At 50.2% G+C, this 57671-nt stretch carries 56 protein-coding genes and 2 pseudogenes (1 of these 58 cut by a window edge); 25 read left to right on the top strand and 33 right to left on the bottom strand.

Annotation, left to right across the window (positions count from 1 at the left end; genetic code table 11):
- On the top strand, window positions 1–150 hold the 3' portion of the coding sequence (locus tag JG50_RS20995) for an NAD(P)H-dependent oxidoreductase (RefSeq protein ID WP_309485154.1). Its footprint begins 48 nt before the window's first position; the window shows 150 of its 198 coding nt (coding positions 49–198); its start codon lies beyond the left edge, outside the window; the stop codon is at window positions 148–150.
- Entirely contained in the window at window positions 66–500 is a 435-nt protein-coding gene (locus tag JG50_RS18255) for a flavodoxin family protein (protein ID WP_327147042.1), read from the top strand. Before JG50_RS20995 ends, JG50_RS18255 begins: the two co-directional genes overlap by 85 nt.
- Before the next feature lie 46 nt (window positions 501–546).
- Here the strand turns inward: JG50_RS18255 and JG50_RS0110485 are convergent, their stop codons facing one another.
- From JG50_RS0110485 to JG50_RS0110465, 7 genes are all read right to left on the bottom strand, one after another.
- Complete coding sequence (locus tag JG50_RS0110485) at window positions 547–1818, bottom strand: metal-dependent hydrolase family protein (protein ID WP_033101181.1); 1272 nt, start codon at window positions 1816–1818, stop codon at window positions 547–549.
- Window positions 1819–2077: 259 nt separating this feature from the next.
- The gene (locus JG50_RS18250; RefSeq protein WP_052154199.1) at window positions 2078–2530 is read right to left on the bottom strand and encodes a phosphoheptose isomerase family protein; all 453 of its coding nucleotides are present in this window, start codon (window positions 2528–2530) and stop codon (window positions 2078–2080) included.
- Between the two features lie 11 nt (window positions 2531–2541).
- Window positions 2542–3801: an MFS transporter gene (locus JG50_RS0110475; RefSeq protein ID WP_033101053.1), complete on the bottom strand. Its 1260-nt coding sequence runs from the start codon at window positions 3799–3801 to the stop codon at window positions 2542–2544.
- A gap of 132 nt (window positions 3802–3933) precedes the next feature.
- On the bottom strand, window positions 3934–4095 hold the full coding sequence (locus tag JG50_RS21110; RefSeq protein WP_370589204.1) for a hypothetical protein: 162 nt from the start codon (window positions 4093–4095) through the stop codon (window positions 3934–3936).
- Window positions 4096–4135: 40 nt separating this feature from the next.
- Complete coding sequence (locus tag JG50_RS21105; protein WP_370589203.1) at window positions 4136–4288, bottom strand: hypothetical protein; 153 nt, start codon at window positions 4286–4288, stop codon at window positions 4136–4138.
- A gap of 49 nt (window positions 4289–4337) precedes the next feature.
- Window positions 4338–4496, bottom strand: a complete 159-nt coding sequence (locus tag JG50_RS21100) for a hypothetical protein (RefSeq protein WP_407701821.1) — start codon at window positions 4494–4496, stop codon at window positions 4338–4340.
- A 66-nt stretch (window positions 4497–4562) separates the two neighbouring features.
- Window positions 4563–5603: a LacI family DNA-binding transcriptional regulator gene (locus JG50_RS0110465; RefSeq protein WP_033101052.1), complete on the bottom strand. Its 1041-nt coding sequence runs from the start codon at window positions 5601–5603 to the stop codon at window positions 4563–4565.
- Window positions 5604–6155: 552 nt separating this feature from the next.
- Here JG50_RS0110465 and JG50_RS0110460 point away from each other — a divergent pair.
- Window positions 6156–7748, top strand: coding sequence for an APC family permease (locus JG50_RS0110460; protein ID WP_033101051.1), 1593 nt, complete (start codon window positions 6156–6158; stop codon window positions 7746–7748).
- A gap of 195 nt (window positions 7749–7943) precedes the next feature.
- Here the strand turns inward: JG50_RS0110460 and JG50_RS0110455 are convergent, their stop codons facing one another.
- The 5 genes from JG50_RS0110455 to copZ form a co-directional block, all read right to left on the bottom strand.
- Window positions 7944–8369, bottom strand: a complete 426-nt coding sequence (locus tag JG50_RS0110455; protein WP_200880755.1) for a VOC family protein — start codon at window positions 8367–8369, stop codon at window positions 7944–7946.
- 212 nt (window positions 8370–8581) lie between these two features.
- On the bottom strand, window positions 8582–9319 hold the full coding sequence (gene nagB, locus JG50_RS0110450) for a glucosamine-6-phosphate deaminase (protein ID WP_033101050.1): 738 nt from the start codon (window positions 9317–9319) through the stop codon (window positions 8582–8584).
- 312 nt (window positions 9320–9631) lie between these two features.
- Window positions 9632–10555: a cation diffusion facilitator family transporter gene (locus tag JG50_RS0110445; RefSeq protein WP_033101049.1), complete on the bottom strand. Its 924-nt coding sequence runs from the start codon at window positions 10553–10555 to the stop codon at window positions 9632–9634.
- A gap of 144 nt (window positions 10556–10699) precedes the next feature.
- Window positions 10700–13120 (bottom strand): heavy metal translocating P-type ATPase, encoded by a 2421-nt coding sequence (locus tag JG50_RS0110440; RefSeq protein ID WP_033101048.1) that lies wholly within the window; start codon window positions 13118–13120, stop codon window positions 10700–10702.
- 47 nt (window positions 13121–13167) lie between these two features.
- Complete coding sequence (copZ, locus tag JG50_RS0110435; RefSeq protein WP_033101047.1) at window positions 13168–13380, bottom strand: copper chaperone CopZ; 213 nt, start codon at window positions 13378–13380, stop codon at window positions 13168–13170.
- Window positions 13381–13772: 392 nt separating this feature from the next.
- On the opposite strand from copZ, the gene JG50_RS18830 reads away from it, so the two are divergent.
- Together JG50_RS18830 and JG50_RS18825 are read left to right on the top strand one after the other, a co-directional pair.
- Window positions 13773–14282: a multicopper oxidase domain-containing protein gene (locus tag JG50_RS18830; protein ID WP_052154198.1), complete on the top strand. Its 510-nt coding sequence runs from the start codon at window positions 13773–13775 to the stop codon at window positions 14280–14282.
- A 126-nt stretch (window positions 14283–14408) separates the two neighbouring features.
- The gene (locus JG50_RS18825) at window positions 14409–15368 is read left to right on the top strand and encodes a multicopper oxidase family protein (RefSeq protein WP_160173851.1); all 960 of its coding nucleotides are present in this window, start codon (window positions 14409–14411) and stop codon (window positions 15366–15368) included.
- 136 nt (window positions 15369–15504) lie between these two features.
- On the opposite strand, the gene JG50_RS0110425 is transcribed toward JG50_RS18825, so the two are convergent.
- Both JG50_RS0110425 and JG50_RS0110420 read right to left on the bottom strand, forming a co-directional pair.
- On the bottom strand, window positions 15505–16563 hold the full coding sequence (locus JG50_RS0110425) for a sensor histidine kinase (RefSeq protein ID WP_033101046.1): 1059 nt from the start codon (window positions 16561–16563) through the stop codon (window positions 15505–15507).
- Window positions 16560–17501: a response regulator transcription factor gene (locus JG50_RS0110420; RefSeq protein WP_309485155.1), complete on the bottom strand. Its 942-nt coding sequence runs from the start codon at window positions 17499–17501 to the stop codon at window positions 16560–16562. The genes JG50_RS0110425 and JG50_RS0110420 overlap by 4 nt, the downstream gene beginning before the upstream one ends.
- Before the next feature lie 21 nt (window positions 17502–17522).
- On the opposite strand from JG50_RS0110420, the gene yunB reads away from it, so the two are divergent.
- On the top strand, window positions 17523–18161 hold the full coding sequence (gene yunB / locus JG50_RS18820; RefSeq protein WP_309485156.1) for a sporulation protein YunB: 639 nt from the start codon (window positions 17523–17525) through the stop codon (window positions 18159–18161).
- A gap of 319 nt (window positions 18162–18480) precedes the next feature.
- Here yunB and JG50_RS0110405 read toward each other — a convergent pair whose 3' ends face one another.
- Window positions 18481–19119: a lysozyme family protein gene (locus tag JG50_RS0110405; protein WP_052154195.1), complete on the bottom strand. Its 639-nt coding sequence runs from the start codon at window positions 19117–19119 to the stop codon at window positions 18481–18483.
- A 268-nt stretch (window positions 19120–19387) separates the two neighbouring features.
- On the bottom strand, window positions 19388–20086 hold the full coding sequence (locus JG50_RS0110400; protein WP_033101044.1) for a serine/threonine-protein kinase: 699 nt from the start codon (window positions 20084–20086) through the stop codon (window positions 19388–19390).
- Window positions 20087–20376: 290 nt separating this feature from the next.
- On the opposite strand from JG50_RS0110400, the gene deoD reads away from it, so the two are divergent.
- The 3 genes from deoD (at window position 20377) to JG50_RS0110385 (ending at window position 23546) form a co-directional block, all read left to right on the top strand.
- Entirely contained in the window at window positions 20377–21084 is a 708-nt protein-coding gene (gene deoD / locus JG50_RS0110395) for a purine-nucleoside phosphorylase (protein WP_033101176.1), read from the top strand.
- Window positions 21085–21305: 221 nt separating this feature from the next.
- Complete coding sequence (locus JG50_RS18235) at window positions 21306–22652, top strand: aspartate aminotransferase family protein (protein WP_309485157.1); 1347 nt, start codon at window positions 21306–21308, stop codon at window positions 22650–22652.
- A gap of 27 nt (window positions 22653–22679) precedes the next feature.
- Window positions 22680–23546 (top strand): MurR/RpiR family transcriptional regulator, encoded by an 867-nt coding sequence (locus JG50_RS0110385; RefSeq protein WP_033101043.1) that lies wholly within the window; start codon window positions 22680–22682, stop codon window positions 23544–23546.
- 332 nt (window positions 23547–23878) lie between these two features.
- Here JG50_RS0110385 and JG50_RS21095 read toward each other — a convergent pair whose 3' ends face one another.
- The 3 genes from JG50_RS21095 to JG50_RS0110370 all read right to left on the bottom strand — a co-directional run bounded on the left by JG50_RS21095 (window position 23879) and on the right by JG50_RS0110370 (window position 24772).
- The gene (locus tag JG50_RS21095; RefSeq protein ID WP_200880754.1) at window positions 23879–24043 is read right to left on the bottom strand and encodes a YciI family protein; all 165 of its coding nucleotides are present in this window, start codon (window positions 24041–24043) and stop codon (window positions 23879–23881) included.
- Window positions 24027–24194 carry a hypothetical protein gene (locus JG50_RS20470; protein WP_200880756.1) on the bottom strand — a complete coding sequence of 56 codons (168 nt, stop codon included), beginning with the start codon at window positions 24192–24194 and terminating at the stop codon, window positions 24027–24029. The genes JG50_RS21095 and JG50_RS20470 overlap by 17 nt, the downstream gene beginning before the upstream one ends.
- A gap of 89 nt (window positions 24195–24283) precedes the next feature.
- Entirely contained in the window at window positions 24284–24772 is a 489-nt protein-coding gene (locus tag JG50_RS0110370; protein WP_033101041.1) for an RrF2 family transcriptional regulator, read from the bottom strand.
- Between the two features lie 206 nt (window positions 24773–24978).
- Between JG50_RS0110370 and JG50_RS0110365 the strand changes: the two genes are divergently transcribed.
- A complete protein-coding gene (locus JG50_RS0110365; protein ID WP_033101040.1) occupies window positions 24979–25632 on the top strand; it encodes an FMN-dependent NADH-azoreductase in 654 nt (217 codons plus the stop codon).
- A 411-nt stretch (window positions 25633–26043) separates the two neighbouring features.
- Here the strand turns inward: JG50_RS0110365 and JG50_RS0110360 are convergent, their stop codons facing one another.
- The gene (locus JG50_RS0110360; RefSeq protein ID WP_033101039.1) at window positions 26044–26580 is read right to left on the bottom strand and encodes a PolC-type DNA polymerase III N-terminal domain-containing protein; all 537 of its coding nucleotides are present in this window, start codon (window positions 26578–26580) and stop codon (window positions 26044–26046) included.
- A gap of 225 nt (window positions 26581–26805) precedes the next feature.
- On the opposite strand from JG50_RS0110360, the gene JG50_RS0110355 reads away from it, so the two are divergent.
- Together JG50_RS0110355 and JG50_RS0110350 are read left to right on the top strand one after the other, a co-directional pair.
- A complete protein-coding gene (locus JG50_RS0110355) occupies window positions 26806–28035 on the top strand; it encodes a multidrug effflux MFS transporter (RefSeq protein WP_033101038.1) in 1230 nt (409 codons plus the stop codon).
- A 131-nt stretch (window positions 28036–28166) separates the two neighbouring features.
- The gene (locus JG50_RS0110350) at window positions 28167–29291 is read left to right on the top strand and encodes a glycerate kinase (RefSeq protein ID WP_033101037.1); all 1125 of its coding nucleotides are present in this window, start codon (window positions 28167–28169) and stop codon (window positions 29289–29291) included.
- A gap of 63 nt (window positions 29292–29354) precedes the next feature.
- On the opposite strand, the gene JG50_RS20465 is transcribed toward JG50_RS0110350, so the two are convergent.
- The gene (locus JG50_RS20465; RefSeq protein ID WP_181735391.1) at window positions 29355–29507 is read right to left on the bottom strand and encodes a hypothetical protein; all 153 of its coding nucleotides are present in this window, start codon (window positions 29505–29507) and stop codon (window positions 29355–29357) included.
- Window positions 29508–29653: 146 nt separating this feature from the next.
- On the opposite strand from JG50_RS20465, the gene JG50_RS0110345 reads away from it, so the two are divergent.
- Window positions 29654–30415: a sulfite exporter TauE/SafE family protein gene (locus JG50_RS0110345; protein ID WP_033101036.1), complete on the top strand. Its 762-nt coding sequence runs from the start codon at window positions 29654–29656 to the stop codon at window positions 30413–30415.
- Between the two features lie 134 nt (window positions 30416–30549).
- Here JG50_RS0110345 and JG50_RS0110340 read toward each other — a convergent pair whose 3' ends face one another.
- A complete protein-coding gene (locus tag JG50_RS0110340; RefSeq protein WP_152568545.1) occupies window positions 30550–32667 on the bottom strand; it encodes a heavy metal translocating P-type ATPase in 2118 nt (705 codons plus the stop codon).
- Window positions 32651–33025 carry an ArsR/SmtB family transcription factor gene (locus JG50_RS0110335; protein ID WP_033101034.1) on the bottom strand — a complete coding sequence of 125 codons (375 nt, stop codon included), beginning with the start codon at window positions 33023–33025 and terminating at the stop codon, window positions 32651–32653. Before JG50_RS0110335 ends, JG50_RS0110340 begins: the two co-directional genes overlap by 17 nt.
- 313 nt (window positions 33026–33338) lie before the next feature.
- On the opposite strand from JG50_RS0110335, the gene JG50_RS0110330 reads away from it, so the two are divergent.
- The 11 genes from JG50_RS0110330 (at window position 33339) to JG50_RS0110285 (ending at window position 45432) form a co-directional block, all read left to right on the top strand.
- A complete protein-coding gene (locus JG50_RS0110330) occupies window positions 33339–33908 on the top strand; it encodes a nitroreductase family protein (protein WP_033101033.1) in 570 nt (189 codons plus the stop codon).
- Between the two features lie 165 nt (window positions 33909–34073).
- Window positions 34074–35432: an aspartate aminotransferase family protein gene (locus JG50_RS0110325; RefSeq protein ID WP_200880753.1), complete on the top strand. Its 1359-nt coding sequence runs from the start codon at window positions 34074–34076 to the stop codon at window positions 35430–35432.
- Between the two features lie 20 nt (window positions 35433–35452).
- Window positions 35453–37009, top strand: coding sequence for a pyridoxal phosphate-dependent decarboxylase family protein (locus JG50_RS0110320; RefSeq protein WP_052154194.1), 1557 nt, complete (start codon window positions 35453–35455; stop codon window positions 37007–37009).
- Window positions 36964–38781: an IucA/IucC family protein gene (locus JG50_RS0110315; protein ID WP_033101032.1), complete on the top strand. Its 1818-nt coding sequence runs from the start codon at window positions 36964–36966 to the stop codon at window positions 38779–38781. Before JG50_RS0110320 ends, JG50_RS0110315 begins: the two co-directional genes overlap by 46 nt.
- The gene (locus tag JG50_RS0110310; RefSeq protein ID WP_052154193.1) at window positions 38759–39340 is read left to right on the top strand and encodes a GNAT family N-acetyltransferase; all 582 of its coding nucleotides are present in this window, start codon (window positions 38759–38761) and stop codon (window positions 39338–39340) included. The genes JG50_RS0110315 and JG50_RS0110310 overlap by 23 nt, the downstream gene beginning before the upstream one ends.
- Window positions 39324–40718 (top strand): lysine N(6)-hydroxylase/L-ornithine N(5)-oxygenase family protein, encoded by a 1395-nt coding sequence (locus JG50_RS0110305; protein ID WP_052154192.1) that lies wholly within the window; start codon window positions 39324–39326, stop codon window positions 40716–40718. The genes JG50_RS0110310 and JG50_RS0110305 overlap by 17 nt, the downstream gene beginning before the upstream one ends.
- Before the next feature lie 88 nt (window positions 40719–40806).
- On the top strand, window positions 40807–42612 hold the full coding sequence (locus JG50_RS0110300) for an IucA/IucC family protein (RefSeq protein ID WP_033101031.1): 1806 nt from the start codon (window positions 40807–40809) through the stop codon (window positions 42610–42612).
- Between the two features lie 47 nt (window positions 42613–42659).
- Entirely contained in the window at window positions 42660–42818 is a 159-nt protein-coding gene (locus JG50_RS20090; RefSeq protein ID WP_160173850.1) for a hypothetical protein, read from the top strand.
- A 50-nt stretch (window positions 42819–42868) separates the two neighbouring features.
- Window positions 42869–43528, top strand: a complete 660-nt coding sequence (locus JG50_RS0110295) for a PrsW family glutamic-type intramembrane protease (protein ID WP_033101030.1) — start codon at window positions 42869–42871, stop codon at window positions 43526–43528.
- A gap of 604 nt (window positions 43529–44132) precedes the next feature.
- A complete protein-coding gene (locus JG50_RS18815) occupies window positions 44133–44660 on the top strand; it encodes a matrixin family metalloprotease (protein ID WP_052154191.1) in 528 nt (175 codons plus the stop codon).
- A 70-nt stretch (window positions 44661–44730) separates the two neighbouring features.
- Entirely contained in the window at window positions 44731–45432 is a 702-nt protein-coding gene (locus JG50_RS0110285) for a hypothetical protein (protein WP_033101029.1), read from the top strand.
- Window positions 45433–45813: 381 nt separating this feature from the next.
- Here the strand turns inward: JG50_RS0110285 and JG50_RS0110280 are convergent, their stop codons facing one another.
- From JG50_RS0110280 to JG50_RS0110265, 4 genes are read right to left on the bottom strand one after another with little or no spacing between them, the layout of a single operon-like run.
- Window positions 45814–46539 carry a hypothetical protein gene (locus JG50_RS0110280; protein ID WP_033101028.1) on the bottom strand — a complete coding sequence of 242 codons (726 nt, stop codon included), beginning with the start codon at window positions 46537–46539 and terminating at the stop codon, window positions 45814–45816.
- The gene (locus JG50_RS0110275) at window positions 46487–47239 is read right to left on the bottom strand and encodes a fluoroquinolone export ABC transporter permease subunit (protein ID WP_052154190.1); all 753 of its coding nucleotides are present in this window, start codon (window positions 47237–47239) and stop codon (window positions 46487–46489) included. Before JG50_RS0110275 ends, JG50_RS0110280 begins: the two co-directional genes overlap by 53 nt.
- Entirely contained in the window at window positions 47236–48090 is an 855-nt protein-coding gene (locus JG50_RS0110270; RefSeq protein WP_033101027.1) for an ABC transporter ATP-binding protein, read from the bottom strand. The genes JG50_RS0110275 and JG50_RS0110270 overlap by 4 nt, the downstream gene beginning before the upstream one ends.
- The gene (locus tag JG50_RS0110265) at window positions 48083–48700 is read right to left on the bottom strand and encodes a TetR/AcrR family transcriptional regulator (RefSeq protein ID WP_033101026.1); all 618 of its coding nucleotides are present in this window, start codon (window positions 48698–48700) and stop codon (window positions 48083–48085) included. The genes JG50_RS0110270 and JG50_RS0110265 overlap by 8 nt, the downstream gene beginning before the upstream one ends.
- 560 nt (window positions 48701–49260) lie before the next feature.
- Between JG50_RS0110265 and JG50_RS0110260 the strand changes: the two genes are divergently transcribed.
- Window positions 49261–49884, top strand: a complete 624-nt coding sequence (locus JG50_RS0110260; protein ID WP_033101025.1) for a hypothetical protein — start codon at window positions 49261–49263, stop codon at window positions 49882–49884.
- Between the two features lie 51 nt (window positions 49885–49935).
- On the opposite strand, the gene JG50_RS0110255 is transcribed toward JG50_RS0110260, so the two are convergent.
- The 6 genes and pseudogenes from JG50_RS0110255 to JG50_RS0110230 all read right to left on the bottom strand — a co-directional run bounded on the left by JG50_RS0110255 (window position 49936) and on the right by JG50_RS0110230 (window position 57532).
- Window positions 49936–50988, bottom strand: coding sequence for a coiled-coil domain-containing protein (locus tag JG50_RS0110255; RefSeq protein WP_033101024.1), 1053 nt, complete (start codon window positions 50986–50988; stop codon window positions 49936–49938).
- A 124-nt stretch (window positions 50989–51112) separates the two neighbouring features.
- Window positions 51113–52764: pseudogene (topB, locus tag JG50_RS18225) on the bottom strand (DNA topoisomerase III).
- A gap of 162 nt (window positions 52765–52926) precedes the next feature.
- Window positions 52927–53268, bottom strand: a pseudogene (locus JG50_RS21090) (toprim domain-containing protein); the annotation flags it as partial.
- A 451-nt stretch (window positions 53269–53719) separates the two neighbouring features.
- Window positions 53720–54901: a glycosyltransferase 87 family protein gene (locus JG50_RS0110240; protein WP_160173849.1), complete on the bottom strand. Its 1182-nt coding sequence runs from the start codon at window positions 54899–54901 to the stop codon at window positions 53720–53722.
- A gap of 406 nt (window positions 54902–55307) precedes the next feature.
- On the bottom strand, window positions 55308–56306 hold the full coding sequence (galE, locus tag JG50_RS0110235; RefSeq protein ID WP_033101022.1) for a UDP-glucose 4-epimerase GalE: 999 nt from the start codon (window positions 56304–56306) through the stop codon (window positions 55308–55310).
- Window positions 56303–57532 carry a DUF2339 domain-containing protein gene (locus tag JG50_RS0110230; protein WP_160173848.1) on the bottom strand — a complete coding sequence of 410 codons (1230 nt, stop codon included), beginning with the start codon at window positions 57530–57532 and terminating at the stop codon, window positions 56303–56305. Before JG50_RS0110230 ends, galE begins: the two co-directional genes overlap by 4 nt.
- Window positions 57533–57671 lie beyond the last annotated feature (139 nt).

Here is a 57671-nt window from a genome sequence, read left to right as displayed (position 1 = left end):
GAACAACTGGCCGATTATGCCCTGGACGGGCTTCAGGCGACCAAGATTTACCTGCGGCATAAAAAATCCTTCCCGTTGCTGACGGCCGCCACTCGCCCGAAGGATTTCACCCTGTTGACGATGACTATGAAAGCATCATCACCCAGGTAATAAATCATGATGTTATTTTCTTTATTACTCCGCTGTATTGGTACGGAATGTCCGGGTTGATGAAAAATTTCATCGATCGCTGGTCGCAAAGCCTGCGCAACACGAACTACGATTTCAAAGGAAGCATGAAGGATAAACAGGCATTTGTCATTGTCACCGGAGGAGATTCGATAAACGTGAAGGGACTTCCTCTCATTCAGCAATTCCAGCTGATTTTTGACTTTATGTCGATGAAATTCGGCGGATATATCCTCGGTGTCGGAAATAAGCCGGGCGAAGTGATGAATGATCAGCACGCCTTACATCAGGCGCGGCTATTGAACCAACAACTGCAAGCTGTGCAGTCTTAAGCGGCAAACGCCACCCCTTCCCTGCAAAGAGGTGGCGCTTCGCCATTTATTTTGTTTTTGACTCCTGCTTGCGCAGATCCTTCACGATTTTCCCGCCTTTAATAACCATCACGATCTGATCCTGATTTTCAAGTGCACGGATATTTTTCAGCGGATCAACCCCGGTCAAAACAAAATCCGCCCATTTTCCTTTTTCAATTGTGCCCACCTCTTCCTCCCATTGCAAACAAGCTGCAGCCATCTGCGTCGCAGCCACAATCGCTTCCATCGGGGACATGCCGATCTCGCAGAGAAGTCCCAATTCGCGCAGATTCTGGCCGTGGGCCATCACCCCGGCATCGGTGCCCATCGCGATTTTCACGCCGGCGCGAAAAGCCTGTCTGATGCTCTCCCGGTGAATTTCAATCACTTCTTTTGATTTGCGGATGGCATGTTCCGGCATGGTTCCCTCCTGCTCCGCCATCTCCAGAACAGCCAGCGGGGCGAGCAGCGTGGGAACGAGATACGTCCCCTGTTTCAGCATGAGCTCAATGGCTTCATCATCCAAGAAAATCCCGTGCTCAATCGAATGAACACCGGCACGGACGGCATTTTTAATCCCCTCGTTCCCCTGGGCGTGAGCCATCACTTTGATTCCCCGGTGAAACGCCGCTTCCTCAACCATCACTTCCAGCTCCGCCTGGGTAAATTGGGTAAATTCCGGATGGTCAGTGGGGCTCATCACCCCTCCGGTGCTGCAAACTTTGATGAAATCGGCCCCTGCCCGCAACACTTCGCGCACTTTTTTGCGAACCTCATCGGGCCCGTCGCAGACCCCCAGCGGGTTTCCCGGATATCCGCCAAAAAGGGCCGGCGTTACATCCACACCCGAACGCTGCCAAAAATCGAGGTGTCCCCCCGTTATGCTTAAGGGAGTTATGCTGATTTTCATCCGCGGGCCGAGAACCAGCCCGTTTTCCACAGCCATCTTCACCCCGGCATCGGCGCCGCCTGCATCCCGCACAGTGGTCACACCCGCCGCAACCGTGGCTTTCATATTCCGGATCGAATCATAAAATTTATAAGAAAAAGGGGTGTTCAAACTATTAGCGAAATTGACCGGGGACATCATAACATGAACATGGGCATCGATAAATCCCGGCAATAAAGTAAACCCATCCGCATCAATCGTCCGCACCGGCACATCGGGAATCCGAATGCGATTCACATGCCCGACCTCAGCAATGCGTCCATCCCGGACCAGCACGGCCATCTCTTTCTTCGGTTCACCCCCTTTTCCATCAATTAAGGTCACATTTTTAATCAGGATAGCCTCCACGTTGATCCTTCCTTTCTGCTCAGCCGGAATCACGGATAATTTACCCTAATAGAAAGAAAATAAAATATAATAATTCAATTAATAAATAACACCTCTCCAAACTGGAAGAGGCGTGCCTTATTATTGAAAAAATTCAATTTTTCCTGTTAGTCTTGGTGCTTTTCAGCTTCTGTCTTCTTTCTCACAAAGTGCTGCAATAGAGCATCAATCCCGCTTCACCCTATTTGGCAACAGCCTTGTACATATCTGCTGCTCCAAATCAGCATGTCTGGCTCGGGCTTTTCGGTGGCCGATTGCGTTCAACCAGGCATACCGCAGGCAAATGGCATCCGGCAAAAGCGGGGGCACTGGTCAGGCAGGGAACCGGGCGGCTGGATGGCGGCTTGCTTTCCCCGCCGGCGATCCTTGGTCGCGGCCAGTACATGAAGGATCGCGTCAGCCTACCCCCCGGCGGAGACTTCGGATCAGCGGTGACGGCAAGAACTTTGCAGCCGATCCGTCTCGCTTTTTCCTCGATCATCAGTACTGATTGTGTCTTCCCGGAAACAGTGATGACGAGATCCTCTGCGGCAATGGCGGGAGCAATCGTCTCTCCGACGACATAGACGTTCAATCGACATGCCATCTTCTTGATCAGTGAAGTCCCCGCTTCAATCCAATCCGTTTCCGCTTCCACCCGGGCAGCGATCCTGACCGCCTCGCCTGCCGTCATTCATCTGATATTCACCTTTCATGTTTCTCCTCTTTTTTGCTTACAGCCAGGGTTAAAACCACCGACAGCAGGAGGGCTGCCGCCATGAAGATATAAGAAGCGTTCGGACTGCCGGTCGCACCGTTCAAATACCCGACAACGTATGAACCGACAAAGGAACCGAGCGCTCCCATGCTGTTGATCAACGCCATCGCCCCGCCGGCGACATTGCGCGGCAAAATCTCGGGAACAATTGCAAAAAAAGGACCATATGGCGCGTACATCGTACCGCCGGCAATCACGAGCAAAACGGAGGAAAGCCAAAAGTCGGAGTTACCCAAGAGATACGATCCGGAAAAGGCGAGGGCTCCGATGAGCAGAAGCGGCCACACAAATACTTTCCGCTTCATCAGGCGGTCGGAGTAATATGAGACGACCAGCATAAGAATGGCAGCGAGCAGATAGGGAACGGAGGAAAGCCATCCTGTCGCGACGATCCCCATTTTTGACGCCGATTTTAAAATCGATGGCAGCCATAACACAAATCCATAAACACCGATGCTCCAGCAAAAATATTGCAGGGAGAGCAGTATCACATTTTTCGATTTAAACGCTTCCCAATAGTTTTTGGCCGGCTGTACTGTCTGCTGCTCTTGCTCCAATGCTCGGGAAATCCCGGCTTTTTCTTCTTTGGTGAGCCATTTCGCCATCTCCGGTTTGTCGTCAACCAGTTTTACCCAAACAAAGGCCCAGATCACCGCCGGAAGCCCTTCAAGGATAAACATCCAGCGCCAATTGAACACATCGACCAAATAGCCCGAAACAACGGACATCCACAAAACCGTCACCGGGTTCCCCAGGATGAGAAACGTGTTGGCGCGGGATCGTTCCTCTTTGGTGAACCAATGGCAGAGAAACACGAGCATGGCCGGCATTACAACGCTTTCGGCAACGCCGAGCACAAAGCGAATTACCAGCAGCGCTTTTACATCAGTCAGAAATCCAGTCGCCGATGCGCACAATCCCCAAAGGATCAGCGTCCAAAAAATCAGCTTTTTCGCACTTCTCTTTTCGGCATAATGCGCACCGGGGATTTGAAAAAAGAAATAACCAAGGAAAAATAAGGCCCCGATCAGCGAGGAAACTTCCTCTGTGATATGCAAATCTTCGGCCATCCCGCCTGCCGCTCCAAACCCGTAGTTGGCGCGGTCGAGGTAGGCCAGGCTGTAAGTGATGAAAACGATCGGAATCAAGCGATACCAGCGGCTTTTGGCCAAACGATTGTTTTCCATCTGATTCACTCCTCAGGTGCGCAGTCATGGTGTGCAGACATTGGACTCCGGCTGCTCCCGTACGGGCAATCCATCCTGGTTCCCCTGACTCATTACTGCCAAGCCCCGATGGCATTTGCCCGCAAAACCGCTTCACGGATCGGCAAACCCTCCAGCATTCCGCTGATGGACACCGACGTCAAATCCGTCTCCCTCTCCTACTGTATCGACCACTTGCGAAACAGGAAATCCTGTAACTTCCCCTTCTTCCGTCACCGTACGATCATCAGCGCCTCTTGCCCCCAACTTGATCACAACCAATTTCACCTCCTTATCAAGATAAAATGCTGCCAGATCACGCGGGCCGGTATAGCCGGTGAGGATCCGGGCAGATCACCCGATTCCGGAAATAAACCACCTCGGGGTCACCGCTGCCCGCCTTGGGTTTCAACTGAAAACCGGTCGGATGGTCCGGATCGCCACCATGGAAATATCCACGTTTTCCCATCACAAACTCTCCTTGATCCATTGTCCAAACGGATCATTCCCCACTTCGCTCACCCGGCCGGCACAATATCCCAACCGGAACAGACCGACGGGGACATTGGTTTCCGCCCCGGCCAGCCCCGGCGTAAACTGCTTACCCGATGAAGCGCTCCGGCTTTACCGGCCGCAGACATTCCCATCGCTTCGCCAAAGGTTACGACATCCGGCATAATCCAACTCTCATTCCCACCTTTTTTGAAATCGGTTTCAAAAAAGGGCGAAAACAGGCAATCTTTCTAGTCCCTCACTTCCGGCGCAGAGCCGCGCACCAGCAATTGACCGGAAAAAGCGATATTTTGCGCCGGCGACCGATCCCCGTCAATCCGCTCCAACACTCTTTTCATCGCGGTCACGCCCATTTCATAAGTAGGCTGTGCCAGGGTCGTGATTCCGGGGCCGATCAGCGGTGCCCATTCCATATCATCAAATCCCAAAACGGCCACATCCTTGCCAATCTCGATTCCTTTCTCCTGAATCAGATGGATCGTTTTTAACAGAATCACCCCGTTTGCCGCAAAGACGGCCCGCTTTCCCTTCGGCGCCTTTTGAAAAAACTCATCCAACAGAAGGGAGAATTCGCGCAACTCGCGTAAATCAATCTCATGAACTTCAGCGGAGACTTCACGATCGGACAACATGTTTTGAAATGTGCGCACCCGTTCCTCCCGCGAACTCACGCCGGCAATCGATTCGCTGAAAAGGGCGATGTGCTTATACCCCCGGGCGAGCAAGTGGTTGACACCAGCAGCCATCGCCTGTTCATTGTCAAGCGTCACGGTGTCAAATCCCAATTCAGGCACTTTTCGGTCGACCAGGACGACGGCTGTTTTCTCTGTCGCCAATTCTTGCAAAAACTTGTTGTTGCGTCCGGTCGTATTGATGATCAAACCGTCGATCCGGTGGGATTGCAGCATAAAAATGTATTCACGCTCTTTGGCCGGATCGTTATCCGTATTGCAAACCATCAGGCTGTATCCGCGCTGCTTGCAGACATCCTCGGCCCCGCGCAAAATCGCGGTGGAAAAAGGATTGGTAATATCAGCGATCACCATGCCGATCAGGTAACTGCGATCCCGTTTCAAACCTCTTGCCATTTTGTTGGGACGGTAATTCAGCTCAGCAATGACTTTTTCTATTCGGTTCAAGGTGCTGTCAGACAGCATATGGTACTTTCCGCTTAAATAGCGGGAAATCGTCGTTTTTGACACACCGGCCAGTCTTGCTACATCTGAAATGGTGGCACGGTCCGATTGCTTCTTTTGTCTCTTATTTTCCATCTTTACAGTCCCTCATGCCAACTGCTCATTTATTTTTGAAACCGGTTTCATTATACCAAATTATCTTTCTTTTCACAAGTCCTCGAAAAAAACAGGATATTGATCTGTTAACCACAGGTTAATTTACATCCACTTGGAAAAAGTTTTTTGAATCTCCTTCCTTGCAAGGCAGCAAGGAAGACCAGATCTGCCCGCTTGCAATCCCCTGCATCATATCCCTTTATTTTCCAATTAACACTGCTTATCTATTAAAATACATTTTATTTTATTCGTATACCTCCCCAGGCTGATCAAACTGTTTTTCATCATATGACGCAAAATCCGAACATTATTTTCTACAGCGACCTTTTCTCCTTCTTATGCGTGTTAAATAAAAATAAATCATTACTCAAAAGGGTTAATTTTCGCCTTTAACCCTGGTATATTTCGGTTTTCTAGATAACAATTTTTGTAAATAAAAGGTTTTAATTTGATTTACAATTCATTTTTATGCGATACTATTATCAGTGAATTAATCTACTAGTATATCCTGCTATAGTTGGAGGTAGCCATATGAAAGGGATGAAGAGAAATATTGGAACATTTGCCCTAATGATGACCGGCCTCGGTTCGATTATTGGATCCGGCTGGCTCTTTGGAGCATGGAAAGCGGCCTCAGTTGCCGGACCCGCCGCGATCTGGGCATGGGTCATTGGAATGATCGCCATTATGTTCATCGGCTTGACCTATGCCGAATTGGGCGCGATGTTCCCCGAAGCAGGCGGAATGGTACGTTACGGCCATTATTCACACGGATCATTTCTTGGGTTTATATCCGGCTGGGCCAACTGGATCGCGATTGTTTCCGTCATTCCTGTGGAAGCGGTTGCTTCGATACAATATATGAGTTCCTGGCCTTGGGCATGGGCAAAAGCCCTGTACAACGGAGAAACGCTTTCCCCGGTCGGGCTGGTGCTCGCCGCCTGTTTGGTCGTTGTCTATTTCCTGATCAACTACTGGACGGTCAAGCTGTTTGCCCGTGTTAACACGGCCATCACCGTCTTCAAATTCCTCATTCCCGGACTGACGATTATCGGGCTCATTTACGCCGGTTTTCACGCTAACAACTTCACTCATGCCCCCGGCGGTTTCACTCCGAACGGCTGGGCAGGCGTGCTGACGGCTGTGGCCACATCGGGAATCGTTTTTGCCTTTAACGGATTTCAAAGTCCGATCAATATGGCCGGAGAAGCAAAAAATCCAAGCCGTTCCGTTCCAATCGCAGTCGCCGGTTCGATTCTCCTGGCAGGAATCATCTATGTCTTGTTGCAAACCGCTTACATCGGTGCAGTGCCGGATCATCTGCTGGCCAAAGGCTGGGGTGTCCTGAACTTTAGCTCTCCCTTCGCCGATCTGGCCTTGGCTCTAAACCTGAACTGGCTTGCCCTCCTGCTGTTTGCAGATGCATTCGTTTCTCCGTCCGGTACGGGTATGACCTATACGGCAACCACGGCCCGGATGATTTACGGTATGGAACAAAACGGTTATTTCCCACGTATATTTGGAAAAATCCACCCGGTTTACGGCGTTCCGCGACCGGCGATGTGGTTTAACCTGGCTGTTTCGTTTTTATTCCTGTTCATTTTCCGAGGATGGGGATCACTGGCTGAGGTTATTTCCGTCGCGACGCTGATCTCGTACGTAACCGGCCCGATCTCGGTCATGGTATTCCGCCGCATGAAAGACGTAAATGTTTCGCGTCCTCTCAAAATCAAAGGCATGCCGGTAATCGCGCCGCTGGCGTTTATCGTTGCATCGCTGATCCTGTATTGGGCGACCTGGCCGCTGACCGGTCAAGTCACCCTGATCATGATCATCGGATTGCCCGTTTATTTCTACTATCAAGCCAAAAACAACTGGAAAGACTTTGCTGCCAACTTTAAAGCCGGCCTCTGGCTGGTCGTCTATCTGATCGTGATGATGGGAATTTCCTATCTGGGCAGCAGCAAATTCGGCGGAACCAATCACATCCCTTACGGCATGGATATGGTTGTCGTCGTCATCGCAGCTCTGATATTTTATTTCTGGGGCATCCGCAGCGCTTTGCCTTCCTATCAAGGCAAACAGGATGAGCAGAGCAACGAACAGATGAAAATCGCCAACTGATCCTCGTTCTTTAAAAACTGACTGTCCACCTGGCTGGGCAGCAGTTTTTTTTATAAACGCAGATTCTGTTCACATTTGAAACCGTCACTGCTTTCGTGATGCAAAGTTCCGTCATGATCTTGAAAGTCTCAAGCATGCAAACCCATGCAGTATCAACACGGACAATAGCCCCTTTCAATGACTTACGTCAGAAAATTACAGTTGACAATTCAAGTCCCAGTTGATGCCGAACCGGTCGGTCAGCTTCCCGTATTTCGCCCCCCAAAAAGTGTCCTGAAGCGGCATAAGAACTTCTCCGCCTTCAGCCAAAGCGTTGTACACCTTTTCAATCACATCTGCTTCTGTCAACTCCAATGTCAGACTCACCTGATTTCCAAAGTTGACAGATTGGTTTCCGATCGCATCTGAGAAATAGATCGCTTGATCCGCCACTTTGAGATGACCGTGCAGAATTTTGTCCCGGTCCTCTTCAGCACAAGGGATATCCGGTACATCTCCATAGCGTCGAAGGGTAACGATTTCCCCGCCAAAAACATCCCTATAAAAATACATCGCTTCCTCACTGTTTCCCCGCAAGTACAAATAGGGATTAATTTTTGCCTGAATCACCTGTCCATTCAACTTCCTTTCCTCATGTAATGTTGGAACGCATTTTCATGAACGGTTATATTTATCCAGTCTTCACCTCTATTCGGGATTATAATCCGGAACATATGTTCTGTAACCCTGTTTTTTGAGGGTGAAGAGCATTGTGAACGATTGAAACTTTCCTGTACTCCTACATACAAAAAGAAGCCGCCCGCAATCCGGACGACCTCTTCTGATCAACCATCCTAACAACGGACGGAAAGAGAAGAAAGGGCTTCTTCATCGGCAATGATGGTCACATGTTGATGCATTTTTAAAACAGATGCCGGCAGTTCTTCGGTCACCTCGCCGTAAATGAGCCGCTGCAACACTTCCGCTTTTCTTTTGCCGACGGCGAGCAGCAAGATCTCTTTACTCTTCATGATCGATGCGATCCCCATCGTGACGGCGAAGGCCGGGACTTCCTCCAGGGAAGAGAAAAATCGGCTGTTGGCGATCCGGGTCGATTCTTCCAATTTAACAACATGCGTAAAGGAGTGAAATGAAGTTCCCGGTTCATTGAAACCGATATGCCCGTTGATGCCAATCCCCAGCAGTTGCAAATCAATTCCGCCGCTTTGGTCGATCATTTGCTCATAACGTCTGCATTCCTCTTCCAGATTTTCCGCCATGCCATCGGGTATATGGACATTTTGCGGGGGTATGTCGATAAAATCAAACAGTTTTTTATTCATATAGGTATGATAGCTTTGCGGATGATCAGGCGGCAGCCCTACATATTCATCCAAATTAAACGTGGTGACGTGCTGGTAGGTAGTGCCGTTTTGCCTCGCCTCTTCCACCAGTATTCGATAAACCCCTTGTGGTGTGCCACCAGTCGCCAGACCCAAAGTCAGCTTTTTCTGCCCTTTGACCTTCCTTAAAATGAGTTCGGCTGCCTTATGGCAGAGATCATGATAATCTTTTGCCTTGATCAGCTGCATCGCGGCCCCTCCTTCCGTTATGAAAACTGCCACTTTCCCCTTTACCTGGTTCAATGTCCGGTTCGATTTGCAACAGACATCATCAGTTTTTGAAAAAATGGATCATTTATATGCAATTGGTTATTTATGGTGGCTATGCTTTCATTTTTATATTATCATTTAGTCATATAGTTGTATATACCAATATGTATGCAATATTTCCCGATAAAAAAGAAGCCCCATTGCGAGCTTCTGTCTTCCCCAACAGCCTTGAGATGAAGCTGATTGCACCGCCTCTTCCGCCAGGCTTCTCCGGGATTCCTCCCGGGGTGTTTAATGCAATTCAGGATGCTGAAGCTGTTCCGTTTCCACCTGAATCGTCGTATGGTGAATCTGAAAATGTTCGGCGATCAGCCGGATTGCCTGTTGCAAAATCTGTTGCTGGTCAAACTGTTCCTCGACCAGCAAGTGGCAGGAGAGCGAATCGAGCTCGGAGGTAATCGTCCAGACATGCAGGTCATGCACATTGATGACCCCGGGAATGCTCCGCAAAATTTTGTCCACCTCATCACAATCGACCGTTACCGGCGTACCTTCCATCAAAATGTGCAACGAATGGGAAATCACACCCCAAGCTCCTTTCAAAATGAGGACCGCAACCAAAATACTGATCAGGGGGTCAGCGTAATACCAAGAAAAAAGGTAGATCAGCACCCCGGCCGCGATCGCTCCCAGAGAACCGAGGGCATCTCCCAGAACATGAAGATAAGCGCTGCGCAAATTCACATTCCCTTTTACATCCCCTTTGCTCAGTAAAGCCCAGGCGCTCAGCAGATTGGCAACAAGCCCGACGGCCGCGATCAGGATCATCGGGCCGCTGGAAACGCGGGCAGGATGGAAAAAGCGCAAAACCGCCTCCCAAATAATCCATCCGGAAATGATGAACAACAACACTCCGTTAAAAAGTGCCGCCAGGATTTCAAACCGGTAATATCCATAAGTTTTGCGCGGGGATGGAGGCCGAACGGCAAACCACAGGGCGGCAAAGCTGAGGAAAAGGGTAGCGGCATCGCTGAGCATATGTCCTGAATCGGACAACAAAGCCAAACTATGAGTAAACAATCCGCCGAAAAATTCGAGCAACATAATGCCAACGGTAATCAGCAGAGCGATGAGCAATCCTTTTTTGTTATCTGCCCGCTGATGGCGATGGTGCAAATGCCCGTGATCGTGGTCTCCATGTGTATGAACATGCATGGCCCAGTTTTCACCTCATTTTCCGTCGCAGGTCGGTAGTTTTTGGCCTCTTCTGCCTCCCTGCGTTCCAAATCGTCTGTAAAAGGACGAGAAACTCCCGCAACAATGTCGGGAGTTTTTTATCTCCGGGTCTGTACCGTCTGGTCACTTTGCTCTTTGCAGTCGCAGCGCGTTTAACACAACGGTTACGGAACTGAACGCCATGGCGCTTCCCGCGATCCAGGGAGCGAGAAATCCAGCCGCGGCAACCGGAATCCCCAGTGTATTATATGCAAAGGCCCAAAACAGGTTTTGTTTGATATTGGAAATGGTCTTTTTGCTCATGCGAATGGCGTCGACGATACCGGTTAAATCCCCACGCATCAGCGTAATCTCTGCGGTTTCCATCACCACATCGGTTCCCGTTCCGATCGCCATGCCAATATCGGCCGTTGCCAATGCCGGGGCATCGTTAATTCCATCCCCGACCATCGCTACTTTCCGCCCTTGTTTCTGCAAATTTTTCACTTCTGCCGCTTTTCCTTCCGGGAGGACTTCGGCGATAACGTGCTCAATTCCTGCCTGTCGGGCAATGGCTGCGGCCGTCCGTTCATTATCCCCGGTGATCATGATCACATCGAGTCCCATCTCTTTCAAGGCATAAACTGCTTGCCGGGATGTTTCCTTGATCTCATCGGCGACCGCCATCACCCCGCATAATTTCCGGTCAATGGCCGCAAACATCGCCGTTTTCCCTTCCTGCTCCAAACGTTCCGCCAATTTCAGACCATCAGCCATCTCCACTTCGTGCTGATTCATCAGGCGGCGCGTTCCGACCAGCACTTCTCTCCCCTCTACCCGCGCCTTGATGCCAAATCCGGCGATCGCTTCAAAATCAGCAGCTTCCACCAACGCGATTCCGCGTTCGCGCGCCCCGGCAACAATCGCCTCTGCCAGCGGATGCTCGGAGAAGTTTTCCGCGGAAGCGACAAGGCGCAAAAAGTCCCGTTCTCCCACACCAAAGGGGATGACATCGGTCAGCACCGGCTTGCCGACGGTGACGGTCCCGGTTTTATCCAGAATGACGGTGTCGATGAGATGAGTGGTCTCCAGATACTCCCCGCCTTTGAATAAAACTCCCAACTCCGCAGCCCGTCCGGAACCGGCCATGATCGAGGTGGGAGTGGCCAGACCCAATGCGCACGGACAAGCGATGACGAGAACAGCGATCATTTTTTCCAAAGCCGAACCAAAATGGCCGGGAGAGACAAGGAAATACCAGATGAGGAAGGTCAGCAGGGCAATGCCGACGACGATCGGAACAAAGATGCCGGAAATGGTATCGGCCAATCGTTGGATCGGGGCCTTGGAACCCTGCGCTTCTTCCACCACTTTGATAATTTGCGCCAAGGCCGTTTCTTTTCCCACCCGGGACGCCTTGATTTTTAGCAGGCCGTTTTTGTTGATCGTCGCCCCGATCACCTGATCGCCCGGAGCTTTTTCCACGGGGATGCTTTCACCGGTCAACATGGATTCATCAACGGCTGAACGCCCTTCCAGCACTTCACCGTCAACCGGTATTTTTTCACCGGGTCTGACGAGAACAAGATCCCCTGCGGCCACATCTTCCACCGGGATTTGCATCTCTTTCCCGTCACGGATGACCGTTGCCGTTTTTGCTTTCAAGCCCGCCAATTTTTTGATCGCTTCGGAAGAACGCCCCTTGGCTTTCGCCTCAAACAGCTTTCCAAGCAAGATCAGCGTAATCAGGATCGCGCTCGTCTCAAAGTAGAGTTCTACCGTTTTGTGCGGATCAAGTGACCATAAGACCACTTGGTACAAGCTGTAGAAATAAGCTGCCGACGTACCGAGCGCCACCAATACATCCATGTTTGCGCTCTTGTTGCGCAGCGCTTTGTATGCCCCGATATAAAACTGTCTGCCGATGAGAAACTGCACGGGAGTAGCCAAAATCAGCTGAAACCAAGGGTTCATGAACAGATGCGGCATCCATATAAAGGAAAGAAAGCGAAAATGGCTTATCATGCTCCAAATGAGCGGAAGGGATAAGACCGCTGACAGGATAAGCTTCCACGTTTGGCGGCGAATCTCTTTTTGTTTGCGCTCTTCTTGCTCTCCCCCCGTATTCGCTTTTTCTGTTGCATGATAACCGAGCGCCTCGATCTTTTTGATGATGTCGGCAAGTTGGACTTCGGCGGGGTTATATTCGACCGTGGCCGACTCCAAGGCAAGATTGACATTGGCATGGAGGACACCGCTTAAGCGACGCAGCCCTTTTTCAATGCGGGCAGCACAGGCCGCGCAGGTCATTCCGGCAATGGACAACTCCTCTTTTTCCGTCAGAACCTGATAACCGAGATCAACAATCTTCTTCCCCACAGCTTCCGGGGAAACCTTGTGCGGGTCATAGGTGAAATCGACCCGTTCCAGGGCAAAATTCACATTGGCATTTTGGATTCCTTCCAGGCGCCGGATGCCTTTTTCAATCCGGTTCGCACAGGCCGCACAAGTCATTCCGCCAACTGCAAACGAACCCTTTTTTTGTTCTGCCGCTTGATCCCCCACGTCCTTCACCTCCCTCCGCTTGAAGCCGGGGAAATCCCCTTTGGCGCTTACGAACGGACAACATCATATCCTTGATCTTCAATCGTCTCGATCAGTTGCTCCACATTCACGGCACCATCCTCAAATTCTATATCAACCAGACCCTCATTCAAGCGCACCGTGACTTCGCGAACGCCATTCAGTTTCCCGACGCTGGTTTCAACTGCATTGACACAATGGTTGCAGGACATGCCGTTTACTTTCAGTGTAACTTGAGCCATCGCTATTTCCTCCTCATTCAGGTACATTGATTTTAGGTAACGACAAAAGATTTTTGAGTTGCGCACTCATGGTAACTTGCAGACTTAACATTTCCTTTGTCAAAATCCGGCGTTTGGCCAATCAACATACCTGTTCTTTATTAACATTCTTCACATTCAATATACTATACCCCCCTACTGTATTTCAACGGGGAGCGGGGAAAAAGATATCAACGTATACACAGATTTTCCTTCCATTTCCTCTATCTTCATTATTTCTTCATATTTCACTTTTATGATGAAATCACGGGAGCGGATTTGTTCGACATGCTCCGCTCCCATCCCGTCCTTCAACTTCTTTTTATATATTTCGCCAATCACGGCTTTGCTGAAGAAAAGTGGAGGAATTGCTGATGAAGAAAAAAGGAGTTATTCTTCTTTCCGTTTTTGTGGCCGTCGTCGCGATCATCGCCATTGTCGCGGCGGTGACCGTCACCCTTTCCGGGGAAAAAGACAGCGCAAATCCGACTCCGGCACTGGCCGTTCCCAAAGTTTCCAAAGACTCGCAGGGAAGGCCCCTGAAGGAGTTTACCATCACGGCCAAACCGGCGAATTGGACGCTGCAACCGGGGATTCAGGTTGATGCGCTGACTTATGACGGAACCGTTCCCGGAAAAACAATCAAAGTCACTCAGGGAGATCATGTCAAAGTTCAACTGATCAATCAGATGAACGAACCGGTCACTATTCATTGGCATGGTTACCCGGTTCCCAACGGAATGGACGGTGTGGCCGGTCTGACTCAAGCTCCGGTAGCTCCCAAGCACAGCTTTACGTATGATTTCATAGCCAAAGTTCCCGGAACTTATTTTTACCACTCCCACTATAACAGTTCCACCCAGGTGGATCGAGGGTTATATTGAGCCTTCATCGTCCTGCCCAAGAAAGAAACGGTAAAATACGATCACGACTATGTTCTGATTTTGGATGAATGGATGTCCTCGCAAACGAAAATGGAGATGGATTACGCTTCAAAGGACATGGAAGGCATGGATCATTCGAAAATGAATATGGATCACGCTTCGGCGGACATGGGAGACATGGATCACTCGGGGATGCACATGGAAGGCACGGATCATTCAAAGATGAATATGGATCACGATGAAATGATGAAAATGATGTACGATCTCTATTCCGTCAACGGAAAGACCGGGTCCGCCATCCGGCCGCTGAGGGTGAAAAAAGGAGAACGGGTTCGGTTGCGCTTCATTAATGCCGGTTATCAGACCCACATGCTGCACCTGCAAGGACAAAACTTCAAAATCGTTGCCGAAGACGGCAATGCGATTCCAAATCCGGCGGAGGTAAAGGATCAGCTGATTCCGGTCGGAGCGTCCGAACGGTATGAAATCAGCTTTGTTGCCGACCACAGTTTTGCCATCGACCTTCATGACAGAACCAAGGGAGCCAAATCCTTCCTGCTTCCCGTCGAAGTGGAAGGCAGCCAGACAACCGTAAAAGCCGATCACGAAAAAAATCTGCCTGTTTGGGATTTGGCCAAATACAATCAGGATCAGACGAAGTCCCCCGTCTCTTTCCGGTCTTCGTACACGCTCCACCTCAACACGAAAACGGAAAACAGGGTGCAAGTCTATACGATCAATGGCAAAACATGGCCAAACACCGATCCTCTGCCGGTCAGGGCCGGGGAACAAGTCGAGGTCACCCTGATAAATGAGGGAAAATCCGTCCACCCGATGCATCTGCACGGTCACAAGTTTCTCGTGCTGTCGGTCAATGGAAAACCCGTTTCCGGCCAGGTTTACAAGGATACAATCCAGGTGAACCCCGGGGAAACGGTTGTGATCACCTTTAAGGCGGACAATCCCGGTGTCTGGATGTTCCACTGCCATGATCTGCACCATGCAGCCATGGGCATGATGACCGATGTAACATACCAGGGCTACAAAGGGACTGATCCGGACAAACGCAAACAAGTGCACGAATAGAAAACCGGCTCCTTTTTCGGAAAATCCGGGAAGAAGACCCATGCAACGCAAAAAGGAGTGGATTCCCCCACTCCTCCGACATGCAACCGAAAATATGGGACGAATCGGTATGTGCCGGTTTGTCCCTTTTTGCTGCTTATTTCGGCAAAGAGAGCACCACCCTCGTTCCACGTCCCTCCTCACTTTCGATGCAAATCTCTCCCTGATGGGCTTCAACCAGCTTCTTTACGATCGTCAAACCGATGCCTGTCCCTTTGCGCCGTCCTCCCGCCCGATCGCCACGATAAAACCGCTCAAACACCTTGGGGATTTCTTCAGCAGGGATCCCCATCCCCGTGTCCTCCACCACCACGATGGCCTGCTCCTCCCTGTTTGTCACCCTGACGGTGACTGTTCCCTCCGGAGGGGTAAAATCAAGGGCGTTGGACAACAGATTGAACAATATTTGCGTGAAGCGGTAGCGATCGACGGGCACGACCACCGCCTCCTCCCCGGCAAATTTCAGATTCACCTTCTTCTGCACAAACGGCGTTTCCATCGTTTGCAGGAATTGCCGGATGATCTCCACGAGATTTTCCGGCTGCCGGTTCAATTTGAATTGCGGTGAATCCAGCCCCTGTAATTGTTCCAAGTCGCCGACCAAATGAATCAGCCGTTCAATTTCTTCATAACAAGCATGGAGACGTTCCGGGGTCGGGCTCCAAATCCCGTCCTCAAAAGCTTCCATATGGCTTTTCAGCGTAGCCAGAGGGGTTCTTAACTCATGGGCCAAGTCAGCGGTCAAATTTTTGCGGAATGCCTCCTGTTTTTGCAGTTCCTCCGTCAGGTGATTGAGCGCCTGCCCGAGTTCGGCCAATTCGTCGTTTCCCGAGACGGCGATGCGGGATGTCCACTTGCCCTGTTTCATCCGTTCGGCCACTTCCTTCATCTTGATCAGGGGCGCACTGATGCGCTTGGCCAGATAGAGACTGATCATGACAGCCAGTGCGATCGTGCCGATCATCGTCCACAAGGTTGATTGGACCAATGCCTGCTGCAGATGATAAACAAGCAGCACCGTGCCTGGATCAAGCTCCGGGTACTCACGCAGATACATCGAAAAGTGATAACGGATTTCCAGCAGCAAAAAGAGGATGGCCAAACCGATCATCCCGCAGGCAACACCGATAAACGCTCCGGTCAAACGCCTTTTCATCGGCTTCGCTCCCTTGGCGCAAACCGGTATCCAAATCCGTAAACAGTCTGAATGTATTCCGGCGTCCGCGGGTCGGATTCAATTTTGTGGCGCAAGTTTTTCACATGTTGGTCAATGGTCCGGTCATCTCCGTGGTAATCATAGCCAAAAGCCTTGATCACCAATTCTTCGCGGGAAAAGGGACGGCCGGGGTGACGGGCCATCACGGAAAGAAGTTTGTATTCAGCCGGCGTGAGGTGCACCGTTTTTCCCTGCTTCCACACCGTCTGCGCCCCGGAATCGATGACCAGATCGCCACCGTTGAAGGTGACTCTCGTCGCCAGCAAATCCGGTCCCGACCTGCGCAAGATGGCCTTGACGCGGGCAATCAGCTCCCGGGGGCTGAACGGCTTGATCACATAATCATCCGCCCCGAGCGCCAAGCCTTTGATCCGGTCTTCTTCACCGACCTTCGCCGTCAGCATGATGATCGGCACCGGCGACTGTTCCCTGATTTGTTGACACAACGTTTCTCCCGGCACATCGGGCAGCATCAAATCGAGAATCACAAAATCGATCACTTTTCCGGCAAACAGCCGCAAACCTTCCGTGCCCGTTGCCGCTTCCCATACAGTAAAACCCTCGTTTTGCAAATATGAGACGATCACATCCCGAATTTTTTGTTCATCCTCGATCACCAAAAACTCTCTCATCTCGATCTCTCCGTTTCGACCGGTTCCGGTCGCTTCTAACCGCCCCGGCTCTTGAATACGTTTTAAAAAGTATGATGTGGACACTGAGGGGTGAGCAAAACCATGCCATTCCGCCGCCGTTTGTTCTACCGAAACCATCTCCGGTTTAAGCGGCCCTTTCACTTTCCGCTGCCATCGATCCGGTTCCCGTCCTTCTCTCTTCCCCGAAGAAACAAAATCAGCAAAAAAACGCCGGCGCCATTTCATTTCCGTTTTCATCCCCATCCGGTGTTTCGCCTGAGGAGAGCATCCATTCCGATCATGATTATCATTCTGTTTTCCTTCTTGATTTTCTCTTTGTGGAATCTCGAGCGGGAATTGGAGCCCATTTTGAGGGCCATCGCCCAGGAGGAAGCGAAAAAAATCGCCCAGCACGCTTTCTCCAACGGCATCGAGCAAATGCAGAAAGCCTTGAACGGCCGTTTGCAACCGATTGCCACCCTGCAGACAGACCATCAGGGAAAAATCGCCGGAGTGAGTTTTAATACGCAAACCGAAGCAGCCATATACAAAATCGTCTCGGAAAAGTTACTTGAAGAGTTGGACAAAACCCGGGAGTACAGCGTAAAGTTATCGCTCGGGGAAATCACGCAAAGCAGCATCCTGTCCGATTACGGCCCCGAACTTCCCTTAAAATTGTGGATTGAAGGTTCTCCGCATGTGACATTTTCATCCGAAATCGTATCACGGGGGATCAATACGGCTCAAGTCAATATCTATCTCAACGCTGACATCGAAGTGAAAACGCTTTTGCCGCTCACTAAGGACCGGCTTCATTTAAAATTCAACCAGCCATTGGCCCAACAAGTGATTGTCGGCGATGTTCCTGATTTTTATCCGATCGGAATCGATACGATAAAAAAATGAATCCCTTTAAAATAATTTTCACTTTGTCAACTGGAAACATTTACTTTATACTAAATTTAGAAGACTTATTTGGGTGAAGGAATTTTTGAAAACGTGCGGCACTTATCACCCGTCGGAAAAATCTTCTCCGACCTCTTCCAAGCCCGTGCAAAAGCTGCCTGATATATCAAAGAGAAATCGTTTGAGGTGATCATATCTTGCGTTTTCGCCATGTTGGCCTGCTCGCAGTACCTTTTTTTATTGCTGAGCGGATGTACAACACAAGCGCCGGAACAGGCGGGCAGCGATTCATCGCAGCTCGAGAAAACCACAGTCCCGGTCACGTTGTCCGTTCGACACCTTGATTGATGGTATCAAAAACCTGATCGGCAAAATCGAGTGCCACATCCGCCTCTGATGAACCGCTGTACTTCGCCACTGCCCCATACCAATCGCCAATTTCGGACGGAACCTCTCCCGTCGTTTGTCTGGCGTACTGCGCAAGGAGCGCTGCGGCTCCCCGGATGTTTTGCCTGGGATCCTGCTTCAGCCGTTCCGGGCCCTCTCCGAGTAACGCTGCCGCCGTCTTCAGCGTATGCAGCCCCGGGTTTTGGCTCACCTCTTTCACCGTCAGCCGAGCCGCTTCATCTTTGCCGTTACGGCGCAATTTAGCGGGGTCAACATCAGTCAAATGCATAAGTCCGTACCCGCCCGACACACTTGGCTTCCCGTCATGCTGTTCAAAAAGGGAAACATTATAAGAGACGGACAGCAAGATCTCCTCCGGCACTTTAAACTCCCGGGCCGCGCTGGCGAAATCATCCTGAAGTTGACGGTCATTGCCGGTTTGCGCATAGACTTGAAAAGCGGAACTCTTCCCGGCCAAACTGCTTCCCCACGGAACCAGTCCGGCTGTCAGGCCCGCCACTGCCACTACTGCGATCAGCCTTCTGAGACGGCCTTTTTTCTTAATCGACAATCAAATCCCTCCTTGACGCAGGGGACAGATCCGATCAGGCATGCCGGAACACTTTCTCCAAAATCACGCCCATCGAATGCCTGTCACATTCATATGATTAACTATATTTCTTTCTACAACAGGCATAAAAAAACCTACTTTATTTTGCCCACGAAGCGATATGGATTTGGAGGGAGAGATTTTCAGAAGGGGGCCTCATACGCGGCCAAACCCGGGAATTTAGAAAAAACCTCTGCCGGAACAAATGCTCCAACAGAGGTTCGCTCACTCATGAAGAGAAGAAATGGTGATGGTGACGATGATGGCGATGACGGCGGTGAGAAGAAGACGAGTGACTGCGACTGTAGCTGTGGCTGTGACTGTGCGAGTGTAAATAAGAGTGATAATGGTAATGGCGGCGATGGCGCCGGTGTTTCTTCCATGAGGAGGAAGAGAAGAATCCGCAGTAATACTTCAGGATCTCCAGGTCCCTTTCCACTTTCTCCTTGAACTGCGCACTGTCACGGGTAAAGAAAAAGCGGCCGGTATCGACAATTCTGATCCGGTTGTCTTGATCCACCATCATATTGTTCAAGTGTAAATCACTTGGAATAATCCCTTTCTTGTAACAATCTTCCGCATATTTTTCCAGTTGCCAGTAATACCGGTCAGGCAGCTTTCCACCCGCTTTCACCATTTCACCCAACGTGTGACCGGACACTTTCTCGACAACCAAAAATCTTCCCTGCCGTTCTTTATAATAAAGCGTAGGAAAAGCAGAATGGCCCCGCATGTAATTCAATACCCGATCGTCATCGTTTTCGCTGTAATTTTCCTTGAACACCTTGACTGCATATCCCTCATAATCATACACTTTGCCGCTTAACCCCTCACCGAGCAACGGGTAACTTTCTTCAATCGCTCCCGACAATACCATCTCGGATAATGTTTCGATTACCTTGCGATCCAATGAAAACGGCTGCTTCATCCTGTTTCCTCCCTATATGTTTTCCAGAGTCTATTTTCACTTTTTCTCGCAGCTTGAAACCTCTGACAGAAAATATTCATGCTTCCTTTTCTAAAATATTCGCTCCATCGCCAATCATTCCAGGGGCCCAAAGGCATTCTCCCCTGCAAGCTTCTTCCATTCAGTGAGAAATTCTCTGTCTGTTTTCAAGAAAGAGTTGTGAAACGGCAAGATATTGGGATAATATTGGTCGTAGTCTGGAAAAGAGGAGGTGAATGCCGTTACCAACCATCGGTGTAACGGTATCACAGATGAGTGTTCATATTGGAGCAAAGCAGGGTGAAATTGCCGAAAACATTCTGCTGCCCGGAGACCCGCTCCGCGCAAAATATATCGCGGAAACTTTTCTTGAGGAACCTTCCTGCTATAATCAGGTGCGCGGGATGCTCGGTTTTACCGGTACATATAAGGGGAAACGAGTCTCCGTACAGGGAACCGGCATGGGAGTGCCCTCCATCTCCATCTATGTAAATGAATTGATTCGCGAATACGGCGTGAAAAAACTGATCCGTGTCGGAACCTGCGGTGCGATCCAAAAAGACGTTAAGGTTCGTGACGTGATTTTGGCCATGACATCCTGCACCGACTCCGCTGTCAACCGGCAAACGTTTCCCGGATTTGACTTTGCCCCTTGCGCCGACTTTGATTTGCTGAACAAGGCTTATCAGACTGGTGTGGAAAAAGGGTTGCACGTTCGCGTCGGAAATGTGTTAACCTCGGATACCTTCTACCGTGACAGCATGGAGCCGGTCAAAAAACTGGCTGATTACGGTGTATTGGCTGTCGAAATGGAAACGACCGCCCTCTATTCTCTGGCCGCCAAATACGGCGTTCACGCCCTGTCCGTCCTTACCGTCAGCGATCATATTTTTACCGGTGAAGAGACGACGGCGGAAGAGAGACAAACAACTTTCCACGATATGATGTTGATGGCGCTTGAGGCCATAACCAGAGACTGACTGATTCCCTGCCGAAAGGCGGGGTTTTTTATATGCTCTGCCAGTTCCGTCAAAAAAGGGAGCATTATTGCGGAAGAAAGGATTGATCGCGCCAATCGGGCTGAAACGCCTCCAGAACGCTGTTGATGACATTCGACAAAATGAGAGAAACGGCGAAAAATGAAATAAATACTCCGTTGCAAATATTTAATGGAGTATATATTACAAACGAGGTGGAAATCATGGATCATCACGCCCTCCTTCTCTCCAAAACCAAACGCTCTGCTGAAGCCTATCGGGAGGCGGCAAGATGGATTCCGGGCGGAGTAACGGCAAACATCAAATACTTTGAACCGTATCCGATCATCATGGAATCTGCTGACGGCCCCTATCTGTACGATGTTGACGAAAATCGCTATATTGATTACAACTTATGTTACGGAGCGTTAATCCTGGGACATGGCCATCCCAACGTCAAAAACGCGCTGCAAACACAACTGGAGAAAATCGGAACCACGATCTTCGGCACTCCCCATCAGCTGGAAACGGAGATGGCCCGCACGCTGGCCGGCCTTTACCCGGGGATCGACCAGGTTCGCTTTACCAATTCGGGCCTGGAGGCGACTTTGTTGGCCATTCGTCTGGCCATGGCCTGGACAGGCCGAAAAAAACTGGCCAAATTTGAAGGCCACTATCACGGCGCTTACGATCAGGTTTTGATCAGCGTCAATCCGCATAAACGGAACCGGCATGAACCCCCTTCCCCGGCTCCCGACTCAAGGGGCCTGCCGGAATATTATACAAAAAACACCATCATTCTGCCTTTTAACGATTTGGAACAAACGGCGGAAATCCTCAGCAGACACCGGCATGAAATTGCCGCCGTGATTCTCGAACCGATTCAGGGAGGATTCATTCCGCCGGAGCTTCCGTTTTTGCAAGGGCTGAGAAAATTAACCGGTGAGTACGGGATTGTGCTCATCTTTGACGAGGTAAAAACCGGGTTTCGCATCGGCATATCCGGAGCGCAGGGATTATACGGGGTTGTGCCCGATTTAACCGCCCTCGGAAAAGTGCTGGGAGGCGGTTTTCCGGTCGGAGCCGTCGGCGGCCGGCGGGAAATCATGGAATTATGCTCACCTGCAGGCGGCACTGACATTTTGACCACCCAGTCTGCCGGCGCTGCTTCTCAGGGCAAACCCTTGTTTCACAGCGGTACGTATAACGGCCATCCATTAGTCCTCAGCGCCGGGCTTGCGACCATTCAGACATTGGCCGAGCCCGAACTTTACCGGCAGCTGGAGGAGAACACCGCGCGGCTTAAAGCCGGATTTGAGGAAATTGCCGTTCGCCATGGAATCACCGCCCGGACAGTCGGTGTCGGGAGCATCTTCAACCTGGTGCTCACCGACCGCCGGTGCGCCAAATTCAGGACGTATTGGCCTCAAATCTGTCGCTGCGCAAAAAACTGGATCAGTATTTGCTGGAGAACGGGATTTTTATCAAACCCCTCAATCGCTTCTCCATGTCGGTTGTCCATACCGAAAAAGTGGTGGATGATACACTGGAACGATTTGAAAACGGGGTGAAAAAACTGAAAGGAAAGGCGTGATCGTTTGCCGGAACACAGCGACATCTTTGCCAGAATCCGTGCGCAAAGCGGCCGGATGAGCAAAGCCCAGCGGCGGATCGCAGCATATCTTGAAGCCCATCCGGATACCGTTCCTTTTTTAACCACGGCCAAATTGGCAAAGCAAGCGGGGGTCGGCGAGGCGACGGTCGTTCGCTTCGCCTCTGCCCTCGGCTTTTCGGGCTTCACGGAAATGCAGCAGCATTTGCAGGAGCAGCTCCGCAGACGGGTGACAACGGTGGAGCGGCTGGATTTGAATGCGGATCTCTATCCTGAAGAACAACGGATTGCCTACGAAGTGCTCACCGATGATATCGCCAACCTGAAACAAACGATGCAGATGCTGGATGCGGAAACCTTCAGCGAAGCGGTAAAACGGATCCATCAGGCCGCATCGGTCACCATTGTCGCCCTGAGAAGCTCGCATTCACTCGGTTCCTTTCTCGCATTTTACTTCCAGTTACTGCGAAAAAACACGCAGTTCATCACTGATTCCGATACCATGTTTGAAAAGCTGGCCCACCTGAACAAGGAAGATCTGGTGATCGGCATCAGCTTTTCCCGGTATACAGCCAGAACGGTGGAAGCGATGCGCTTTGTGCGGGAACGCGGGGTTCAGACTCTGGCCATCACTGATGCCCACCATTCCCCCCTCGCCGCGGTCTCCGATCTTAGTCTCATTGCCTCGAGCAGCCTGCCGTCCTTTCTCGATTCTTTCGTCGCTCCGCTCAGCCTGATCAATGCATTGTTGACGGCGGTGGCAAGAATGAACCGGCAGGAAGTAACCCGGCATCTGGAGAGAATGGAGCGTTTGTGGGAACAGGAAGGAATCTATCATTCTGATGAAAAGTGAGCTCCGATGCGTTGAACGACCATGACGGCCGGGAGATTGTCGGAAGATTTTCCGGTCTCAAAAAGAACGCCCTCCCCCCAAAATCCTGTCAAACCCGGTGTGCTCATTAAGATAATAAAAAACCTTTCAAGGAAAATGGTCCTCCCCTTGAAAGGTCCGCTTGTTGACAAAACCTCAAAAAACAGGAATCCCTGGGTCCGGGTGCTACTCTTCACTCCCGTCTCCTTCACCGCAAAGATCGCAGCGAAAAAGCACCCGTCCCCCTCCATTTTTTCAGTTCCCCCATCGACGTGAATTCTCCTTGTTTCCGCGATCCGCCAGAATAGCGATTGTTATTCCTCAAGGCGGTCCAATACCTCTTCCAAAAGAAAATTGTTTTCAAAAGTGGCTTCTTGAACCTCAACGATTTTTTGTGTTTGATAGTATCCTGAATGGGAAAAAGGATCTCCCTTTAATAGTTCCTCGGCTTCTTTTTGTGATTCAGCTTTGAGAATCATTAAAACTGTGCCGTCTACACAAGGACCGCAAAATGGTAATTTTCCTTTTTTCTTTTAATGAACGTAAATACTCAACGTGCCCAACAACAAGTTCTTTGGACATGAGATGCTTTTGCTTGTCAGAAAGATGGACGATAAATTGTTTGCTCATTTAGGCCTCTCCTTTAAATAAGGATTTGGTCATGAAACCGGGTCAGCAAACACCGGAGTGGATCAATTGAATTCCGGCCTTGACACATGTCAGTTGCTCTTCGAAAAATATTCCCGGGTATCTTTGCGTATATGTTTGGGCAAGACGCGATCAAGCTCTTCATTTAACCAGGCCAGTGTTTTACTGCGCAAGTAATCACGCATTTTTTCTTCCGCAGAGAGCATAACTGAATTGATGGTGCAAAAGGAGGGAGCAGAGCAACAGTTTTCCCTGTACAAATATCCATTGTCTTTAATGTTTTTACATTGGAATATAGGCTTTGAACCTTCAACTGCTTCAATCACATCCCAAAAGGAAATATCCTCCGGCTTCCTGGATAACCTATACCCTCCCTTTACACCAGGTACAGAACTGACAATCCCAGCCTTGGATAATTTACCAAAAACTTTGGAAAGATATGTCTCAGAAACCCCTTGGAATTCTGCCAAATCCTTTATCCCAACACTTTTATCGGAAGGAACATCGATTAAATAAACCAGACAATGTAAAGCATATTCAACACCGACACTATACTGCATATTTCTTCACCCTCTTTTGATTTTAAAGATTAATCCAGTTGTATCTTAGAAATATGTAGAGTCTTAGTCAAATAAAAGAAATCGATGCGATTAAATGATGCTTCATTTGACAAAGATGATGAAAGTCTTTATTATGGATAAATGTAATCGGCGATTAACTAAGTCCATAATTAGGGACTGAAATTCATTTTATTGGAGAAATAAAAATGAACAAAACGCTTATTATCAACGCACATCCAAAGACAGATGATCCTTCTTCAGTGAGCTTGCAGGTTCTCAACCACTTTTTGAAAGCTTATAAAGAATTCACAAACGGAAGCGAAGTAATTGAACAGATTAACCTGTACAGTGAAGACGTGCCCATGATTGATAAAACAGTTTTAAGCGCATGGGAAAAGCAGCAAAAAGGACAGGAGCTAACCAGCCAGGAGCAACAGGTAACAGAACGCATGTCGGAGATCTTACAACAATTCAAAAGCGCAAATACGTATGTCATCGTTTTGCCTTTGCATAATTTCAATATTCCATCAAAGTTAAAAGATTATATGGATAATATCATGATCCCACGTGAAACGTTCAAGTATACCGAAAACGGATCAGTGGGTCTGCTTAAAGACGGACGAAGATTGCTCGTGATCCAAGCAAGCGGAGGAATCTATACAAATAATGATTGGTATACAGAAGTTGAATACTCTCACAAATACCTGAAATCAATGTTTAATTTCCTCGGGATCGAAGATTATCAAATCATCCGTGCACAAGGAACTAATATATTGGAGCCAAACGAAGTATTGCAAGAAGCATTTAAAGAAGCTGAAGAAGCTGCTTTCAGATTGGCATCTAAATCAAAACGGTCCTGAAGGAAAAGAGATATAAGCGGTGTCGGGCAGGGCGGCCCGTTCCCCCTCTAAAAACCGTGCACACGTGTTTCACCGAACACGGCTCAGGCCTCTTTAAACGTCCCGTATTCTGGATGCAAGAGACTCGGTTCCCTTGTAAATCGGAACTGCCAAAAGATCACCAGACGGTGTGATAATTGTGCCATCCAGTAAGTCTGGTGATCTTTTCTTATGGTCAATCGGCATCAGATCGCGCGAAAAAACATCAAACCAGCCGGACCCCGCACTTTCAGCCAATCCCCGTCCTGAATCATCGCCGGTCAGATTAAAAGTGGGCAAAACTTCAGCCGTTTCATTTCGCGATCGCTCATTTTCGGAAGCAATGCTCCTTTGATGTTTGCACGGCCTGAAGCTGTTCTGCCTGCGCCTTTTTTATTCCGGAAACCGTTCAGAAGAAGGATCTTCATCCGGTTGGCGGCATAACAGAACAACCGGCAGTCCCCTGCCCGTAATGCGCCGGTAAAACCGTTCTACATGACGATCGATCTCCCGCTGCCGCGCCATCTGCAAAACAGCCGGATTGGCAAAAATCACTTCAATCTTCGCACCATTGATCCGCCACTCCGCTTGCCCGAACCAGGTAGCCGCTGCGGGTGTAACCAGTTTCTGCAAATTTTTTTGAATAAAATATTTGTACTTTTGCAACACGACCGGATGCTCAACCGCGTCATACTCAAACCGGACGGAGACGCGAATGGCCGGATGAAAATGTTTTTTTACCCTGGACCGGAACTCCTGCCAAATATCCGGATCGAGAGGTTCAACAAGATGCAAACAGAGTTGCCAGGTTCGTTTCTCCTGATCCACGATCACTTCTTTGATATAACCACCATGAAAATGCCGGTTCAGCCAATCTTCAGGCAATTCCGTCTCGCGAAAAAGGTTGATCAGCGCCTTCTTTCCTTTCACCTCTCTCAACCTCCCGGTCTTCTTATAACAGAGAGTTTATCAGAAAAAAAACGGCGGAACCAGATCAGTTTAAAATATTGAAACAACAAGGAATAGCCGAAAAGATCAGGTTGACGTCCATGTTGGAATACCTTAAAATCATTTCGATTAACGAAAACTTTCCATTTCTAACAAATTACTTGTTCAGCATCATCTGATTTAACCATGAGGGAGGTTTCAACATAGATGAGCAAATCGCTCGGCAGTTACGACACAACCCTACTGAAATCCACCCGATCACGCCGAGCTGGAATGATCTTTCTGCTGGGATCTCTTGTCTCCTTCGGCCCTCTGTCCATTGACATGTATTTGCCTTCGCTGCCCGTTCTGGCCAAGGGGCTTCACACCAGCACATCGCTCTCCCAGCTCAGCCTGACATTCTGTTTAATCGGGCTCTCGCTCGGGCAATTGGTCGCAGGCCCGCTCAGCGATACGCGCGGCCGGCGGCTTCCGCTTCTTTGCGGGCTCGTCCTTTATACCGTTTCATCCCTGTTATGTGCTTTCAGCTCTTCGATTTGGGTCTTGATCCTGCTCCGGTTGATCCAGGGACTGTCGGGGGGTGCGGGCATTGTCATCGCCCGTGCCATCGTGCGCGATCTCTACTCAGGTCCGGAGTTGACCAAATTCTTTTCTCTTCTCATGCTGGTCAACGGTGCGGCCCCGATCCTCGCTCCGATCATCGGCGGACAGTTGCTAAACATCACCTCTTGGCGCGGGGTATTCATCGTGCTGAGCATTGCGGGTGCGATCATGATGCTCTCCACTTTGTACACCCTGCCGGAAACACTGCCTGTCGATCGCCGGGCCAAAGGCGGAATCAAAAATACCCTGTCCACCATCCGCAATCTCGCCGGTGACCGTCTTTTCATGGGCTATGTGCTGGCGCAAGGAATGGTGACCACCGCCTTGTTTGCCTATGTTTCCGGTTCTCCGTTTGTCCTGCAAGACATTTTTGGCGTCTCGCCGCAAATGTTCAGCCTCTTCTTTGCCATTAACGGCTCCGGCATCATCATCGCCAGCCAGGTCACCGGGAGACTGGCAGGGCGGGTCGGCGAAGCAAAGCTTCTCCTCATCGGGCTTGGCATAGCCGCAACCGGCGGGGTTCTGCTGCTGGCCGCCATTTTGCTCGGTGCCGGTCTGGCAGCCATTTTACCTCCCTTGTTCATGGTGGTCTCCAGCGTCGGAATGGTTTCGAGCGCAAGTTTTTCTCTGGCGATGCAAAACCAGGGAAAAGCAGCAGGCAGCGCTTCGGCATTGCTCGGATTGCTCTCCTATGTTTCCGGCGGAATCGCTGCCCCGCTCGTGGGCATCGCCGGTAACCATTCCGCCGTGCCTATGGGAATCATCATCGCTCTGGCCGAAGCCGGCGCCGTTCTCAGCTACCTGCTCCTCATTCGCAAGCGGAAATCCTCCTGATTTGCCAAAATCCCGTTGTTCCTCCCTCTGTGGCTGGAAAAACGGGATTTTATTTTTTAAAGAGCAGAATGACTTTTATCTGAAAATGAATTACCATAAACGAAAACACCCATACACTGAGAGGAAGCTTTATGAGAATCATCATTGCACCCGATTCGTATAAAGGCAGTTTGCCGGCCAAAGAAGTGGGACTCACCATTATGAAGGCGTTTACATCGGAAATTCCCGAGGCTGAGGTAACGGTGATTCCGATGGCGGACGGTGGTGAAGGCACGATTGACGCAGTGGTTTATGCCACCGGCGGTAAAACACAATCCGTCGAAGTGGCAGGACCGCTCCTCAAGCCTGTCACGACCTGCTACGGTGTGATCGACAAACAAACGGCAGTCATTGAAACAGCCAATATCGCCGGCTTGCCCATGGTGCCCAAAAACGAGCGAAACCCGTTGCACACTTCAACCCTCGGCATCGGGCAAGCGATCAGACATGCCTTGGATCAAGGCTACCGGCGCTTTATCGTCGGACTGGGGGGAAGTGCGACCAATGACGGGGGAATGGGCATGCTTCAGGCGCCGGGAGCCACTTTCCTCGATGCACAAAATCAACCGCTGCCCCCGGTCGGAATCTCGCTCGATCACGTTGTCAAAACCGACCTCAGCGGATTGGATCCCCGTCTGTTTGAAAGTGAAATTCTCGTCGCCAGCGATGTGCAAAATCCGCTGTGTGGCGACCAGGGAGCAACCAGCGTCTTCGGTCCGCAAAAGGGGGCAACCCCCGAACAGCTGAAACAGCTGGAACGGGGCATGCAAAAGTATGCGCGGTGCCTCGAAACACTGACAGGCAGGTCACTGCAAACGGTTCCCGGAGCCGGGGCTGCCGGCGGTCTGGTATTTGCTTTCCTCCTGTTGCAAGCCAAAATAAAAAGCGGGGCAAAGCTGATCGCAGACCTGGTTCATTTGGAGGAAAAAATCGCCGGAGCTGACTGGGTGATTACCGGCGAAGGAAAAACTGACTTCCAGACCCAATACGGCAAGCTTCCCGTTTTCGTGGCGCAATTGGCGCAAAAACACGGTGCCAAAGCACTCCTCCTCTCCGGCAGCATCGAACCGGGAGCCGAAGCTTTAAGCAGCCATTTTGTCAGTCTGCACTCCATTCAACGAAGACCGCTCTCTCTGGAAGAGGCCATGGACCAAACCGCTTCCCTTCTGATGGAAACCGCCCGAAACCTGGCGCGCCTGATCAAGGTTTGTTCCTGAAAATCCGGCACAGCAAACAGGAAAACCCGCCTTCCCGATCACATGCCGGGCGGCGGGTTTGTTTCAGTCAGATGGATCGACTTCATCTAAAGACAAAGTTGTGACCTCTGTATAATCGCCCCGGGCAATTTCCTCTTTCGTCGCTTTCTTCTCCAATTCCTCATGATCGTTTAACCCGGGAGCGATTTTGTTCGCTTCTTTCTGCTTTTCCTTCATTCCGATGCCTCCTTTTGAATCCTTAGTTTGCGCGATGATTGCCCGGAAAATTCATTTTGCGATCAGCGGTGAAAATCGTGGTAATATAAAAAAAACGATTTTAACACAAAAAACGCAAAAATTACAGTATAGGAGACACCCAAGAGATGGAACATTTAAACATTGGCATGCTTCTGTTTTTGATCGCATCCGGCTTTTTGGCCTCGTTTATCGACTCCGTGGTGGGGGGAGGCGGCCTGATCTCCATTCCCGCCCTGATGATGACCGGGCTGCCGCCCACCGTCGTGCTGGGAACCAACAAACTGGCGGGCACGATTTCCTCTCTGACCAGTACCATTACATATATCCGTTCTGGGAAAATCAATTTTCGACTGGTCAAATATCTCCTTCCTTTGTCGTTCGCCGGTTCGATATTGGGCGTTTATACTGTCAAGCAAATCTCTTCCGATTTTTTAAGACCGTTGATCATCGTTTTCTTAATCCTGGTTACGTTTTATTCTTTGCTGAAAAAGGAGTGGGGGCGGGAATCGAAGTTTGAACAATTTACGGTCAAGACCGGTATTTTCATTGCCATGGCCAGCTTTGCCATCGGTTTTTATGATGGTTTTTTCGGTGGGGGAACCGGTTCTTTTCTCATGTTTTCGTTTTTGCTGCTGGGGTTTGATTTCATCCAGGCTGCAGCAAAAGCCCGGTTGCTCAACTTCACCAGCAACATAGCCGCACTCATCTTTTTTATCTGTCTACATGATGTCAATTTTGTCTATGGAATTCCCATGGGAACAGCCATGCTGTTGGGCGCGCTGGTCGGCTCAAATGTCGCTCTGCGCAAAGGGGCCTCCTATGTCAAAGTGCTGTTTGTCTCGGTCACCATCCTTCTGATCGGCAAACAAATTATTGATTATCTGTAAAAGAGATCGAAAATCTATGATGAGGATTCACCATTGCCCACGAACGGGCGATCTTTGCAAAACAGGCGCCGAACTTGCGGGAAGAATCTTTCTTTCGCATTCGGCGCCTGTGTCCGCTTCCGTATAAAACGGCTTTATTCCTTGATTTTCAGAAGTCTCATCGCATTCAGAGTGACGATCAGGGTGCTGCCCATATCGGCAAAAACGGCCATCCACAGCGTTAACCATCCCGGAATGATAAGCAGCAAAGCGAGAAACTTGATGGCAAAAGAGATGGTGATGTTTTGCTTGATAATGCCAAGCGTTTTGCGGCTCAGCCCGATGGTAAACGGAAGTTTTCGCAAGTCATCTCCCATAAGCACAATATCCGCTGTCTCCAATGCCGCGTCTGTTCCTGCCCCGCCCATGGCAATGCCGACTGTTGCAGCAGCCAAGGCCGGGGCATCATTGACGCCGTCTCCGACCATTGCCACCCGGTTTCCGCTGTTACGGACCGCTTTGATCCGCTCCAATTTTTCCTCAGGCAAAAGCTCCGCTTCAATTTCCCTGATCCCCAACCGGTTGCCTATGGCGTCGGCTGTCTCGCGGTTATCCCCTGTCAGCATGACGGTTCTCCTGATTCCGATCCGGTGCAACCGCTCTACCGCTTCCCGGCTGTGCTCACGAAGTTCATCGGAAATGGCGGCCAGTGCCAAGGCTTTCTCTTCATCAGCCAGCAGCACGACCGTTTTCCCCTGTTTTCGATAGCTTTTCACCTTTTCTTCAATGTCAATCGGAATGCTGTTCGGCAGGATTTCTGCCAACCAATCCGGACGGCCCGCATAATAGTGCTTTCCGTCCACTTTGGCCCGGACGCCTTTTCCGGTAACCGATTGAAAATCTTCTGCTTCCCCAACCAAAACTGCCGACTCCTTCGCTTTATCCAGCAGGGCGGCGGCCAGCGGGTGCTGCGAATGACGTTCAATCGAGGCGGCAATTTGCAAGTGGGCCTGTTCTTGGCCGGTGAAGGAAATAAAATCTGTAACCACCGGGCGCCCCCGCGTCAGGGTTCCGGTTTTATCAAAGGCGATGGCCGTCAAGGAGCCCGCTTCCTCCAAATGGATTCCGCCCTTGATCAGAACTCCGTTTCGTGCCGCGTTTCCAATCGCCGTGACGATGGCCACCGGAGTGGAAATCACCAGAGCACATGGGCATCCGACCACCAGAAGCGCCAGCGCACGGTAAATCCAGACAGACCAAGCCCCGTGAAAAAACAGCGGCGGAATCAGGGCGACGAGCAGGGCAAGGAGCAAAACGGCCGGGGTGTAAACTTTGGCAAACCGGTCGATGAACGCTTGAGAAGAAGCCCTTTCCGCCTGTGCTTCCTCCACCAGATAAATGATTTTGGAAAGGGTGGTGTCCCGAACCTGCTTGGTCACCTTGATTTCCAGGTAACCTTCTTCATTTATGGTGCCGGCAAACACCTCATCTCCCGCCGATTTGGCGACCGGAATCGATTCACCGGTAATGGGGGCCTGGTTGACAGCGGAGGAACCCGACACAACGACCCCATCCATGGCGATTTTCTGCCCCGGCTTGACCAGCAGAATATCCCCTGTTTCGATCTCATCGACAGGCAGGGTGAACTCAGCCTGATTGCGCCGCACGGTCGCCTGTTTCGGGGCCAAATCCATCAGCGAGCGGATGGATTGCCTCGCCTTGTCCATCGAGTATGACTCGAGAATTTCACTGATGGCAAACAGTACGACAACTGTCGCTCCTTCGCCCCATTCCCCGATGGCGGCAGCCCCGACGACGGCGATCGTCATCAGCGCTTTCATATCAAAATCGAGGCGGATCATGCTTTTGATCCCATTCACAAACAGCCCGGCGCCACCGATGAGCATGGAGATCACCATAGTCAAAATCGCAAAGGCGCTCGTTTCACCATACAGATCATCGGCAGCATAACCCAGAAGGAGAAAGATCAGCGCGAAAAATAACCGCTGATTCTCCCGCTTTTTCCAAACCGGAGTCCGTTCCTCCTCTTCACGCAGACCGTCCGGAACCAGCTTCAGGTTTTCAAAGCCCCCTGCTTTTTCCAATTCCTCAAGCGAGGCGGTTCCGTAAACAGTCAGCTTCGATGCACCGAAATTGATCCGGGCATCCTCCACGCCTGGCAGGGCCTTGACGTTCCTTTCAAATTTGGCGGCACATCCGGCGCAGGTCAAACCCTTGACCCTGTACATATGACAATTATCGTTTTTCCCCATTCTCTCCCACTTCTTTCTGATGCAAAAATGCGATCTCGATCAACTGCCGTACATGGTCATCATCAAGCGAATAAAAAACGAGCTTCCCTTCCTTCCGGTATTTGGCCAGTCCCATGTTTCGCAGCAAGCGCAAGTGATGGGAAGCGGTCGCCAGAGAAGATTCAATAATATTGGCAACATCGCAGACGCACAGCTCCCCCTCCTGCATGAGCGCATAAGCGACCTTCAAGCGGGTCGGATCGGCCAGTGCCTTGAACAGTTGCGCCGTCTCCAGCGGATTCACCGCTTGCAAATGCGCTTGCACCCGCTCCACTTTATCGGCATCAAAACAATAGATCTCACAGCGGTCTTCACTCATACCATGCACCTCGCGCCACAATCTGACGGTTATTTTCTTATATTACAATACTCAAACAACCATTTGAATAATTGATGGGAAATTTAAAATTTCTTTCGCAAAGTGCATTGCAAAATGCGCTGACCTTCCTCCTCCATGCACTTCGTATCGTCACTCAAAGATCCCCCGCAACCCTCACATCCTTGCCGGAATCATCTCAGAATGTGCCGATGTTGTCTGCAAGAATTTTTTCGTCTTGTCAGACCTCTCAATTCTGTATATGATAATGATAATCGTTATCATAAATTGATTCATGATCGCTGGGAGGCAAAACATGAGTAAATCAATCACTCTTCGTTCGTTGACCGAAGTGATTCGGGAGCGGCGGACCGTACGCCAGTTCCGCCCTGATCCGGTTCCGCTGGATGTGATGAAGGAGATTTTGGAAACTGCCAATTGGGCCCCCTTTCACAAGGAAAAAGAGCCATGGCGCTTCCTGCTGGTGCACGGAAATCGCAGGGAGGAAATTATCGCATTATCCATGAAAGTTTACTCCCATCTGCCTGCTCCGACTTTAAAAGCATTTGAAACGTACTTGCGCACCGTCCCCATCTATTTATTCGTCATCATGGAGGAAAGCGAAGAACGACAGCAATGGGAAGATGATCTCTGCGCGACTGCGGCCCTGATTCAAAATATTCAACTTCTCGCCTGGGAGAAAGGGCTTGGCATGGTATGGAAAAGTTATTACGGCACAGATCTGGGGCGGGCTTACCCGGAGGAACTGGGGCTCAAGCCGGGCGAGAAACTGGTTGGTCTCCTTCTGATGGGATATTTTGATCAAGCCCCAAAACCAAAACGCCGCACTCCGCTGTCCGAGTTATTGACGATCCGGGGGGATTAGCACCAAGGCCGCACCCTTCTCCCGGGCCGTCATGGCCTGACTTTCATTGATAATGATTTTCATCTTCATTTTTTTCCGAACTCCCCCTTTACTTTCATCCGGCTCAATGGTATATTGATCTCAAATAAATGATAATGATTATCATTATCAATTGGAGGGATCATCTTGAATCAGAGTCTGGTCCTGCGCAATGACCACTATCTCGCCAATCAGGAGCGGCGGGAATCAAATGCCCGCTCCTATCCCCGGCGGATTCCGATCGCCATCAAAGAAGCCAATGGCATTTTTGTCAAAGATGTGGAAGGAAAAGTTTATTATGACTGCTTGTCAGGTGCCGGAACCCTGGCATTGGGGCATAATCACCCCGTTGTCATCGAAGCGATCAGGCAAGTGCTCGACAGCCGGCTCCCTTTACATACACTCGATTTGACCACTCCAGTGAAAGACGAGTTCATCGAAGAGTTGTTTGCCAGCCTGCCGAAATCATTCGCTTCGCGCGCAAAAGTCCAGTTTTGCAGCCCATCCGGTGCGGATGCGGTGGAAGCGGCGATCAAGCTGGTTAAAACGGCAACCGGACGGCGAACCCTCTTCTCTTTTCACGGTGCCTTTCACGGCATGACGCACGGTGCGCTCAGTCTGACCGGCAATCTCGCACCAAAACAACCGATCGCCAATCTGATGCCCGATGTCCATTTTCTCCCCTATCCCTATGCCTACCGCTGTCCGTTTAACCTCGGCGGGACACTCGGTGAACAGACGGGCATCCATTACATCAAACGCGTGCTGAACGATCCGGAAAGCGGAATCGCCCCTCCCGCGGGCATGATTATGGAAATCGTGCAGGGCGAAGGCGGCGTCATTCCCGCGCCGGACAATTGGGTGCAAAGCGTTCGCTCAATCACCCGGGAGCACAAAGTTCCGCTTATCGTCGATGAAGTCCAAACCGGATTTGGCCGCACCGGCAAATTATTCGCCTTTGAACATGCCGGCATTATTCCGGATGTGCTCGTTTTGTCCAAATCGATCGGCGGTTCCCTGCCCCTGGCCGTTGTGGTCTACGATCAATCTCTGGATCAATGGTCTCCCGGTGCTCATACGGGAACATTCCGGGGTAACCAAATGGCCATGGCAGCCGGCATCGCCACCATCCGCTTTATCCGCGACAACCGCCTGGAGGTGAATGCCGCACAAATGGGAGAACGGCTGATGTCCCGCCTGAAGTCGATTCAAAACGAGTCGACCTGCATCGGGGATGTGCGCGGCAGAGGCTTGTTGATCGGAGTGGAAATTGTCAACACGCAGCGCGAACCCGATTCTCTGGGAAGCTACCCGGCCTATCCCGAACTGGCCCGGCAAATTCAGCGGGAATCCTTCAACAGAGGATTAATCCTGGAGTTGGGCGGCAGACATGGCAGCGTTGTCCGCTTTTTGCCGCCATTGATCATTACCGGGGAACAAGTGGAGCATATCTCCGCCGTTTTTGCCGAAGCCGTGCAAGCGGCCGAGAAGAAAATGGCCGATTGAACAGGAGGAAAAAACAGAGGATGCACGAGAAAGCAAAAACAGATACAGAGCGGTTGTTTCTCAATGGGTCTCGGCAATCGGCGCGGGAATACCGGTTGGCGATCTCCAATGCGGAAAAGATCCTGTTGGAACAGTTTGCCAATGCACGGCAACCCTTCAGCGGGCGCTCAGTCCAAGAGCTTTCCAACCGGATCGGTGACCTGGAGCCCTGCCCGGAACATGGCCGTGATTTGCTTGAAGTTTTGGAGGAAACAGGAGAGGTCATTCTGAAAAATTTGCTCGCGGTCCATCATCCGGCTTGTGCCGCCCATCTTCACTGTCCGCCGCTGATCCCTTCCCTTGCGGCGGAGGCGATCATCAGTGCCGCCAATCAATCGATGGATTCATGGGATCAAAGCGGTGCTGCCACCTTGCTGGAAGAAAAGCTGGTCAAATGGCTGTGCCGGCTGTTCGGCTACACCGGCCAGGCGGACGGAGTTTTTACCAGCGGTGGCACCCAGTCCAATTTGCTGGGTCTGCTGTTGGCAAGGGACTGGTACATCAAGGAGCAGTTCGGCCGGAATGTGCAAAAGGACGGACTGCCCCCGGAAGCGGAGCGGATGCGCATCCTGTGCGCCAAAACGGCCCACTTTACAGTGCAAAAATCAGCTGCCCTGCTGGGATTGGGGGAAAAAGCGGTTGTCAGCATCGAAACGGATGAACACCAGCGCCTGTGCCTCGACGATCTGGACCAAAAACTGGCCAGACTCCGTTTCGTGGGATTGCTCCCGTTTGCCGTGGTCGCTACGGCCGGCTCCACTGATTTCGGCGCAATTGATCCGTTGCCCGCTTTAGCCGACAGAGCAAAGCAATACGGCCTCTGGTTGCATGTCGATGCCGCTTACGGCGGAACAGTGATGCTGAGTGATCAACATCGAAGCAAGCTGGACGGGATTGAACACGCCGACTCCATGTCCGTCGATTTTCACAAACTCTTTTACCAGCCAATCAGTTGCGGGGCCTTTCTTACGAAAAACGGCCGCCATTTTGAACTGATCAAGTCAAATGCCGATTACTTGAATCCGGAGGAAGATGAAGATCAGGGCATCCCGAATCTCGTGGGCAAATCGCTTTCGACGACCAGGCGGTTTGATGCACTCAAACTGTTTATTTCGATGCAGACCATCGGCCGTGCCGCCTTTGCCAGAATGATTAACCATACGATCGAATTGGCGCAGCAAACAGCAAACCTGATCGCCCAAGATCCGAAGCTGGAATGCATCAATCGGGAGCCGGCCCTGAACGCCGTTGTTTTTCGCTACATCGGAAATGAAGCGGAGCAGAGCAGGCAAAACAAACTCAATCGCGAAATTCGCCGTTCCCTGTTATGGGAGGGAAAAGCCGTGATCGCGCAAACGAAGGTGGACGGCATGCACTGTTTAAAGCTGACTTTGCTCAATCCGCGCACCACCCTCGACGATGTCAAGTTCATTTTGGAGGAAGTCAAACGAACCGGCTCGCTGCTGGAACTGAGGAAAGGAGAACGATCGCCATGCCCGACAAAACTGCAGAACAAGCCAGTATCGAAGCATTTTTAAACTGTTATCTGAGGGAGACGGGAAGATATGAGCTGGTAAAAAAGGAGCAAAGCCCCTATCGCTCGCTTTTCGCCGAGTGCCCGTCTGATCAATTGATCATCTGTCCCCTCCCGCATCATGGGTTTAACATCATCGCTCCCGTAAAATATTGGTCGTTGACCGGCCGCCATCTTTTCCACTTCCCGCTCTATTACACAACCGCAAACGGTGCTTCCCACCAACTGGATCTGGTGACGCTGGCAGCACTGGTAACCAAAGAACTGGCCATTTTCCGGAATGCAACCGGCGGTCAGAGTGAGCTTGTTTACCGTGCCTTGCAAAGCTCTGACAACATCAAATCGTTCATCGCTTCCCGCCAGGCGGACGCGCATGAGCTGTATGAACCGCAATTTTCCTTTTTGGATGCAGAGCAGTCATTGATCTTCGGCCATTTGCTGCATCCGACACCGAAAAGCCGGCAGGGCCTCTCCGAACTTGACCAGGCACTCTATTCTCCGGAACAAAAAGGGAAGTTTCCCCTTCATTATTTCCGTGCCCACCGTTCGATCGTCAAAGAGGATTCCGCCCTGCCCCAAACGGCGACACAATTGATCAAGGAAGAGCTGCAAAACGACCCGGAGCTGGACGAAACCTTTAAAAACACCTGCTTGCAAGAGGACGATTACGCGATCTTGCCGCTTCATCCTTTTCAGGCAGAGCATTTGCTCCGCCGCCCGGAGGTGCAAAAATTGCTCCGGCAAGGCCTGATTGAAGATTTGGGAGTCATGGGAAGAGCTTATTCCCCCACCTCGTCACTTCGCACTCTCTATCATCCGCAGGCCCGCTTTATGCTGAAATGCTCACTCCATATCAAAATCACCAACTCCCTGCGGCTGAACCAGCGGAAGGAGCTGGAACGCGGAGTGGAGGTCTCACGCATCTTGCAGAGCAGGATCGGCAAAGAACTGGCGGAACAATTCCCCCGGTTCCAAATAATCCAGGACCCGGCTTATATCACCCTCGCGATCCCGGGCAGCAAAGAGTCCGGTTTTGAAGTATGCCTTCGCGAAAATCCGTTTACCGCCGGTGCGGATGAGAATGTCACGCTGATCGCCGGACTGGTCCAGGATCCAATCAAGGGTGGGAAAACAAGGCTTTTCAACATCATCTCAGAACTGGCCGAAAAAGAAAAACGAACCAATCGGGAAGTCAGCCTCGACTGGTTCCGCCGCTACTTAAATCTTTCACTGCGGCCGTTGATGTGGCTCTATCTCCGTTACGGCATCGCTTTGGAAGCACACCAGCAAAACAGCCTCATCCGGCTTTATCAAGGATATCCGCATCAATTTTTCTACCGGGACAATCAGGGTTACTACTACTGTGAATCCACCTATCCTGCACTCAAGCGGATTTTGCCCGGAATCAGCAAAAAAAGCGAGACGGTGTGCGCCGATGCCGTCGCCGATGAGAGATTTTGTTACTACTTTTTCATCAATCATTTATTCGGGCTGATCAACGTCTTCGGAGCATCCAGTCTGATCGGAGAACAGGAATTGTTAAACGAACTGAAGCATGAATTAAGCCGTTTTCTGCCGTGGAACCGCCGGCCTTCCACCTTGCTTGACAATTTGTTGCACAATGAAAAACTCTCCTGCAAGGCAAATCTGCTCACCCGTTTTTATGAAATGGACGAATTGGCGGGGCCGCTGGAAAGCCAATCAGTTTACGTACAAATCGCTAATCCGCTGTCGAAGGTGGTGGAAAAACGTCATGAGTCTTCAGCCGGAATTTGAACAATATGATTCCTCAATCAACAAAACCATCTCATTTCGCAAGGTCTCTTTTGAACATGACCTGAACATGCTCTTTGTCTGGATGCATCAACCGCATGTGATTCCCTTTTGGAACCTGAATATTCCGTTCACAAAATACAAGGAACATTTGCACAAGTCTTTGCGCGATCCGCACCAAACGCTCAGAATCGGTTATTTGGACGGTGTTCCCATGAGTTACTGGGAAACATACTGGGCCAAAGATGATATTGTCGGCAAACACTATGATGTGCATCCCTGGGATCAGGGAGTGCACCTGCTGATCGGTCCGCCTTCCTTTTTGGGCAAAGGATATGCCTTGCCATTATTAAGAACGATCATATCCCGATTATTCCAATGCGAAAAAACAGAAAAAGTGATAGCCGAACCGGATTTCCGGAATGAAAAGATGATCCACATTTTTCAAAAATGCGGATTTGAAAGGCAAAAAGAGATCGATCTCCCGGATAAACGCGCCTTGCTCATGTATTGTTACCGGGAATCGTTTTTCAGGAGGTGGGAGGATGCCGCGCGTTCATGAACATCCGTTGTTCGATCTGATCGGTGTTGGAATCGGCCCTTTTAACCTGGGGCTGGCGGCCATGATAACCAAAGTGCCCGAAGTGAAGGCCGTCTTTTTTGAGCGAAAGCCTTCCTTCAACTGGCATCCCGGGTTGTTGATCGAAGGAACCACCCTGCAAGTTCCCTTTATGGCCGATTTGGTGACCATGGCTGATCCGACAAGCCCATACAGCTTTCTAAACTACCTGAAAGAGCAGAATCGCTTGTACCAGTTTTACTTTTTGGAGCGGTTCCACATTCCGCGCCGTGAATACAATCACTATTGCCGATGGGTGGCCAGGCAGCTGCCTTCCTGTCGCTTCGGCTCTGAAGTTACCTCGATCGAATGGGTCAAGGCGGAGCCGCATGATCACTTTTGTGTCAAAGTGACGGAAAGCACCAGTCAGCAGTCGGAATACCGGGCGAAAAATCTGGTTTTGGGAGTGGGCAGCGTTCCCCATATCCCGCCTGACCTGCATAATCTGCCCGGGGACGATGTTTTTCATTCCGGCGAATTTTTGAACCGGCTTGATCGTTGCCGACAGGCCTCGTCCATCACGGTGATCGGGTCGGGCCAGAGTGCCGCGGAGATTTTTTACACCCTTTTACAGGAACAGAAAGACCATGGATACCGGCTGGATTGGCTTACCCGGTCGGACGGCTTTTTTCCCATGGAATACTCCAAGCTGGGATTGGAGCATTTTTCGCCCGATTACACGGAATATTTTTATTCGCTGCCGCAGGCGAAACGGGACAGCCGCCTTCGTAAGCAGGATTTGCTGTATAAAGGCATCAGTGCCAAGACGATTGCCGATCTCTATGATTTGCTCTACGAACGGACTGTCGCCGGAGAATCGCCTCCGGTTCGCCTACTCGCCCAAACGGAAGTGCAGGAAATCACGCCTGTGTCCGGCGGGGGAAAACGCAGATATCAGTTAAGCTGCCTGCACCGGGAACAGGATCAACGGTTTCAGCACGAAAGCGAAGTGGTGATCCTGGCAACGGGCTACACCCGCCAAATCCCCGGATGCCTCTCCGCTCTCCATCCCCTGCTTTGCTGGGATGATCAGGGAAGATATGTGGTAAAAGCGGATTATCGATTGGAGCTGACGGAAAAAACGGATTGTGCCATTTTTGTGCAAAACGGCGAACTGCACACCCACGGAGTCGGCGCTCCGGATCTCGGGCTGGGAGCTCATCGCAATTCCGTGATCATCAATACTTTGACGGGACAAACCGTTTATCCCGTTTTCCGCAAAAACGTGTTCCAACAGTTCGGGCTCCGGTCTCCTGAGCCGGATGCTCCCGTCCTCTCTGACAGAAAAGATTCATCTCTTTTCAGCACGACCCGGGGATGAAGGCTTTGGCAAACTCATGAGGATTGTGAAAGCACCGCCCCTGACAAGAACAAACTTTCACTGGCCAAATTCGGAAGGAGTGTCTCGCATGAAAGATCAAACCACAATCGTACCCTCGGTATTCAATCCGAAATCCTGGGAAATCGTCTCACGCAATCTGCTGACCAAGATGATCTCCGAATTTATGTATGAAGAAATCATTTCGCCGGAATCGATTGAGCAGGCGGGAGAGTTCGGCACCTACCGCCTCTCCCTGAAAAACGGGGTGACCTACACCTTTTCCGCAAAAGAACGCCCCTTTGGCAGTTACCGTGTCGATTCCGGCAGCATCATGCGGCATGAAGCGGATGCAATCCATCCGGCAGTGAGTCCGATTCAGTTTCTGCTCGACATACAGGATACGGTCGGCATGTCGCCTGAGACCACCGGACATCTGATTCGCGAATACAATCACACCTTGATGGCAGACGCTCATCTCCTCCATAAAAAACAAGATCAAAAAGCCGACGTGACCACACTCGATTACGCGGAATTGGAAGGAGAAATGGAAGGCCATCCCTGGATTACCTATAACAAAGGACGCATCGGGTTCGGCTATGATGATTACCTTGCCTATGCACCTGAACAAAAGCGGCCCGTCCGGCTTTCCTGGATCGCCGTCCACCGTCAAAAGGCGGAATTTCACGCCGTATCCGGCCTGAGCCATGAGGATTTGCTGAAACAAGAGCTCGGTGAACAATTTGCCCGGTTTCAACGGCAGCTGGCAGAGCAGGGAACCGATCCCCAGGAATACTTCTTCATGCCGGTTCACGACTGGCAGTGGAATCATTATATCGTCCCGTTATTCGGTGAAGAGTTGGCCAACCGCTCGATCATCTTTCTCGGAGAAGGAGAAGACCGGTATCTGCCCCAACAGTCGATCCGCACCTTTGTCAATATCAGCCATAAGCGGCGGCATCATCTCAAATTGCCGATGAGCATTCTGAATACGCTCGTCTACCGTGGTCTTCCGGGAGAACGAACCGTTCTCGCCCCCAAGATCACGGAATACATCAAAGGAATCTGGGAGAAAGACCGGTTTTTAAAAGAGGAATGCCGGATGATCCTGCCCGGGGAAATTGCCAGCTTAAACTATGATCATCCCTATTTTTCCAAACTGACCGGAGCTCCTTATCAATACCTGGAATTACTGGGCGCGATTTGGCGCGAAAGCATCTATTCGTATGTAGAGGAAGATGAAAAACCGGTCACGCTCGCTTCGCTCCTTTATGTGGACGGGAAAGGCAATCCCTACGTTTCCTCCCTCGTGAAGCAGTCGGGATTAACCCTGGAGGAGTGGTTGAATCGCTTATTCTCTGTCCTCCTTCCTCCCCTGCTCCATTATTTGTATCGTTATGGGGTTGTCTTCTCCCCTCACGGGCAAAATACGATTCTCGTGCTGAAAGATTCCGCTCCCCGTCGCCTGGCCGTGAAAGATTTTGTCGATGATGTCAATGTCAGCCGCCATCCGCTCCCGGAATTGTCGGATCTGCCGGCAGACCTTAAAGAGGTATTGCGCAGCGAGCCGCCGGAAGGGCTCTGCCAATTTATTTTCACCGGTTTGTTTATCTGCCATTTCCGCTATCTGTCCGATCTGCTCGAAATCCATCATCAGTTCCCGGAAGCAAAATTCTGGGGCATGGTCCGGGACACGATCATCCGCTACCAGAACCGTTTTCCGGACTGGAAAGAGCGGTATGAGCTGTTTGATCTGCTCAAACCCAAGTTCACCAAACTCTGCCTCAATCGCAACCGCATGCTTGATTACGGATATTCGGACGGCGATGACAGGCCGCATGCTTCCGAATACGGCCAGGTCAGCAACGCTCTGGCCATGGAATATTCCTGCGACTGACCAGAAAAAACCGCTTTTCCGCGATTCCCGGGAAAGCGGTTTTTTTAATGGTTCAAGTCATCGGATCTTCCCCGGACCCGGAACTCAACGATTTAACCGACTTGATGTTGATCCGCATCATGCAGGAAATGGCAACGGCAAAATCGGGCATACTATCGTTGATTTTGCATGATTTACAAAACCATCACAGATACTGTCAGGTTTAATCCCCCCTTTTACCGTTTCATCCACATCATCCCCGTCAGGAGGTGTTGGCTTGTTCATCCTGTTGTTTAGCGCTGTCATTCCCGCCGTCTTGTTGATGATCTGGATCTATAAGTGGGATCAACTCCATCCGGAGCCGAAACGTCATGTGTTGCGCTTATTTGTAATGGGAGCCCTTGTGCCGCTGCCTGCCGCTTTGATCGAACGGCATCTGCTGATCACCAAAGCGTTAAGCCCCAATCCGCAAAGCCTGGTTGGCATTTTGCTGACGGCGTTCTTCGTGGCGGGTGCGGTGGAAGAACTATTAAAAGCGCTTTTTTTCTATAAAGGAATCTACCGCCATCGTGAATTTGACGAACCGATTGACGGCGTTGTTTATGCTGTGGCCGTCTCGCTCGGGTTTGCCATGGTGGAAAATATACTGTACGTGTCCAGTTACGGCCTGGCCACTGCTTTTTTGCGCTCAGTTACAGCCATTCCCGGGCATATGTTTTTTGGCATCATCATGGGCTATTATTTCTCCCGGGCCAAAATGGGACGGAGCCGGCTCTCCGCTGCCTTTGCCATTCCCGCTTTTTTTCACGGCGTTTACGACAGTTTCGCCATGAGCGACGGGTTCCGGGCGAATGTCGCGCTTCTGGTCTATTTATTGATCCTGCTGTTTTTCAGTTTAAACATCATCTCCCGGCTGAAGCGAATGGTGATCAACTAACCCGGCAATTCAGCATCTCGGTCCCTGTCCAATACAACCCGGATCCAACACAAAAGCTCCTCGCAAATGAGGAGCTTTCGAGGAGCTTTTGTATCGCAATTTCCAATTTTCAATCTACAGGATAACGGCCAAGCCGGCAAACAAGTGCAAAAGTGCTACGATCATCCTGATGACCTCCCGTTCTATGAGTTAATTCTGAATTTTCCAGTTCCAACTTACAGAATAACAAGCAATCCAGCAACCAAGTGCAAAAATGCTACAATCACTCATGCCACCTCCCGTTCTATATACTGGTATTCAACCCAAATTCGGTAAATTCCTGTTCGTTAACATATTTGTCAATATTTTTTCTTTTTGACAATTTACACTGTTTTCTTCTGAAATTACACGGTTTGCTCTGGAACCCAAAAATTTTTTGCCGGCATTTTTGCAAAAACGTTGGAGAAGAAAATGCCGAAAAACAAGAAAGTTTTTCGTGTCTAGTCGCCGTCCACAAATATCAGAAACACACTCTTCTGAATAAATGATTTTTAATTTTGCATAATTATTGTTATAATTAAATTATTACAAATTATATATCGCATAGAATTTCAGGAGGTAAGAAATGAAAAGAAAAAGATTCTCTCCTGGACTTGTGATGCTGATGTTGACCCTCATCCTTTTTCCGCTGAATGGTTTCGCTTACAGCTATACAGGTTCCGAACAGTGTAACTACTATGTGGAATGGCGCTGGGGGGGAACACTCCTGAACGGCGAGGCGGTCTTCCAAAATGCATTTCAACAAGCTTTGACGGACTGGAACAACAGTCAAAATGCCCGTCGCTATGTCAATGGCGGTTCCGATGCTTCGGGCGCATTGGACACATACAGCGAAAAAGACGGGAAGTACGGAAACTCGATTTGGTATACTAACTTGCTCGGCTGTGTCACTTCCTGGGTATCCAAGATTAACCGATATTATTCGCTCACGCATGAATTTACTCCTGCCCGCAGCACGGCAAACCATGAACTGGGGCACATCCTGGGACTGGCCCATACCAATAATCCCGCCATCATGAACACCAGCCGGAATCGCTATTCCATGTACACCCCGCAAACGGACGATATCAACGGGGTGAATAATCTCTATTAGCTGAAACATAATCCGCAGTAAAAACGTCCGAAGATTAAAGATTATTTTGATCAATCACGGAGGACTTGAAATGAAAAAAAGGATCATTTTGGCGGTTGTTGTGATGATCAGTCTTCTTTCACTTTCCGGCTGTTCGAATTTACCGGCAACAGGGGTTCCCACCATTCACATCGGTGCTGACGACCTGATCGTCGCCAAAGATCTGAAAGATATGACAGAGAAGGCCCCATTCATTGTAGTTGGTCATTATATAAAATACGTAACATCCGTGAATGCGGCGAGGGACGTGCAAAACCCTGCCGAACCGGCCAAAGATGTCTACGATGAAGCCAAGGTATACGAATTCAAAGTGGATCAGGTCTTAAAAGGGACGATCACGAACGAGTCCATCCTGATTCATAAAGTTTACAGCCAGGAGATAAAGGAACTGAAGGATGAGAATGGCCAGCCATTGGATATCCATGTCCCCAATTCCACTTTTCTCAAGCCGGAAACGGGTATAAAATACATTCTTTTTCTGGACAAATACCCCTATATGGAAAACACCTACTCCGGCTCATTTGCCAACTATGAAATCAAGTTCAACGATCAGGATCAAGCTGTGTTGAAACAGCCGGAAGCGTTCAGTCCCCAGATGGTGAAAGCAAACGGAAAAGAGATTAACATCCAGATGGAAGGGGAAACGAACTTCCCCGATGATGTCAGCGGCAAAAGCTTTAAGGAATTGACGGACACGATCAGGGAAAATGCCCGGTCATCATCAACCTCTTGATCGGCGTCATTCCCGTCATGATCCCCGCCATGCACAAATCAGGAATATACCCCGGGGCGGATGCCGGAAACCATCAGGTTTAATCATCGCCACACGACACCTTAAGAAAAAGGGTTGAGCAAAGCTGTTGATTAGTGAAGAACGAATGTAAATCTGCCGACACAGTAACTGCTCAGGCATTATTTTCGCCCCTGGTTATGAAGCACCGCTGTTCCCCGGGATCATTAAAACTGCCCCCGACAAAAGGGCAGCTTTTTTCTTTATAGTCAAATCATCTATCACCTTTGGAGAAACAAACCATCGACCATTTGAAGGATTTTATTCTGCTATCTATTCTCAAATCGGAGAACTACTTAAGTCGCCTCACAGTTTCCGGCCAATCTATTCCACTCGACGAATGAACATCCGATAAGCCACCCACATCCACAAACCATGGATCACGAATCCCATCCCGTGCGCAACAAAAAAATGCTGTCCCGCAGGCAATCCCGATAAAAAAGCTGCAGAGGCCCAGTAAGTGGGGAGCCACCACGCAGCCCATTGCCACTGCGGCGGGAGAAAACACACGGCGACGGGCCCAAAAAAGGAAAGCCCCATCAACTTGGAAATGGCCAACCCCTCCACTTTGTTTTGCGCCCAGGCGCCCAGGAACAATGTGGCGAGCGGCGCTTCCAATGACAACATCAAGAGGGAGGGAAGCAAACGTGCGGAATCGAATTGGACAAGGTTTGCGAGCAGAATGAATGCCCCCGTGAAGAAAAAACCAAGTAAAACGGGTAAAACCAATCGATACACCAGATATCCCCTCTTCGTCATTGGAGTGACCGCCAACACCAACAACATGCCCTCATCGCGGTCATCCAGCAACAGGAAACCGGCCAGCATTCCGATCGTCATCGGAGTGACGAGTGCGAGAAAACTCATAATGAAATCCAAATGGGGCCGGATGGAGAAATGGAATACGTGCTGAACACCCCATTCCATCCAAGGAAGGACGACCCAAACGAAGATCAAGAGAAAAAGAGGGGAGGCGAACGACATCAGCAAAACCCAATCATGTCGCAACCGCCGCACATCCCCGAGAATAAGATACAGCCATCGGGTCATGCCCGCACCCCTCCCCATTCTTTTGTGAATGCTTGAAATAGCGAGCGTTTCGCCCCATAGAATGAAACTGCACACCACGCGATGAGCAGAAGAAAATCACGCAGCGGAAAAGAAACGAAAGGCTTGGACAGGGCCCATTCCAGGAGGCTGAAAGCGGCGCTTCCCGGCCAGATATCGGCCCACAACCCGCCCGCCAATCCCCAATATCCCAGCAGAGAGCGATCGGGAGCAAAAAAACTTGTGAACCTACAAGAAAAGCGTTGATTGTCTGTACATGCACAACCAGTATCATGCCCCAGCAGGTGAAACAGATGGAACTGAAGAAAATGCCAATGACCATGAGAAGGCTTTTTCCGCTGAAGCCGTGAACCCCCATCGCAATGGTCATACTGGACAAGCTGGAGAGAAACGCCAGTGAAACCAATTTCGCGCTTAAATATTCTGACAAGCGGAGCGGCGTCACCCACAACGGCTGCAAAATCTTTTGCACTTTTTCCAACAGCACAATTCCTCCGACGAAATAAAACCCCAAAAAAGAAGGATCGCTATACAAAATAGTGATGGTCAAATCTTCTTGGTATTTTTCCGGAACGAAGCGCAGGAAAAGGATATACAGCGTGCTGATGATGGCATAAACGGCATAGAAACCATGGCGCCACTGGAAGCGAACGTCTTGGATCAAGGCCTTTGACCACCTCATGCCAACTTCCTCCCCGTGACGGCGATAAAAATTCGTTCAAGCGTAGTTTCTTGGGTGTGGATGGTCTCCAAACCGTCATGGGACAGCAGGCGGAGAAAGGCGTCATTTTGGGCAAGACCCGACAGCGGAAACTCCCGCGCCAGCAATCGATCCCCGTCTCGGTATTCGACGCGCACCATTTTGCGCCCGTACTTCAGTTTCATCACCCGCGGCGCATCAATTAACGCGATCTTCCCGTCCACAATTAAGGCTACTCGGTCGCACAGTTCTTCAGCGATGGCCATATGGTGGGTGGTGAGGAGAATGGTTTTCCCCTCTGCTTTCTTCTCCAATATCAACTTTTTTACCGCTTCCGTGCTGACCGGATCCAAGCCGGATGTCGGCTCATCCAGGAATACCAATTCCGGATCATGCAGAAAAGCGCGGCAGACATTGAGCCGTGTTTTCATCCCTTTGGAAAAGCTGGATACGCGTTGATGGACAGCGTCCGATAAGCCCACTTGTTTCAGCAAATCCACCGGGGAAAGCGTTTTATTTCGATAGAGGGAAGAAAAAAAACGCAAGTTTTCGAGTGCGGTGAATTTGTGGTAGAAATAGGGCGTCTCAAACGCCACTCCGATCTTTTCAAGGTATTCCGCACCCGTTTCGCGCAGCTCTTGCCCTTCCACTTTTACACTGCCAGCATAATCTTTCAGAATGCCGATCATCACCTTTTGCAAAGTGCTTTTGCCCACCCCGGAAGGGCCGAGGAAGCCGAAGATTTCCCCGCGGGAAACGGTGAACGACACATCGCGGAGTGCCGTTTTTTCCGTGCCTGGGTAGCGGTAAGTGAGCCCCTTTACTTCAATCACGATGCGCCTCCCCTTTCTCTGCACCGGTGGTCAGATATAAGGCGATGCTTTCCGCCAGTTTTTCCATCGTCTCGGAAAATACGTCCTTCCCGATTTCCCGCTGGTGGATGGGAAGAAGGAAAAACGCGCGAATCATCCCCGCGATCAATTCCGGCTTTTCCGGGCGGATGATTCCTTCCCGTGCCCACGCATCCACCAGCGGCGTCAAATCGTACAGATCCCGTTTGTTGTGATTTTCCAACAATTCAAGGGGGAATTTTGGCATATATTCCTTTTCCATGTAGAGCCGGCGAACAATCTTGTTTTCATAAACTAGTTTCAATCCTTCCAAAAGCAGGTTTTTCACTCGTTCAAAACCACTTGACTCCTCTTTCAACGCTGTTTCCAAGAGCCTGGTTTTGATCTTCTCCTCTTCTCGCTCAAGGATGGCGAAGTATAATGCCTCTTTGGAAGGGAAGAAAAGATAAAAAGCCCCCTGTGAAATCCCCACCGCCCGGGCGATTTCCCGGATACCCGTTTTTTTCAGGCCATAGGTCCCGAAGAGCTCACACCCCACTTCGAACAGTTTTTGTCTGATTTGTTCTTTTTCCGCTTCACTGAATCCGCGCATGGTCATTCCTCTCTTATGGTTTATCCCCTTTTTATGAACATATGAACAAAATTATTATTTGTTCATGATTTAACTGCATTATATCGCTTGGTGACCAGGAAGGCAAGGAGATTAAATTAAAAAGGCTGCCGGATCATTGGACAGGATTGAGAGAGCGATGCATGACGGAAAGGGGATCAGGATCGCTTCACTTGTCACAAATTGGACCGTAAACTACAGAAACACCGGTTACACTTGTCCAGAAAAGGTCCGGTTATTTTTTCTAAATATTAAAGAAGGATCACAAACCTCCCTGATGTTACTGCTTTATTGCGCTTGGACTCACATCACTCATCCTTGAAACAACCAGGATTTTTTAATAGAAATGAATAAAGAAAAGCAGGAGAACTTGATTGTTTGATTAACAAATGTGAAAAGGAGTCTTATATCGAAGCCTAAATTTCCTCATTCACTTATGCCAAATTGTTGACAAAACAAAAGGGGCTGTTTGAAAAAAGGGTTTTCCTCCTTGCAAAAAGCGATTTCGAAATTTGTAAATAAGTTATGGGAGGATCTAAAAAATGACACACATGAACAGCGATCCACCTGAAAAAGAGGATCTGACGAATTTAAAAGCGATTCTGGTCTTCCTCCTGGCGCTCGGGGTCGGAGCCGGTTTATACGCCTGGCCGAAGCTCACTTACGCCCCGAAAAACCACATTTGGATTTACGAACCCGATGTGATTCCGATAATATTCATCGGCTTGACCATTGTACTTACATTTATCGGCTCCCTGCTGAAGGCGCGTAAATTTTGTATCGGTTGCCTTGTCTTCATCCTGTTGCTTGTGTTTTACTACCACTCTACATTTGCCGATGGTCCGTATCTGAAGGAGGATCGAATCGTATTGGACGGAAAAGCCTATCGATGGAATGACATCAAGTATGCCGTTCTGGACACATCCCTGGACAAGGGACATCCCCATGTCTATTTTGATCTTCACTTTCATGACGGGGAAATGTGCACAGTGGGCATGAGAAGTGTATTAGCCACGGATGTAAACGGACTGAACCGGGTTTATCATCAACTGCTGAAATACAGGATCCCGATTCAAAAAGAACCTTTGGATGAAGACAAGATTAAACATATCAAGTTTGATTTGTCGGACAGGGAAGAAAAGATCATCTTCTCCATGTATCAATGAAGAAGGGGGACAAAAAAAGAGGAAGCCTTGAACTCCCTCTTTCTTCCAAACTTATTTGCTGTTTTTCTCCGACACCAAAGCTGCGATTTTATCAAAGGTTTTGGATTCATTGGAGCTGGACACCATCTGAATCCCCATCTCCTGAATTCGTTTGTATGCTTCATCCAGCTTCGCCTGCAATGTGGCGATCGTTTCGTTGGCCATTTGCAATTGATTTTTGAGGTTGTCCCGTTCCTTTTCCAGAATCCGTTTGTCCGCTTCCACTTCTTTTTTGAACGCCGCTTCGCGAATGGCCAAGACTTTCTTCATTTCCGCATCTGCCTTTTCCTTGGCCTCTTTTTTCACTTGGGCGATTTTGTCTGGGATGGAGGCTACTTCAGCTTCCAGCTCCTCCATTTTTTCTTCCCGTTTTTGAATTTTTTCTTCGCGCTCGTCGAGCGATTTCTTATATGTATCCAACTCTTTTTTCCTTTTTTCCAATTCCGCTTCAAACGTTTTCCGCTTGCTGGCCAATTCGTCTTCCAGTTGGTCGTGCGCTTGTTTTTTATGTCTGGCGAACTCGTATTTAAACTCTTCTTCTTCCCTTTTTTTCAATTGCGCCAGTTTCTCTTTTTGTTCCTTGAGGAGCGATTCATGCTCTTTGCGAGCTGTTTCGATTTGTTTGAGGATCTCGGCCAGTTCGTAGGAAGCTTTTTCTTTCTCTTCTGCCAACTCTTTTTCTTGCGACAACTTCAGTTCCTGATGGGCGTTGACCAGTGCAGCCAGGGTATGGGCCTGTTTTTCAATCCCGTACAGTTCCTTCAATTCAGCTTCTTTCATGGAAATGGCTTCTTTTACCGTTTTCAGGTTTTGCGTCTGCTCGAGAATGTCCTCGCTGATTTTACTCAGCAATCGGGTGACCGATTTGGACAAGTCCATAATTTTGACGTCGATGTTCTCTTCCATGAGATTGTCCGCTTTTTTGATGGTTTCTGCCGTTTTTTTCGCCTGAGTTTCACTTACAGGGTCCAGTTTCCCTTTTTCCAGTTCAGCGATTCTTTTTTCCGCTTCCCGAAGTGCTGCCAAAATGGTTGCCTTGGTGCTTCTCTCTGTTATTTTGGCCATCTTCGCTCTCCTTTTTGTGAATTCTTGTTGTCAAAATTATGATACCATACGAACAGACGTTTGTAAATCTTTTTGTCTTAAAAAAATGCCTTCCCAAGCGATCACTTGAGAAGGCATAAATTCTTCACTCATTCTGCTGAAACCATTTGGCCAATGCTTCTTTCAACGCGGGATTTCCCTCATCCTTCTGCCGTTCCTGCTGTTTCAGATACCTGGAAATCTCTTTTCGCGAAACCATGCTCTTTTTTTCCTTGCTTTTGCGTTCCTGGAAGGAAGCGTATTTTTCGCGGTAGCCGCAAGCACACACAAAAATCCGCCCATCCCCTTCTCCGCGCAGCTCCAGCTTTTTCCGGCATTCCGGACAGCGCGCATTGGTCACGCGGGCAATTCCTTTGCGGTAACCGCAAGCGCGATCCTGGCAAACGAGCATTCTCCCTTTTTTGCTGCTGACTTCCAACAGCCGTTTGCCGCAATCAGGGCAGCGGCTGGTTGTGAGGTTATCGTGTTTAAAGTTTTTTTCGCTCTCTTTGATCTCCCGGACAACCGCCTGCGCATATTCTCTCATTTCGGCAAGGAAGGATTCCTTGTTTAATTTCCCTTTGGCAATGGCGCCCAGCTTCTGCTCCCATTCGGCGGTCAAAGCGGGCGACTTCAGCTCCTCAGGAACCAGGTCGAGCAGCTGTTTTCCCTTGGATGTGATGGCAATATGCTTGCCTTTCTTCTCGATCAGGAAACTGTCAAACAGCTTCTCAATAATGTCCGCGCGGGTGGCCACCGTTCCCAGCCCGCCCGTTTCCCCCAGCGTCCTGAGCAAATCTTTCCGCTGATTTCCCATATATTTTCCGGGATTCTCCATGGCGGCGATCAAGCTTCCTTCCGTGAACGGTTCCGGCGGTTTGGTCTCTCCCCGGGTCAATTTGACAGACCGGATCGCCAGACGATCTCCTTCCTTGATTTCGGGCAGAATCTGCTCCGGCATCCCTTCGGTTTGCTCCTCCTCCTGCCACTGGTCACCGTAAACTTGTTTCCATCCCTGCGCCCGGATCACTTTTCCGCGGGCAATGAAGGTCTCGCCGCCGATATTTGTCTGAACGGTGGTCTGCTCATACTCAAAGGGCGGAAACATCACGGCAAGGAAACGTTTGACGACGAGGTCGTAAATCTTTTTCTCCTTGGCGCTCAGTTTGTCCAAAAAGACCGGTTCTTCGGTCGGAATAATCGCATGATGGTCGGAAACCTTGCTGTTATCCACGAAGCGTTTGTTTGGCTTCAGCGATCGGGAAGCCTGGTGGGCCAGCTTGCGGTACGGGCCGACCCCGCAAGCCTCCAGCCGGTCCTTCAGAGTGTCGACGATATCGGTGGAAAGATAACGGGAATCGGTTCGCGGATAAGTCAACACCTTATGATTTTCATACAACCCTTGCAGGACGGACAGTGTTTCTTTCGCGGAAAAACCGAAGCGCTGGTTTGCCTCCCGCTGTAATTCCGTCAAATCATTTCGGTGACGATCGCTTCTTGCCCCGTTAACCGGGAAAGTAGACGCTCGCATTTCTCTTTGGCAAAACTTCGCCAGTCTTTGGTTTTGCCGTCCTGCCAGACCAACTTCAGGCCATTGGCCGTGACCGCCTCCAACCCGTAGAAGGCTCTCGGCTGAAAATTCCGGATCTCCTCTTCCCTTGCAGCAATCATCGCCAGGGTGGGCGTTTGCACCCGGCCGCAGGAAAGGCTGGCATTATGTTTGCACGTCAAAGCCCGCGACGCGTTGATGCCCACCATCCAGTCGGCTTCCGCCCGCGCCACGGCTGAGGCATACAAGTTTTCGTACTGTTTGCCGTCTCGCAGCTGCCGAAATCCTTCCTTGATCGCTTTGTCCGTCACCGAGGAAATCCAGAGGCGCTTCACCGGCTTCTTGATCCTGGCTTTTTCGATGATCCATCGGGCCACCAGCTCCCCTTCGCGTCCGGCGTCGGTGGCGATGACGATCCGCTTCACATCCGGTCGTGACATCAAATTTTTCACCTGCTGGAACTGCCGGGCCGTCTTTTTGATCACCACCAGCTTCATACGGTCCGGGAGAAGAGGCAGGTCTTCCAACCGCCAAGTCTTGTATTTCTCTCCATAGGCTTCCGGGTCTGCCAACGTGACCAGATGGCCGAACGCCCACGTCACCACATATTGATCCCCTTCCATATAGCCATTTCCCTGTTTGTGACAACCCAGCACTTTCGCTATATCTCTGCCCACGGAGGGCTTTTCTGCCAATACCACTGTTTTGCTCATCGTAACATCCTCTCACCCAACATCCGCAGTACATACTTCTATCTTAACCCTATTTCCCCGCAGATCAAGGGCGAAGATGATCTCAGGCACCATCCCCCTGCCTGTGAGGAGACTACAGGACGATTGAATGCAGGAGGAAAAGTCCGGTGCCGCGGAATCACACAAAGTTGTCCAAAGCTCAAAACTTGTTTCACTCAGCATGAAGCAAATAGTATGCACCACCCGAAAATCAAGGGAGAGAGAAAGCATGGCAAAAGGATGTGAAGATGGCTGGCAGTCTGTCCGGAGTATGCAAATAACGGTGAAGAAGCGATGTATTTAAACGCCGAATCGCTTCCTTAAAATAGCGTTTTCGGCGTTTTTTGCTGAGGATTTTATTTCAAGTGCCTCAAAGCGGTGTCCGATTCGATCTCAGACGAAGGCCGCAATGGATCAGAGAAAATGAAGATCCTCATTTTGTGCGCAAAGCATCCTCTTTCTTGTTCGTTCCCGCTGCCAGATCCCAGCCTGCCTTCGCTAGGAAAATGAAGAGAACAACATTCAGAAGCGAGGTGAGAAACATGGGAACATTATAAGGGACTCCTCCGCGGGTCATGCCGTACAAAACGGTGGCGGTGTTGATAAAACTGGTGGCACTCAATCCGACGGACAGCCAAAGCAACCTTTTGTCCTTAAGAAAGATAAATGCCAGCAAGGACAGGGCCACTGCGGGGAACAGATACCTTTCATGCATACTGACGGAAAAGGTGAAGACACCGGCAATCTGAATCAGCGCCGCCAGGAAAGCATGCTTGGCGCTGCGTCCTCTGTAATAGAGAAACCCGGTGAAAAGGGTAATGAGGACAATGAAAATCATCCCCCAGGTATAGTAACTGAAAAACAACATCACGGTTGTATCCGGCTTGTAATTGGCCCCGATCAGACTGAAGAAGTTATAAGCATTGACTGAGGCATACGGATATTCCCCGATGGTCCCGGCGAACAGTTTGACAATCCAAAGCGGACTTTGCCGGAAGGAAAAGGGCAGGATGATGACCAGAGCCGTGGCCAATGCAGTAAATGCGGCAATGAAAAAACGCTTGACACTCTTCAGCCGCACCAGCTCAAATAACAGAACAGGCAAAAAGATGATCCCTTGCGGTTTCATCAGGACGGCTGCGGCAAAAAGCGCTGCCGAGCCGTACACCCTTTTCTCCGTCAGCAACCATACCGCCACGACTACAACCCATGTGAAGAAGGAATCGACCTGCCCCCAAAAAGTGGAGTTGATGAATACTGCCGGACTAAAAAGATAAAACGCCGACAGCAGAAGGTCGGTCTCCACCGAAAGATGCTTGGCGGCCAGCCGGTAAAGGAGAGCAGCGGTGAGCAAATCGGCCGCGATGGACGGCAGCTTGATCAACAGGGTAAAATAGGAACCCAACGCCGGAAGCGAGACTGCCTTGCCAACCAGATACAAAATGTAAATGTACAAGGGTGGGTAATCGCTGGAACCATGAAGATAAAATCCACTGAAGTTTTCGGCTGCGGCCAAGGCCCAACTTTTGAAGAGATTGAGATCAAACGATTGCCCCCCGACCCATGGAGCGAGAGCCACCCTCAAGCACAAGCCGGCTCCCAACAAGCTCCACAACAAGGCCTTCTGCTGCTGAGGCGCAATCTTTCCCTTTTTGCAGAAAACACGATCGCAAGCAAAGGCAAAAGCGCCGAGAAACAAAAGGCTGTAAAGAAAAACACAAGTTCTTTCCGTTGATCGGAATTCGCCCCGCGAAAGTTGCCAAAAAAATGTTTTCCGTCCGGTGATGGATTGCCACCGTTTCTCCACATCGGATGACTGGCGGGAATCTTTTGGCCCGGGTGCGCCTGATGCATCCGGTGGCCTGAATGTTTGTGCCAGCCCGCGTGGCCAGCCGGAGGCAGATCATTGGACTGAGAGGCATCGCCACGGGCTTTCCATACGGAGAAGGCACATAACAAAATCGATGCGGCCAGGATCAGGAACAAGCCGATTCGCAACTTATGACGAAACACCGCGATTTTCATCCCCTTTTTTCAAAGCCAAATGGATGGGTTTGATGCCATTTCCACGCACTCATTATGATCGTCTGCAAATCGCTGTATTGAGGTTTCCAGCCCAAGTGCTCCCGTAAGGCCTTGCTGTCGGCCACAAGCATAGGCGGATCTCCTTCCCGGCGGGGAGCGATCGTGCTGCGGATCGCCTTTCCGGTAACGCGTCCGGCCATGTCGATGATCTCACGGACGGAATAGCCCGACCCGGTTCCCACGTTATAGCAATTTTGCGGGAGATGGCCTTCACCAAGCGCCTGAAGAGCCAAAATGTGAGCTACCGCCAGATCGAGAACATGGATGTAGTCGCGGATGCAGGTTCCGTCAGGAGTCGGATAATCATCACCGTAGATGGCGACCGACTCACGCTGTCCAAGTGCGGTTTGAAGGACAAGGGGGATCAGATGGCTCTCCGGCTGATGATCTTCCCCGATCGCCCCGTCGAGCGCAGCACCGGCCGCATTGAAATAACGCAGGGCGACCCATTTTACGCCTCGGTTCGCCCCAGCCCATTGCAAATATTTTTCCGTTTTCAACTTGGATTGCCCATAGGGATTGACAGGCCGCAAAGAGTCATCTTCCCTGATCGGGGCGGAGTGAGCCGATCCGTAAACCGCTGCCGTCGAGGAGAAAACAATGTTCCGGACTCCTTCGCGGATGACCGTTTCGAAAAAGGAACAGGATTTCATCGTATTTTCCCTGAAATACAGGTCCGGCTTTTTGACCGATTCAGAGATAAGACTTTTGGCGGCAAAATGGATCACGGCATCGATCCGATGCTTTTGCACAATCTCTTTTACTAACGATTCATCAGCAATATCCCCTTCATAAAAATAAGGGGTTTGCACCGCCTCACGGTGTCCGGTGGACAAGTTGTCCAGCACGACCACATGGATCCGGCGCTTTTTCAATTCCCGAACAGTGTGGCTGCCGATGTAACCGGCTCCCCCTGTCACCAAAACGGATTTCATCGTAACACCTCTCCCTCCATTTCCCTTTTCAAGACGTCCTCCAGATAGGAGAGAAACGGCTCTCCGAGAAAAAGAAAAGTAAAACCGTAACGGTTTCGCTCTGTCTTGGAAAACTCCCGTTCCCGCCGCTTCCATTTGAGCCAGGCCAGCGGCAGCAAATAGGCCACACTGAACAGATAGACTTTCTCTCCTGTCCATACCGCATGATGAAGCGGCAGTATAAGGAGGCCGAGAAGCATGAAAAAGGCGTTAAAGCTGGCGGTCACCAAATGGGCGGCGGGCCAGACCCCCGGCTTGCGCGCCACTGCCAGCTCGTACAGGTAAAAGATCAGCCAGAAGGCCGTTAAATATAACAGATGCCATGAATGGGAGCTTGACGTCATCAGAGCAAAACAGCAGACATAGATCGCATAAAGTGTCAGATGATATAAAATGGTCCAATTCCTTTTTTTCAAACTGATTAATACCATGCCCAGGGCGACAAACACCAGATAAGTAAACAGGCCCACTTGATTGCCAGGATCAGCTCCCAACACCGGCAGGGTGATAAAGGCCCCGATCCAACCGAGCAGGGAAATGGCCAGTGAATCATAAACGAGTGCCTGCCATAACGCCAACATGGTTACCAGCGACATGAGGAGAATCGCCATGCCGAATGACAAAAAATGATAAAAATCAAAAGCGGCATAGACGGAAGCATATAAGGTGGCAGTGCCTGCCCCGATCAGCCCCTGGGCGAAAATGGGCAACTGCTTCCGATAATAATGGCGCCCGCCTGCCAGGAGCAAAATTCCGAAGGCTCCCCCCATGAGGACGCGAACGATTTCGTTTACCCAATGATGATCAAAAGCGTACTTCACAAAAAAGACCAGGCCGATGACCAAAGCGACGGCTCCAATTCGGTTGAGCCAGCGCCCGCCGATCAGATACTCCCATTCTTTCCTGTTTCGCTTCGGACGGCTCGGCTTCTTCGCTTTTGCTTCTTTTTTCGGCACAGACTGAACCGGAACAGACGGTTTGTCCGGAACGGGAATACCCGGTTTGGCTGCGACGGGCTGGCCGGGCATCGGTTTTTCCGGTTTCGCAGCCGGTTGTGAAGCTTCGGCCGGCTCCGCTTGCGGCTTCATCTGTTTCTCAATCCGTATCACCCGTTTTTTCAGCTCGTTGACGGTGAGAAACAAATAAATCCATCCGGCCGACAGAAGAAGCAATATGAAAAAATTCAAGCGTTGTCTTACCCCCTTTTTCATCAACATTTATCCTATTATAATTGATTTACGAATTTTCTGGGTAAACTATTTCCTTTTCATTTGAATTTTTCCAGCCAGGGCTCGCGAGTGCTTTTTGTTACAATATTCAGAGGAG

Origin of the sequence: Thermoactinomyces daqus, assembly GCF_000763315.1 — a bacterium.
Classification (GTDB): Bacteria; Bacillota; Bacilli; order Thermoactinomycetales; family Thermoactinomycetaceae; genus Thermoactinomyces_A; species Thermoactinomyces_A daqus.
The sequence above is the reverse complement of the archived record's forward strand: the minus strand, read 5'-3'. Positions and strand labels throughout refer to the sequence as shown.

Bases quoted from the DNA above. Each gene is read 5' to 3' on its own strand.
- JG50_RS18250 (WP_052154199.1), bottom strand. From the start codon at position 2,530: ATGACGGCAGGCGAGGCGGTCAGGATCGCTGCCCGGGTGGAAGCGGAA.
- JG50_RS0110475 (WP_033101053.1), bottom strand. From the start codon at position 3,801: ATGGAAAACAATCGTTTGGCCAAAAGCCGCTGGTATCGCTTGATTCCG.
- JG50_RS21105 (WP_370589203.1), bottom strand. From the start codon at position 4,288: ATGGGAAAACGTGGATATTTCCATGGTGGCGATCCGGACCATCCGACC.
- JG50_RS21100 (WP_407701821.1), bottom strand. From the start codon at position 4,496: ATGCCGGATGTCGTAACCTTTGGCGAAGCGATGGGAATGTCTGCGGCC.
- JG50_RS0110465 (WP_033101052.1), bottom strand. From the start codon at position 5,603: ATGGAAAATAAGAGACAAAAGAAGCAATCGGACCGTGCCACCATTTCA.
- JG50_RS0110460 (WP_033101051.1), top strand. From the start codon at position 6,156: ATGAAAGGGATGAAGAGAAATATTGGAACATTTGCCCTAATGATGACC.
- nagB (WP_033101050.1), bottom strand. From the start codon at position 9,319: ATGCAGCTGATCAAGGCAAAAGATTATCATGATCTCTGCCATAAGGCA.
- JG50_RS0110445 (WP_033101049.1), bottom strand. From the start codon at position 10,555: ATGCATGTTCATACACATGGAGACCACGATCACGGGCATTTGCACCAT.
- copZ (WP_033101047.1), bottom strand. From the start codon at position 13,380: ATGGCTCAAGTTACACTGAAAGTAAACGGCATGTCCTGCAACCATTGT.
- JG50_RS18830 (WP_052154198.1), top strand. From the start codon at position 13,773: ATGAAGAAAAAAGGAGTTATTCTTCTTTCCGTTTTTGTGGCCGTCGTC.
- JG50_RS18825 (WP_160173851.1), top strand. From the start codon at position 14,409: ATGGATCATTCGAAAATGAATATGGATCACGCTTCGGCGGACATGGGA.
- JG50_RS0110425 (WP_033101046.1), bottom strand. From the start codon at position 16,563: ATGAAAAGGCGTTTGACCGGAGCGTTTATCGGTGTTGCCTGCGGGATG.
- JG50_RS0110420 (WP_309485155.1), bottom strand. From the start codon at position 17,501: ATGAAATGGCGCCGGCGTTTTTTTGCTGATTTTGTTTCTTCGGGGAAG.
- JG50_RS0110400 (WP_033101044.1), bottom strand. From the start codon at position 20,086: ATGAAGCAGCCGTTTTCATTGGATCGCAAGGTAATCGAAACATTATCC.
- deoD (WP_033101176.1), top strand. From the start codon at position 20,377: ATGAGTGTTCATATTGGAGCAAAGCAGGGTGAAATTGCCGAAAACATT.
- JG50_RS18235 (WP_309485157.1), top strand. From the start codon at position 21,306: ATGGATCATCACGCCCTCCTTCTCTCCAAAACCAAACGCTCTGCTGAA.
- JG50_RS21095 (WP_200880754.1), bottom strand. From the start codon at position 24,043: ATGATTCTCAAAGCTGAATCACAAAAAGAAGCCGAGGAACTATTAAAG.
- JG50_RS20470 (WP_200880756.1), bottom strand. From the start codon at position 24,194: ATGAGCAAACAATTTATCGTCCATCTTTCTGACAAGCAAAAGCATCTC.
- JG50_RS0110370 (WP_033101041.1), bottom strand. From the start codon at position 24,772: ATGCAGTATAGTGTCGGTGTTGAATATGCTTTACATTGTCTGGTTTAT.
- JG50_RS0110365 (WP_033101040.1), top strand. From the start codon at position 24,979: ATGAACAAAACGCTTATTATCAACGCACATCCAAAGACAGATGATCCT.
- JG50_RS0110355 (WP_033101038.1), top strand. From the start codon at position 26,806: ATGAGCAAATCGCTCGGCAGTTACGACACAACCCTACTGAAATCCACC.
- JG50_RS0110350 (WP_033101037.1), top strand. From the start codon at position 28,167: ATGAGAATCATCATTGCACCCGATTCGTATAAAGGCAGTTTGCCGGCC.
- JG50_RS20465 (WP_181735391.1), bottom strand. From the start codon at position 29,507: ATGAAGGAAAAGCAGAAAGAAGCGAACAAAATCGCTCCCGGGTTAAAC.
- JG50_RS0110345 (WP_033101036.1), top strand. From the start codon at position 29,654: ATGGAACATTTAAACATTGGCATGCTTCTGTTTTTGATCGCATCCGGC.
- JG50_RS0110340 (WP_152568545.1), bottom strand. From the start codon at position 32,667: ATGGGGAAAAACGATAATTGTCATATGTACAGGGTCAAGGGTTTGACC.
- JG50_RS0110335 (WP_033101034.1), bottom strand. From the start codon at position 33,025: ATGAGTGAAGACCGCTGTGAGATCTATTGTTTTGATGCCGATAAAGTG.
- JG50_RS0110330 (WP_033101033.1), top strand. From the start codon at position 33,339: ATGAGTAAATCAATCACTCTTCGTTCGTTGACCGAAGTGATTCGGGAG.
- JG50_RS0110320 (WP_052154194.1), top strand. From the start codon at position 35,453: ATGCACGAGAAAGCAAAAACAGATACAGAGCGGTTGTTTCTCAATGGG.
- JG50_RS0110315 (WP_033101032.1), top strand. From the start codon at position 36,964: ATGCCCGACAAAACTGCAGAACAAGCCAGTATCGAAGCATTTTTAAAC.
- JG50_RS0110310 (WP_052154193.1), top strand. From the start codon at position 38,759: ATGAGTCTTCAGCCGGAATTTGAACAATATGATTCCTCAATCAACAAA.
- JG50_RS0110305 (WP_052154192.1), top strand. From the start codon at position 39,324: ATGCCGCGCGTTCATGAACATCCGTTGTTCGATCTGATCGGTGTTGGA.
- JG50_RS0110300 (WP_033101031.1), top strand. From the start codon at position 40,807: ATGAAAGATCAAACCACAATCGTACCCTCGGTATTCAATCCGAAATCC.
- JG50_RS20090 (WP_160173850.1), top strand. From the start codon at position 42,660: ATGGTTCAAGTCATCGGATCTTCCCCGGACCCGGAACTCAACGATTTA.
- JG50_RS18815 (WP_052154191.1), top strand. From the start codon at position 44,133: ATGAAAAGAAAAAGATTCTCTCCTGGACTTGTGATGCTGATGTTGACC.
- JG50_RS0110285 (WP_033101029.1), top strand. From the start codon at position 44,731: ATGAAAAAAAGGATCATTTTGGCGGTTGTTGTGATGATCAGTCTTCTT.
- JG50_RS0110280 (WP_033101028.1), bottom strand. From the start codon at position 46,539: ATGACCCGATGGCTGTATCTTATTCTCGGGGATGTGCGGCGGTTGCGA.
- JG50_RS0110275 (WP_052154190.1), bottom strand. From the start codon at position 47,239: ATGAGGTGGTCAAAGGCCTTGATCCAAGACGTTCGCTTCCAGTGGCGC.
- JG50_RS0110265 (WP_033101026.1), bottom strand. From the start codon at position 48,700: ATGCGCGGATTCAGTGAAGCGGAAAAAGAACAAATCAGACAAAAACTG.
- JG50_RS0110260 (WP_033101025.1), top strand. From the start codon at position 49,261: ATGACACACATGAACAGCGATCCACCTGAAAAAGAGGATCTGACGAAT.
- JG50_RS0110255 (WP_033101024.1), bottom strand. From the start codon at position 50,988: ATGGCCAAAATAACAGAGAGAAGCACCAAGGCAACCATTTTGGCAGCA.
- galE (WP_033101022.1), bottom strand. From the start codon at position 56,306: ATGAAATCCGTTTTGGTGACAGGGGGAGCCGGTTACATCGGCAGCCAC.